We start from the raw sequence: 57,671 nt of genomic DNA on the forward strand, positions 1-57,671 counted from the left end.
TTGCTGCGTAACCACAGGTGTCGGTTTTCCATCAGAAAATCAACACCGTGCTCTTTGGGCGTAATGGGATAATCCTCAGCAACCTGGTAAATTTCCAAATCGGTAACCTGCAGCTCATGTCCGCCGATACTGCGCTCATCTTCAACGACCGTTCCAGTAATTTTAAGCGAACTTTCCTGCCGGAGTGCTTCTGTCTGCTCCCAAGCTTCATCACTGACAGCATCTTGCGCCACTACGCATTGACAAATGCCGGAACCGTCACGCATTTCAACAAAATAAAGACTTCCACTGCTGCGATAATTATATACCCAGCCTTTTAACGTTACTTCTTCATCAACGTGGTCAGATAAATTGCTGATGTAAACCATGCTTCTACAAATAATTTTGGTGAATATTTTGAATACGTAAAGAGCTCGAATCTAACCATTTCTGACCAGACTCGAAATGAATCAACAGTTATTCTTCGGGCAATAAAACTGCCTCGGAAAATACGTCACTGTCAAAGAAATTCTGTGCAAATAATTGTATTTCTTCCGATGTCACACTATCAATTTTTTGAATGAGTTCATCCAGTGTAACAAACCGGTCATAATAAATTTCACTTTTCGCTAATCGTGACATCCGATTTTTCATGCTTTCAACTGAAAGTAAAAGCTTACCTTTAAGCTGTGACTTTGCCTCTGAAAGTTCCTTTTCGGGGATGGCACTCTGTCGCAGAGTATCAAGCTCTTGGTTAATCAGTTCCCGAACGTGATCTACATATTCTTGGTCAGTCCCTACATAAATACCATACAGACCCGTATCCTGGTACGACTGATTGAAGGAGGTAATGCTATAACAATAACCATATTTTTCGCGCACATTTTGGTGAAGTCGAGAACTCATCCCACCTCCAAGTACCGTATTAGCTAGTAGTAGGCTAAACTTGTCATCGTGATTATAGTCTAAACCTCGTCGCCCTGTTATTAAATGTGTTTGTTCAATCGACTTGTGCAACGCAATATCATTAACGTCGTACTCAGGCAGCTCTTCATTTTTCTGCACTGTATCATGGGAAGTAACTGAGCTAAAATAATTGGATACTAACTCAACAACCTGATCGTGCTCCATATTTCCGGATACGGAGATCAATAAATTGGACGGCTGATATCGCTGTTCCATATAATCGTATAAATCCTGGCGCTCAAAAGCTGACACGGTCTCTTCAAAACCGAGTGTTGAATTGCCCAGCGGATGTCCGTCAAAAATATTGGCACTAAACTGTTCAAAAAGATAATCGTTGGGACTATCACGGTACATTTTCATCTCTTCTATAACCACCTTTTTTTCCTTCTCAATTTCCTTTTCCGGAAATGAAGGGTGCAGTACCATATCGGAAAGCACATCGAGAGCTCGCTCCAACTGCGTATTTAAACAGCGTGAATAGTAACAAGTATATTCTGAAGAAGTAAAAGCATTGAGATATCCTCCTACCGACTCCATACTCATGGCAATATCAAGCGAAGACCGATTTTCGGTCCCCTTAAACAGCATATGCTCTAAAAAATGTGTTACCCCGGCCTGCTGTGGTGTCTCGTTGCGGCTACCGGTCTTTGCCCAAATACCTACTGCTACACTTTTAACACTTTCAATACGCTCTGTAACAATGGTCAGCCCATTGCTGAGTTTGGTCTTATCAACTGCTTGTAGTTCATCTTCAGTACTTTTTGTGTGCATAAAGCCTCAATTTTTGGGAGATAACATATTCGGTTGTAGCTGTGGTAAGCGTAACACTTCCACATGTGTAGTGTACATCAAATGAAAATATCTGATATACCCATGATATTTGATCAAAAGAAAACGCCATCCCGACTAGTCGAGATGGCGCATAAGTTATTAAGATCTATGACGGTACAATAAATTAGTCTTCTTCACCGTCTTTGGAGATCAGCGCCTTACGAGAAAGACGAAGCTTATCGCCATGTTCAATCTTAAGCAACTTCACTTCTAACTCATCTCCTACCGAAAGGACGTCACTGACGTTGTCAACGTGGCTGTGATTAATCTCAGACACGTGAAGCAGTCCGTCTCTACCGGGCACAATCTCTACAAAAGCACCATAGTCTTTGATTGCTTGAACGGTACCCTGATAGGTCGCTCCTTCTTCTAGGTGACCAACGATGCCTTCAATACGCTTCTTGGCTTCCTTAACATTGGCAAGCTCATCACCGGTAATGGATATTTTACCTACATCGCGCTCTTCATCTTCTTCAACCCAGATTTCGGTATTCGTTTCTTTTTGGAGTGTCTGAATAACTTTTCCGCCAGGACCAATAACTGACCCTATCTCATCCGTATCAATTTCCATATTGATGAATTGCGGAGCATACTCAGAAATATTTTCACTAGGTTCCGAAATGGTTTCTGACATTTTATCCAGAATGTGTAAGCGTCCCTGTCGAGCCTGCTCAAGTGCTTCTTCAAGCTTTTCAAAGGAAATTCCGCTAACTTTCATATCCATCTGGCAAGCCGTAATACCATCTTTACTACCCGCTGTTTTAAAGTCCATGTCTCCCATGAAATCCTCTTCACCGCGAATGTCGGAGAGAATAACTTCATTCTCATCGCCTACAATCATTCCCATTGCTATTCCGGCAACAGGTTTTTTGAGTGGTACACCAGCATCCATCAGCGCCATGGATCCACCGCAAACGGAGGCCATTGATGATGAACCATTTGACTCAGTAATGTCCGAAATTACGCGGATCACATAGCCAAACTCTTCAAAACTGGGCATAAGCTGACTAATTGCACTCTCGGCCAAATGGCCGTGTCCTTTCTCACGTCGGCCGGGACCTCGCATATAGCCCGCTTCACCAACACTAAAGTTAGGGAAGTTATAGTGCAGATAGAATTTCTTGTCTTCTTCAGTCAGCAGTGTATCAATAGCTTGGGCATCCTTCTGCGTACCAAGCGTTACCGATACAAGTGCTTGTGTTTCGCCACGCGTAAAAATGGAAGAACCATGTGTACGAGCAAGATAATCTGTTTGGCTCCAGATATCACGAACGTCCTCGGGAGAGCGACTGTCAATGCGACGCTTCTTCTCGAGAATCATACTACGAAGTTGCTCTTTCTCAATCTTGCTGAGAACATCTTTAATTGCTCCAGACTCTTCAGCATATTCTTCAATTGCAGTCAGCTCTTCAACGACTCCATCTTTAATATCGTCAAGTCGTGCGCTGTATTCTTCTTTGCCAAGTCCTACATTGACAAGCTCTGCAATTTTATCATCCGCAAGCTCATGTACCTTAGCTTTGAGATCTTCATCAACAGGCTCTGGCTCGAAATTACGTTTCTCCTTTCCAAACTCTTCGCGCAGCTCTTCCTGAAAAGCACAAAGTTTTTTGATGGATTTATGAGCAGCTTTAATAGCATCAAGCATTTCAGATTCGGAAATTTCTTCCATCTCTCCTTCCATCATGATAACGCTCTCTTCAGTACCACCGATAATCATATCGATGTCACTGTTTTCCATTTCACTGATGGTGGGGTTAATGATAAACTCACCGTCAACGCGTCCTACGCGAACTTCGGCAATAGGTCCTGCAAAAGGAACATCAGAAATATGCAAAGCTGCAGAAGCTCCTACGCCGCCAAGCACATCTCCGTTATGTTCACCGTCTGAGGAATAAACTTTACAAATAATTTGGGTATCACAGCGGTATCCATCCGGAAAAAGCGGACGGAGGCTACGGTCAATAAGACGGCTGGAAAGTACTTCTTTATCGTTGGGGCGACCTTCGCGCTTTATAAAGCCACCGGGAAATTTACCTCCAGCAGAAAAACTTTCACGTAAATCAACTGTTAATGGGAAAAATGGTTTATCAGATTGTTCTTTAGAACTCACGGCTGTACATAGCACCATTGTATCGCCCATGCGAACCATTACAGCGCCGTCGGCCTGCTTTGCAATGCGGCCGGTCTCAACTGATAGTGTTTTACCGGGCGCAAACTCTACACTTTTAAATTCTTCTTTCATCGTAATACTATATTCAATTCAAATTCAATTTATATTTTCTTCTCCATCAGACAATATCTTCAAGAAATTCGTACGCTAAAACTCAGGTGGGATAATAAGTTGATCACTCTGACAGCAGAAATGAAATAAAATAAGTGAACACATCTAATGATATGCTCACCCATACTTACTTACGAATTCCTAAATCTTCAATAAGTTCCCGGTAGGCCTCAATATCATTATCTTTAAGATAGTTCAACAATCTTTTGCGCTTTCCTACCAGTTGAAGCAAACCTCTGCGTGAGGCATGATCCTGAGTATTATCTTCTAGATGATCTGTCAGATCTGCAATCCGTTCGGTAAAAATAGCAATCTGTGCCTCAGTAGATCCTGTATTTTCTTTAGATCCACCGTACTTTTCGATCAATTCTGCTTTTCGCTCTTTTGTTATCGACATGTGTTAAATTTAATCTTATTTGCTTTACTTAAACTACATTGTTTACGAATGATAATAGCGATCAAAGATAAGCTTTAATGTTTCCCTTTGCAATATTTATTGGTCGGTCAACAATTCTTTAGCTTCGCCTTCATCTTCCTTCAGCTGACTGATTAATTCTTCTTTACCTTCAAACTTTTTTTCGTCTCGTATCCGGTTAAAAAACTGAACTTCTATTTCTTTTCCATAAATTTCACCATCAAAATCAAATAGATTAACTTCTAGCGTTCGGGCTTCACCCTCAAAAGTTGGGCGGGTGCCTATATTCATCATTCCATGAAGCTGGTGTTCCCCTACCTGAACCTTAACTGCATAAACCCCATCTTTGGGAATAATTTTTTTAGGATTTTCCGGCTTAATATTAGCAGTGGGAAATCCAATTTCTTTACCTCGTTTATCTCCGTGTATAACCGTTCCCGTGATTTTATAGGGACGCTGCAAAAACCTGGCGGCCTGTTCCATATCTCCCTCTTCACTTATTATATTACGGATGGCCGTACTACTAACTGTTTTTACGCCTACCTCACGTTTTGAAACGACGTAGGTATCAAAATCAAGCTCCATCCCAATTTTTTCGATGGTTTCAATGGTACCTTCGCGGTTGCGGCCGAACTTGTGATCATATCCAATAACAAATTCGCTAACGCCAATTTTTTCATAAACAATATCCCGAACGAACTCTTCGGATGTCAGTAAAGAGAAATCGCGGTCAAAGGGAATTACTACCATGGTATCAATACCCAGCTCATCCAGAATTTCGGCCCGCTCTTCCAGCGTTGTCAACAACTTAATTCCGTCATCACCTGGGTTTATAATGTCCCTCGGATGCGGATCGAAGGTAACAATTACACTTCGGGCATTACGTTCGACTGCCTTTTGAGCTACCGTATCCACAATAGCTCGATGACCGGCATGCACTCCATCAAAGGTACCAACCGTGACGACCGAATTTGTGATTTGTTCTATGTCATCAAGATATACCAGATCAGCCATAAGTTTTCTAGATTAGCATCAACATTATTTGTGCCGTTTAGCTTGTTGCTCATAATTTTCAACACCAAATACTTTCTCCAAGTAAGAAATAGAAAGTGCGTCTTTGGACGAATAATCTCCAATGGCCGTTCTCTTTAAGCCTGTCAAATGTCCGGCTGTGTCAAGATAATCCGCAAGATCATCAGCCAGCGTACGAATATACGTACCAGTGCTGCATGTTATGGACAACGATAACCTGGGCAGTTTGCAATTCAGTATACTAATTTCTTTGATAATGACCTGCCGCGGTTTACGTTTTACTTTCTTGCCTTTACGTGCCAGCTTGTACAACGGATCACCCTCGTGCTTAAGTGCTGAATACATGGGAGGAATCTGTACAATCTGTCCTAAAAGATGCTCGCTTATTACATCTCGAATCCGCTGTTCTGTTAAGTGTTTAAATGACATTCGTTTATCTGGAATGGTCTCCGCATCAAGACTAGGTGTCGCAGAACCAAATGTAATTTCAGCGGTATATGTTTTTGAGGCTTCCTGAAATGCGGAAACGGTACGGGTTCCCTTACCGCAACATAAAATAAGTAGTCCTGTTGCTAGGGGATCGAGCGTGCCGGCATGTCCTATCTTTCTTAGATCCAGGCATTTACGAAGAAACTTAACAACGGTAAAACTGGTCCAATGTTTAGGCTTGTTGATCAAAAAAGCAGCTCCATCGGCGTAATCAAAGGAAGGGTTTGGAAGATGAGAGAGCGAAAAGATTGGGAGTTCGTTCAAAGGTATCGCTTTCGCCATACGCAGACTATTCCTCTTGGCCTTCGTTATTGTCTCGCTGCTGGCGCTCTTCCCGGATTTCCTGAAACAGATTCTCCATCTTCTCTACATGCTCAGCTGTCTTGTCATTGGTAAAGTGAAGTTTGGGAATACGGCGTACTTGATGGCGAATTTTATCGGCAAGCTCTTTGCGGATACTGGCTTTCTGATTCTGGAGATGAGCAAAAATAGCATCCTCATCTTTTCCGGGAGCATACACACTTAACAGCACCTTGGCAATAAGCAGGTCTGGCGTTACATCCACTTTTGTAATTGTAATAAACGAACCGGTACGCTGATATCCTTTCTGGATAATAGTACCTAAATCTCGTTTAACAACTGCGGCCAGCTTTTCGGTTCTGATACTCATAGGACAAAATTTATAACTGTAAAACTCGACTTATTCGCTGTCACTTTCTACATCCTCGAGTTTACGTTTCTCTTCAATAACCTCGTAGTTTTCAATAACGTCACCGACTTTAATATCATTGTAATTGACAATGCTAATACCACATTCATAGCCGGTTTTTACTTCTTTGACATCATCCTTGAACCGTTTCAAAGAATCAATCTCTCCATCGTAAATCACAACACCGTCGCGGACAACGCGTACCGGATTATCACGATTTATTTTACCCTCGGTCACATAACAGCCCGCGATGGTACCAATACTGGATACTTTAAATATTTCACGAACTTCTGCGTTGCCGTACAGTTTCTCACTTATTTCAGGTGACAGCATACCCTCCATAGCGTCTTTCACTTCATCAACAGCATCATAAATTACGCTAAAGAGACGGATATCAATTTCTTCTTCCTCAGCCACACTTCGTGCATCATTTGTGGGCCGCACCTGGAAACCAATGATAATAGCTTCGGATGCCGAAGCCAGCAACACATCCGATTCAGTAATGGCACCGGCACCAGTATGGATAATATTTACGGATACCTCATCATTACTGAGCTTTTGCAAGGCTCCGGAAAGTGCTTCAATAGAGCCGTCCACATCCGCTTTGATAATAATGTTGAGATCATCAATTTCGCCAAGTGCCAGTCGTCTAGAAAGATCATCAAGGCTTACATGGCTGGATTGACGTAATTCTTGTTCTCTACGAATTTGCTGGCGCTGACTAGCAATATCTTTAGCCTTTTGCTCATCCTCCAGCACTACCAGCTTGTCACCAGCTTTGGGGATGTCATTAAAACCGGTAAGCTGCAACGGCTCTGAAGGCCCTGCTTCTTCCAGCCTGTTACCAAGCTCATTTTCCATAGCACGTACCCGTCCAAAGCACGGACCAGCAACAAATGAGTCACCGACTTTGAGCGTACCATTTTGCACCAAGATATTGGCGACTGTCCCCTTGCCTTTGTCAACACGCGCTTCGAGCACAACGCCATCTGCCTTGCGGTCAGGATTTGCCTGTAGTTCCATCAGGTCAGACTCGATAAGTACCTTCTCAAGAAGATCAGGGATTCCTTCACCTGTTTTAGCAGAAACCTCTGCACACTGATTTTCGCCGCCATACTCCTCAATAATTACATCATGTTCGGCTAACTGCTGCTTAATTTTGTCAGGCTTGGCACCAGGTTTATCCATCTTATTAATAGCCACAATGATTGAAACGCCTGCTGCTTTTGCGTGGTTAATAGCCTCAATTGTTTGCGGCATCACGGCGTCATCAGCAGCTACAACCAAAATAACAATATCAGTAGCCTGAGCACCTCGCGAACGCATAGCAGTAAATGCCTCGTGTCCTGGTGTATCAAGGAATGTAATAGGACGTCCGTCGTCAGTCTCAACTTCATAAGCTCCTACGTGCTGGGTAATTCCGCCGGCTTCACCCTCTGCTACCTGTGATTTTCGAATATAGTCAAGCAGTGAAGTTTTACCGTGATCAACGTGACCCATTACCGTAATAATGGGAGCGCGGGGTTCCAGATCTTCGGGGTCATCTTCTTCAAGTTCAATCTCTTCAATGCCTTCATCGGCATCGACAAACTCAATTTCATAGCCGTATTCTTCGGCTACAAGCTCCATAGTACTAGCGTCTAATCGCTGATTTATCGACACCATCTTACCCAGGTCCATACAGGTTGTAATCACATCATTCGCCTGCACACCCATCAGATCAGCTAAATCACTAACAGTAATAAATTCTGTTGCTTCAATGATGTTTTCTTCAAGTTCTTGAAGTTCTTCCTGACGTTTTTGCTCTTCTTCACGCTCCTTTTTACGCTCGCGACGGCGTTTTTGTCGCTTACTCCCAACAGTTTCAGAAGACTTCATCTCCTGAAGGGTCTGCTTTAGATTCTCCTGTACATCATCGGTATCAACTCGATTACCGCGCCGCTTCCGTTTCTTCTTTTTACCTTTCTTTTTCTTCTTAGATTTATTCTTGGAAGAATCTTTATCGCCTTTTCGGTCTTTCTTCCTCTTGCGTTTTTTACGACGCTTCGGCTTACTTTCATCAACTTTTACTTTACCAACTACTTTGGTTCCCTTTAACCGGCCGGCTCTACCGCGTATTACCCCTTGCTCTGAGGAGTCCTTCTCTTCCTCATTATCATCTTCTTCTGCTTCTGTCTCATCAGTATCTTGATCGTCGGCTTCTTCCTCATCTTCGGATTCTGCCTCACCTTCAGATTCTGTCTTATCTTCTTCCTCTTCCGTATCCTGCTGTACTTCTTCCTTAGTATCTTCTTCCTCTACCTGCTCTTCTGGAGACTCTTCTTCAGTTTCGGTCTCAGCTTCTTTCTCAGTTTGAGACTCAACTTCTTTATCGTCCTCACCAGCATCTGTTGATTCTTCAACCTCATCGGTTTCTTCGGAATCCTCAGTCGTTTCATCTTCGGATTCTGCCTCACCTTCAGATTCTGTCTTATCTTCTTCATCTTCCGTATCCTGCTGTACCTCTTCTTCAGCCTCCTCAGACTCTTTTTCATCCTGAGGCTCTAACGGCATATCACTTTCGGCTTCCTCTTCTTGGTCACCTTGCTCATCATCTTTGGGTTTTAAACCCTCAACTTCTTCCTCATCCTCAGGTTCAAGAGGCATTTCTTCCTCATCATCCTCTTCTTCCATTGGCTCCAGGTAATCTTCAACAGATACACTTTCGTTACGACTAGAACGAATTTGACTACGCCGATTTTCGTACTCTTCTTTAGCTTTTTGATGCTCCTCGCTATTAGCTTTGTCAGCACCATATACCTCTTCAAGCGTGGAGTACATTTCGGGCGTTACTTTCGAATTGGGTTTATTATCAATATCAAAGCCCTCATCCGAAAGTGAATCTACAATCGAAGTTGTAGATACATTAAACTCGGAAGCAACCTTAAATAAACGTTTTGACTTAGCCTTAGGCGACATATGAAGTTATTTCTAAAACTACGTTCTAAAATTAAATATTTGTCAACTGTACTCTACAGTATAAGGTAAAGGAGGTTTGGTGGAAATGTAAGTTTAATCACACTTCTTCATCCTCAAATTCATAGGCGATAATATCGATGATTCGTTCCGCCTCTTCTTCAGTTATTTCGCCGTCGGTACGGCGCACGATTTCTTCTTCTTCCAGATCAAGTACCTGTCGGGCTGTATCACAGCCAATTTCGTGGAGCTGGTCAATCACTTCGGCACCAAAATCGATCTCAAATTCACCGAGATCAATATCATCTTCCTCCTCCACTTCGCGATACACATCTATCTCACAATCCGTGAGCTTGGAGGCCAAACGAATGTTTACTCCACCCTTACCAATAGCTTTGGATACCTCATCAGCAGGCACAAGTACTTTAGCATGGCTTTTATCCTCACTGAGATCAACACTTAGAACCTCGGCCGGCTGCAGTGCTTTCTTAATAAACTCGTGTTTATCATCAGTGTAATTAATGACATCAATATTCTCGTTCTGTAGCTCGCGAACAATGGCGTGGATGCGAATACCTTTCATTCCCACACAAGCTCCTACGGGATCTACCCGCTCGTCGTGCGAGCGAACTGCTACCTTGGAACGGTCACCCGGATCACGAGCAATACGAACAAGTTCAATAATACCGTCAAAAACTTCCGGTATTTCGTTTTCAAATAATCGCTCTAAAAATATCGGCGACGTGCGCGATATAATCACCGACGGGTTGCCGTGATACCGCTTTACTTCTTTCACAACAGCTCGAATGGTATCTCCTTTTCGGTAACGGTCTTTATAAATCTGTTCATCTTTGGGGAGTACCAGCTCAACACCATTATGATTAACTAACATTTCGCGACTACGAATCTGATAGACATCACCTAGTACAATTTCACCAACACGATCGGAATATTCCTCAAAGATATTGTCCTTCTCAATTTCGCGAATACGCTGGGATAACTGCTGGCGCGCCATCATAACAGCACGACGTCCAAAATCTTGGATAGAAAGCTCTTGGGCATACTCATCATACAGCTCAAGGTCGGGATCATTTTTTTGTGCTTCTTCCAGGGTAATCTCCTGCACCTCATCCGTCAACTCTTCTTCGGGTACCACTTCACGGATATGAAGAATCTGAATTTCTCCCCGATCTGCATTTAAAATAACTTCAAAAGCATCATCCGAACCATACTTCTTGCGGATCATCGTTCTAAAGACATCTTCCAAGATCGACAATAGCAGATCTTTTCCCATGTCCTTGTCTTTTGCAATTTCGGCAAAAGATTGAATTATCTTTTTAGAAACGTCATTTGACATCAGTGAGCTCCTGTAACCTTAATTATTTGAATGAGGGAATAATTGTTGTTTCTACCAGCTTATCAAATGCAATCGATTTGGACTCTTCTTCCATTTCGATTACAATTTCATCTTCAAATACATCCTGTAAAATACCTTGCACTTCACGATCCTCGCCTTCATCTGTAAAAGCAACTCTTGCTTTTCGTCCCTTGTTTTTTGGGTATTGCCGCTTGTCAACCAGCGGACGATCTAAGCCCGGAGACGAAACATTAATCCGATATTTATCAGAGAAAATATCGTGAGCTTCAAGCAAAAAACTCATCTCGTTACTAATTTCTGCACATTCATCCATATTAACGCCGCGATCTTCGCCGTCCACCGATACCCATACTTCTGGAATATCCCCGCCCTTTATCTCAATATCGACGAGAAAAAAATCGGTTGTTGAAAGAACCGACTCGGCAATTTCTTTTAATTTGTTTGTTACTTTGTTGGACACAGCTACAATATTTATGGATAAAAAAAAGTGAGAACCTTGCGGTGCTCACTTAAAGCAATCAAAGATATTGGTATTCCGCCTAAAAAACAACCCACGAACTAGAATACTATTCCTTATAATACACGACCAATACAAGTGGTTAAAACAATTTGCTCATTACCTATATTTTCTCCTCAGCTAAACAAAAACTATATATTCCATAACTGCTGCTTTTTTAAAAATTTTTATAAAAACTTTATCTAAGCTTTTCTATAATAAGGAGCTACTTTTAAATCTTCACCTAACTTCCGTAACCATGACTCGGTACTGCCTCACTATTGTTATTCTACTTTCTAGTTTTGTCATTAGCAAAGCTCAAGAAATAGACATCACCCCTACCACGGCTGAAGAACGCGCAACAGCCATTGAAAAGCGTCAACACATGCGGGGGAACTCTATTTTTAACGAATATCCGGTTCGTAACGTGGGCCCAACAGTAATGGGCGGACGCATTACTGACCTGGCAGTAAAAAATGATAACCCGCGCAAATTCTATGTCGCCTTTGCTTCGGGTGGTATTTTCAAAACTACCAACAGCGGCAATACAATGGAACCCATTTTTGACCATCAGGGGACACTGACAATGGGAGACATTGCAATATCAAAAGCAGACAGCAACGTCTTATGGGCCGGTACCGGGGAAAATAACAGTAGCCGATCGAGCTACGCGGGCACCGGTATTTATAAGAGTGAAGACGGTGGCAAAACATGGTCCTTTTCCGGTCTTCGGGGCTCACAGCATATCGGCAGAATTATTACTCATCCTACAAATCCCGATGTGGCCTGGGCAGCCAGTATGGGTCCCCTTTATTCGATGAACGAAATTCGCGGTGTCTATAAAACAACTGATGGGGGAGAAAACTGGACAAAGACATTAACACCACCTGACAGTACCGGCGTTATCGATTTAGTTATGCATCCCAATAATCCCGACAAACTATGGGCCACTACCTGGGAACGTTACCGACAGGCCTGGAATTTTGATGAGGCCGGGCCCGGATCCGCGATTTATACTTCTAATGACGGTGGAGAAAACTGGCAAAAAGCCATGAAGGGCTTTCCTGACGGTAAGTTTGTGGGACGTATCGGCATCGACGTTAGCGAGAGTAACCCTAATATCATGTATGCGTTCTTAGATAATCAGAAGGAATCAAAAACAAAGAAAGAAACCGACTCTGATAAGCTGCACCAAACTGATTTTGTGGACATGAGTCGAAAGACCTTTCTGGAACTCGATGATGACAAATTAAATACATTTTTACGCAGCAACCAGTTTCCTAAAAAATATACTGCTAAATCTGTCAAGCAAGATGTACGCGAAGGCAAGTATAATCCTAAAGCATTGTCTGATTACCTGGGCGATGCCAATGACGCTCTTTTTGAAACCAGTATTGAAGGTGCCCAAGTCTATCGCTCGGAAAACGGTGGAAAAAGCTGGAAGAAAATAAACAGTTACAGCCTCGATAATCTCATCTTTACCTATGGCTACTATTTTGGCGAAGTACGCATATCCCCTACTGATCCCAATGAACTGTATATTATGGGTGTACCCATGCTTAAATCCGAAGATGGTGGAAAAACTTGGAAAGCAGTAGCAGAAAATCAAGATGTCCACGTCGACCACCATGCCATGTGGATTGATCCCAATGATCCAGAGCATATTTTGCTCGGTAATGACGGAGGATTATATGAAAGTCATGATGGTGCAGAGAATTTTATTCATCACAACAATACCCCGGTGGGACAATTTTACACCGTAGCTGTAGACATGGAGCAGCCTTACAATATTTACGGAGGACTGCAAGATAACGGAGTTTTTACCGGTTCTTCGGAAGGATCGCCCAACGACGGTGAACACTGGGAACGCCTTTTCGGCGGTGACGGCATGCATGTAGCCGTTGATCCCAATAATTCTGAGCTGATCTATACAGGATTTCAATTTGGTAATTATTTTCGGATTGATCAGTCTAAAGATAAATACACCAAGATTACGCCCAAGCACCAGATTGGCGAAGCTCCCTATCGTTTTAACTGGAATACGCCGGTAGAAATGAGCAACCACAATTCGGATATCATTTATTTTGGATCACAAAAAATTAATCGGTCTATGGATCAGGGTAAGACCTGGACGACCATAAGTCCTGACTTAACGAAGGATCTGCCCAACGGCAATGTCCCCTATTCTACATTAACAACCATCTCGGAATCACCTGTTGATTTCAGTGTACTATGGGCCGGCACGGATGATGGTAACATCCAGGTTACCAAAGACGGCGGCAAACACTGGGATTTGGTATCCAAAGACTTGCCCAAACGCCGCTGGGTCAGCGAAGTGCAGGCTTCTCCCCATGATCCTGCTACGGCTTATGCTTCGCTCAATGGTTATCGGTACGATGATTTCAAAACCTACCTGTACAAAACGACTAACTATGGCCGCACCTGGCAATCGGTACAAGGCAATCTGCCGCAGGATGTAGCCAACGTTATCGCACAAGATCCCGTAAATCCCGATATCCTATATGCGGGACTTGACCACGGAACCTATGCAAGCTTTAATGATGGCAAAAAATGGTTTTTGATTAATGGAATACCCAATGTTGCTTCTTACGATATGGTCGTTCATCCCCGCGAAAATGATTTGGTAGTGGGTACGCACGGTCGCAGTGTATATGTAATGGAACTTGAACCCATCCACAAGATAGCAAACAACCAAGATGCGACCATTATGGCACTGCAAACTCAAGATGTTCGCCATTCTGATAACTGGGGAGAACGCCCGGCTCCCTACCGCCCAATTAACGAACCGGAAACCAAGTGGATGTACTGGGTGGGCAATTCCGACGTTGAAGAAGAATCTATCAGCATTAAAATTTCGAACAGTGATGGAGAAATTGTAAAAACATTATCAGACAAAGCTGATTATGGGTTCAATACGTTGAGTTGGAACCTACTACTGGATAAGTCCAGCAAAGACAACTCACGCAGCTATCTGTCGCCCGGTACCTACACTGTTACTTATAATTTAAATGGATCTACTGATGAAATTACGTTTGATGTTACCAGTCGCAATCATAGCGGCAATACTTCTGAGCGGGTGTTCTCAAGCCCAGAAGAAATCGAATACGAAGAATACTAATGACAGCGGCCGCACACTCGAATTTGTGCGGTCGGTATCTTTTCTCTCTGCCAGCGGTGACACGGCAAGTACTGTTCAAGTAGCCGTTGCAGATGATGACACAGAGCGAAACCAAGGCCTAATGGATGTGCGGGATTTGCCCGAATCAAAGGGTATGCTATTTATTTTTGAGAATAATGAGCCCCGCAGCTTCTGGATGGCCAATACTCCCCTTTCACTAGATATTATTTTTGTAAACAACGAGGGGGAAATAGTACGCATCCATCACAGTGCCCAACCTTTTTCCGAAAAAAATGTAAAATCAGACAAACCGGCAAAGTATGTAATAGAAACCAATGCAGGATACTGTATTTCCAATGATATACAGGAAGGCATGAACGTGAGTTTGTAGGGGGATCCCAAAGGCACAGACGGGTCTGGACGTATGAACGCACAACGTACAGTAAGGTGAATAATAAAATAGCACAAACGTATCCCCCTTGTACTATAGACGATTGCTATACTTAAGCCTCTATTTTCTCATCCTTATGTTCATCCAAAAATTCCTTCACCTTCATCACATTCTGCTTTGAACCAATAAAGATGGGGGTGCGTTGATGAATAGACTCCGGCGTAATTTCCATAACACGTCCATTGCCGTCAATAGCCATCCCACCGGCTTGCTCAATAATCATACTCAATGGATTGCACTCGTACATAAGCCGCAGCTTTCCATTGGGATATTCCTGGCTATCCGGATAAATGAAGATACCACCCTTCATAAGGGTACGATGCACATCCGCTACCATGGCACCAATATAACGCGCAGAATACGGACGGTTTGTCTCATCATCTACTTCCTGGCAGTACTTGACATATTTTTTTAGCCCCTCGGGCCATGACTTATAGTTACCCTCATTTACGCTGTAAATACTGCCATAGTCCGGAATCTTAATATCATCATTCGACAAAATAAACTCTCCGATACTGGGATCCAGCGTAAATAATGAGACGCCTACTCCTGTAGTATAAGCCATGAGCGTACTTGATCCGTACAATACATATCCAGCCGCTACCTGCTGGAGCCCGGGTTGCAGCGCATCATCCTCGGAAAGCTTCTTTGTACTTGTATTCTTACGAAGGTAGATTGAAAAAATACTGCCAATAGAAACATTTACATCAATGTTCGAAGAACCATCAAGGGGATCCAGATAGACAATATATTTACCTCCATCGTTATCCAGATCTACAATACCGTCATTCTCTTCGGAGATCACCATGCAGGTAATTTCGGAGCGGTTAAGTGCAGAAATAAGCTGCTCATCAGCAAATAAATCCAATTTTTTAACCGATTCGCCGTGCACATTAGTACTGCCATCTTCACCCAAAATATTAGTAATACCCGCCTTGTTAACCTCGCGAGAAATAATTTTTGCTGCCAGTCCAATATCTCTGAGCAACTGCGAAAGCTCCCCTTTTGCACCTGGAAATTTATTCTGTGACTGAATAATATATTCTTCCAGCGTAATCACACTTTTCGATTTCTGATCTACCATACCGTCTTAACTATTATAATTTCAATAATCTCTATGCTGATAATTTATCCTAAGGTAAAAAATTTTGATATAGATCTTTAGCCTTGCTTTCCAACTCTTGCAACGTGCCGTTGTTTCGAATGACATAATCAGCCTCATGAACAGACTCCTCAAAATTGCGCTGTTTTTCCATGCGCTGCAAAATTTCTTGTTCCCTACTGCCATCCCGTTGTTGAACACGCTCTAATCGCTTTTGTCGATCTGCCAAAACTAATACAACCACATCCATTTGCTTGGGACGCAAGTTATCCAACAATAATGCCGCCTCATAAACAAATACATTAATCCCATCGGTTTGGGCCTGCTGTATTTTGTATTGTACAGCTTGCGGTATTTTGGGATGAACGATGGCATTGAGCTCCTCAACCCTATTCTTCTCGAACGCCTCTTTGGCCAGATGGTCTCGGTTAAGAGAACCATTTTCATGGAATGAGTCTGTTCCAAATTTATCAACCAGCTGTTGCTTTATTTCCGGATCCGTATTCATGAGCTCTTTGGCCAACGCATCCGCATTGAGCAGCCGTGCGCCAAGTGATTGCCAAATTTTACATACCGTGGATTTTCCGCTTCCAATACCCCCGGTAATGCCTACAACAGTCATCATTCCTCGCTGGATGAAGATGAAATAGAAAGCAGATACTCATTAATAAACTCATCGATCTCACCGTCCATCACCGCTTCGGTATTGGATGTCTCATAATCAGTACGGTGATCTTTAACCATATTATAGGGATGGAAAACATAGGAGCGAATTTGAGATCCCCATTCTATTTTACTTTTGGAATCTTCGAGCTTCTGCTTTTCCCGTTCTTTAATCTGTTTTTCGAGCTCATAAATTTTTGACTTTAGCAGTGTCATCGCCTTGTCGCGGTTCTGTTTTTGCGAACGCTCCTGTTGGCATTCAGCAGCCACACGTTCCTCGGATCCATCAGAAAGTTCTCCTTCCCAGATCAGGCGTACCGCTGTTTCTGTTTTATTTACGTGCTGCCCACCTGCACCACTGGCTCGAAACCGCTGGAGCTCAACCTCACTTTCATTGATATCTACCTCAATAGTATCATCGATAACCGGTGATACAAATACTGAACAAAAAGAAGTATGTCGACGGGAGTTGCTGTCGAATGGAGAAATACGCACCAGTCGATGTACACCGCTCTCAGCTTTCAGAAATCCATAAGCAAATTCGCCATGTACCTGAATGGTCGCACTTTTGAGTCCTGCCTCTTCCCCATCTTGGTATTCAATTACAGACAGCTCATAGTCATTATTTTTGGCCCAGCGCGTGTACATCCGATAGAGCATTTCGGCCCAATCCTGACTTTCCGTACCGCCCGCACCGGGATTAAAAGTAAGCAGTGCATCTCGGTGATCATCTTCACCGCTCAGCATATTCTGCAGCTCAAGACGATCTAACTTTTGCTCTAGGCGGCGTACTTCCCCCTGCAGCTCATCGCCCACCTCTTCGCCTTCTTCTTCAAATTCCTGATATACCTGGATGCTGTCCCGCAAGGAATCCAGCTCATCCCAGGCGGCTATCAAGCTCTTCTCATGATCTATCTTTTTCATGATACGCCGCGCCTCATCGGGATCATCCCAGAAATTCGGATCTTGGGTCTGCTCCTGCAGCTCAATAATGTTTACTTTGCGTTGCTCATAGTCAAAGATACCCCCTGAGCGCATCCACGCGCTCAAATAAGTCATTTAAATGATCGGTATTAACAGTTGTCGTACTCACAATAATTGTTCTTTTTATTCAAATTCTGTTGAAAAGAAAATCCTTACACTATATCTCTATAATATACCGCTACGAGTTAACCTAAAATAAAGCTTACCCACCTTATAGGCATCAACATGACTAGATCCATTGTTTTAGACCTAACGGTCACTTACCTCCAATTTTGCCCAGGATATATCCCAGTGCCACCCCACCTACGAAAGAAACAAGTACGCCCTCCTCGGGATGTGATCGCACATAGCGGCGGGCCTCTCGGTAATCGCGATTTAGCTCATCTTCCAAATTAGCGCGTTCTTTCTTTAAACGATGGATAAGCTTTTCGTAACCCTCAACTGCTGCTTTTCTCTTATCTTCAAGTTGCTCTTCAATTTCTTTTTCGGTGTTCTTATTGTCATCCGCCATAACGAATCAATTGTGGATTGGGATTTCTGTAAAGATACAAATTTCAACGCAAATGAAAGTGCAAAAAATACTTCACTTTGATAATCGTTAACTAAATCTTTACAGTCTATTCATACAGAGTACATACTAGGATGTTACATTGGCAACCTGATGAAATCACTTTCAAATATCGTTTCTAAGCTGCAGGACCAGCTGTTTAATTCGGTTGTTTCGAGTAATCTCATTTATAATACCTGCTGGGAGGATCCACGAATAGACCGCAGTCTTTTACAGCTCGATAATGACAGCCAAGTCGTTATGTTGACCAGCGCTGGCTGTAATGCATTGGATTACTTGCTCGACAATCCCCATAAAGTTCACTGTGTGGATATCAATCCTGCCCAGAACGCCCTTTTGGAACTTAAAAAAGCTCTTTTTGAGGCAGGGAAACACCATTTGCTCTGGGATTTCTTTGGGAAAGGTGCCAAAAAGGGAGCTAAAATGGTTTACCGGCAGAAACTTCGTTCCCTTCTACCCTCTTTTGCCCAAACATACTGGGACGGACACATAGATTATTTTGAACCTACTTCCGTATTGCCCAGTTTTTATTTTAGAGGAACTTCTGGAAATGTAGCCCGCCTTATCCATAACCGCATTCAACGTAAAGGACTATATCCGCAAGTGCTAAACATGCTTGATGCTGAAAAACTCAGCGAACAAGCCTATTATTTTCAAGAAATTGAACCACAAATCTGGAACACTTTTTCCAAATGGCTGGTTCGTCAGCCCGCCACAATGACCATGATCGGCGTACCTGCAACACAGCGCAAGATGATTGAAAAAAGATACACAGGCGGAATTTTGGATTTTATTCGAGAGTCTCTCAATCGGGTTTTTACAAAACAAACCCTGCAGGACAATTACTTTTGGCGTGTATACTTAACGGGATCATACCGGTCAAACTGTTGTCCTAACTATTTGCTCGAAGAAAATTTTGAGACGCTGAAGAAACGTACAGATAATATTAACACCCATACCTCAACCCTTTCCAATTTTCTGGAGCAGAATCCCGATAACTACTCCCATTTTGTGCTTCTTGATCATCAGGACTGGATGGCTGATGCCCAACCGGATGCCTTGGCTAAAGAATGGCAATTGATTCTATCCAACGCACAACAAGGCGCCAAAATCCTTTTCCGATCAGCGGGATCTACACTTAGCTTCCTGCCTGAATTTGTTTTTGATTACGTTGATTTTAACTCAGGTCGAACCGATGAAATTCACCAGCAGGACCGCGTAGGTACCTATGAATCCACACATCTGGGCATTGTACAATGATGGACACCGAACATACAGATTCTGATTCCTATAATGGCAGTGTAGAAAAATATTACCGCTTCCACTCGCTAATTTATGACGCTACTCGCTGGAGCTTTTTATTTGGTCGGGATGATCTCTTGGATGGTATCCCCGACCTGTCTTCTAAACCTCGTATTCTGGAGATTGGCTGCGGTACTGGCAAGAATTTAAGTCGGCTGCAATACTACTTTCCCGATGCCGATCTTGTAGGTATTGACCTTTCTTCTGCTATGCTTGAAGTTGCAAAAAATAAGTTTATTGATTCTAACCAGGTTAAACTGATACAGGCAGAATATGGGGCTGATGATATACAGCTAGAACCTTTTGATCTTATTATTTGCTCCTACTCTCTTACCATGGTTGGTGATAATATTGAAGATGTCATAGTACAAATCACTGATGGTCTGAATCCCCATGGATATATTGCCGTGGTGGACTTTAACACTTCTCCCTTTGGATGGTTTCGGCAATGGATGGAAGTAAATCATGTAGATTTAAGCGGTCATTTGCTTCCCCTACTTAACAAATATTATCGGCCGGTTATATCAGAAAAAAATGATGCCTATTGGGGTTTATGGTCCTACTTCACATTTATAGGACAGCATTCTTGACGGACACTATTGAGAGCAAAACTTTGCAAAATCTCATTTGTCATTGCAATATCTGCTAAGTTCGAATAAGATTAGGCAATAAATTCCAATTGGATATCAAATAGTGAGTTCCAGCTCAGCTTTTATTATTTTATACATCCTATGAAACAGATTGAACAAAAAATTACCGAGATCCAAAACGAACTCAAGGAATCCCCCAATAATGCCGAACTACTTAACGAGCTCGGTGTTGGCTATCACATGCTCGGTGAATACCAGAAAGCAGTAGAGGCCTACCGGCAATCAATAGCCGAAGACGCCGAAAACTTTAAAGTACATTTTAACCTGGCCAACACTTTTTTTGAACAGCAAGAGGTTGAAAAGGCAGTCAATTATTACCTTAACGCACTGGATATCCAGCCTGATTACGTCCCTGCGCTAAATAATCTAGCGGATGTGTATGAACTGGCCGAGGATAATGACCGGGCGCAGGAACTGTTCGAATATATCACTAAGATAAAACCGGATGACCCAATGGGATACTTCAATCTCGGTAATTTTCATCTGCGTACTAATAACACCGTTGAAGCCGGAAAATGCTACAAAAAAGCGATTGAACTAGACCCTAAATTCCACGAGGCCTACAACAATATCGGCTTTATTTTAAAACACATTGGCCAATATGAAGAAGCCATTTCATATTTTGAGCAGTGCTTAGAAATTGCACCTGATTATGAACCAGCCCAAAAAGATCTTGCCGCCTGTCGAGAAGCATTGTCGAAATGATATATTATTTATCCCGATACAAACATTGCCACTTACTGTAAGACTGAGATAAAAATTACATAAGGGACATTCCCTGTTTACCTTCAAAGCAAATTATTCAGCCTCAATTGAACCTAGAACATTCAGGAAATATGGCATTGCTCTGTTATAACTTGATAGCGTATGTTATTCGGTTATCACAATTAGGATTATAGACAAAGCTTTTTTACCATAAATTTGACCTTTAATTACAGGAATGCCCTTTTCAGAAATCGCAAAACATTACCCATCATGAAGAAATTACTCTATCCACTACTTTGGGGAATCATCACTCTTTTCCTAAGCGTATCCTTTTCTAATTCATTTGCCCAAGATCAAGGCACACGACTGCTGCGCGAACCTACTGTGAGCCAAGATCACATCGTGTTTGTGTATGCTAATGACCTTTGGATCACCGATAGGAACGGCGGTGAGGCCCGAAGACTCACGAGCGGCGAAGGAAGTGAAACCAATCCTCATTTTTCTCCCGACGGATCAAAGATTGCTTTTACCGCCCAGTACGACGGTAATACCGACGTCTATGTGGTTTCTGCTGAAGGTGGGCAACCCAAACGGTTAACATGGCACGGCGATAACGATGAGGTTACCGGCTGGACTCCCAACGGGAAAAAGGTACTTTTTATATCAGGACGTAAAGGCGTACCCACAAAAAGTAGCACCTTTTATACCGTAGGTTTAAATGGCGGACTTCCACAAAAACATAAAATTCCTCGTGCCGCAGCCGGAGAACTTTCGGGCGACGGCTCACATATTGCCTATCAGCCAGTCAGTTTTTGGGATCCTGAGTGGAGAAACTATCGCGGCGGGCAAGCCAAGCCTATCTGGGTAGTGGACTTAAAAACAAATAAGCTGCAAACCTCCCCCCGAGCTAACAAAGAACGCCATATCGATCCTGTCTGGCTCAATGATACCGTCTATTTCCTTTCCGAACGGGATTATACCATGAATATATGGTCATATAATCCCCAGAGCGGAGAAAGTGAGCAACAAACTTTTCACTCTCAGTTCGATGTTAAGAGTCTCGATTCAGGTGATGGTATCATCGTCTATGAACAAGGCGGATATTTGTTTGAACTAGATCCATCCACTGGAAAACACAAACAGATTGAGATTAATGTGCGTGGAGATATGACCTGGGCACGTCCGCGATGGGTAGAGGCTCCATCTGCTTCGCTCAGTAATGCCGCACTATCCCCCACTGGTCAGCGTGCGTTGTTTCAATATCGCGGAGAAGTACTGACAGTGCCTAAAGAAAAAGGAAGCTGGCGAAACCTCACCAAGAGTTCGGGCGTTGCCAATCGCTATCCGATATGGTCGCCCGACGGACAACAGGTGGCTTGGTTTTCGGATGAAAGTGGTGAATACCAGCTGTATATCTCTGATCAAAAAGGGCTCGAAGATCCCAAGAAAATAAAATTACCTGAACCAACCTTCTTTTTTGAACCGGCTTGGTCACCCGACGGCAAACATATTGCCTACACTGATACTGACTACAAGCTATGGTATGTTAACACCGAAACCGGAGAAGCCACCCATGTGGATACCGACAGCTACGCACATCCCAACCGTACACTTAATCCCAAGTGGTCGCCCGATAGCAAGTGGATCGCTTATGCCAAACGGTTGAAAAGCCAATACCATGTAATTAAAGTGCACAATGTAGAGAGCGGCGAAACTTATCAAATTACAGACGGCATGGCCGACTCTATCGATCCCGTATGGGATGAAAGCGGTAAATATATTTATTTCTTGGCCAGTACTAATTTTGGGCTCAACACCGGCTGGCTGGATATGAGCTCATATGATATGAGCACCTCCCGTGGACTATACATGGTATTACTCGATGATGATATCCCCTCTCCATTTTTAGCCGAAAGCAATGAAGAACCAACACCAAATAAGGATAAAAAAGACAAAAAGTCTGAAGGGTCGGACGAAACACCGACTGTAACTATTGATACGAAAGGTATAACCGACCGTATTGTTTCTGCTGATATTCCTAAACAAGACTATACCAATCTCGTTACGGGACCTGAAAATCACGTCTTCTATCAGCAAGGCGGAACGCTTCATCGCTATAATGTGAAAGAAGATAAATCAGTGGAATTTTTGTCGCCGGTACAAGAAACGGCGATATCCCAAGATCGAAAAAACCTGCTGTATCGCAGCGGCGAAACCTGGGGCATTGTCTCAACGGTAGGCAGTCCCCAAAAGCCAGGAAACGGTCAGCTGGATGTGAGTAACCTGCAGGTGCGTATAGATCCACAAAAAGAGTGGGAACAAATTTTCAGAGAAGGCTGGCGATTTCAGCGCGACTTTCTCTATGTGGATAACGAACATGGCGCTCCATGGCAAAAAATTTACGACTGGTACCGCCCATGGGTAGATCACATTCGGCATCGGTCGGATATGAGTTATCTCATTGATATCCTGGGCGGTGAAATATCTGTGGGTCACTCCTATACCTTCGGCGGTGACTATCCCGATCTGGAGGAAGTTTCAATCGGCCTGCTAGGCGCTGACCTCGAAGAAACCAATGGTCATTATCGCATCAAAAAGATTTATACTGATGAAAACTGGAATCCTGACTTACATGCTCCGCTGGCACAACCCGGTATTGACGTTCAAGAGGGAGACTATATTTTAGCGGTCAACGGTCAAAAGCTTGCAACACCAACCAATCCCTTTAGCCTGTTTGAGGGAACAGCTGGTCGTAATACTATTTTAACCGTCAATGATTCGCCCACCATGGAAGGCGCCCAAACGGTATCAGTTGTACCGGTTGAGGATGAAAGTCAGCTCCGCCTCCGCAACTGGATAGAAGGTAACCGTCGAAAGGTAAATGAGATGTCTGACGGAAAACTTGCTTACGTCTGGCTACCCAACACGGGCAATGGTGGATATAATGCTTTCAACCGCTACTATTTTGCTCAACAGAACAAAGACGGTGTTGTCATTGACGAACGCAATAACGGTGGCGGGTCGGCGGCCGATTATATGATCGATGTGATGGATCGTGAATTATTGGGGTATTTTAACAGTAAATCCGGTGATAAATTCCCGCCTTTCACCACCCCTATGGCCGGCATTTGGGGACCAAAGGTAATGGTAATTAATGAACGTGCCGGATCGGGCGGTGATCTGTTACCCTATATGTTCCGAGAGAAAGAACTTGGTCCGCTGGTAGGCACACGAACCTGGGGTGGACTCGTAGGCACTTGGGATACGCCCCCATTTATCGATGGCGGTGGCATGATTGCTCCACGCGGCGGATTTTACAATACTGACGGCAAGTGGGATGTAGAAGGTAAAGGCATCAGTCCCGATATAGCTGTGATGCAGGATCCTGCAAAAGTGATGAATGGTCATGACCCACAACTGCAACGTGCTGTCCTAGAAGCACAGCGGCTCTTAAAATCTCAGGATGTAAAATTGAAGAAAGAACCGGCTCCGCCCGTAAAATGGAAACGCGCAGAAGAAACCGAGGGCTGGAATTAAAGCAATGGTGACGAACAGCCCGTAAAGCTTAGTAGTTTTAGCTTTTGAACAGCGTGAATAAAGCAGTACGATTAGAATTTCAATAAGCAAATCCGGCCATAAATACTTATTTTAGATTCATTTTTAATCCAACAAATTTATTATGCGATTTTTCAGCCGAAAAATTATTAAACCGGAAGATATGAATGCCCACGGTACTCTCTTTGGGGGATCGGTACTGAGCTGGATTGATGAAGAAGCTGCTATTTACACGACATGCCAACTGGGCAAAGGGAATATTGTCACTAAGTATATGACCGAGATTAACTTTGTGAGCTCGGCCGGCCTGGGAGATATCATCGAAATTGGAATGGAAACGGTAGAATTCGGACGCACATCTATTACTGTACGATGCGAAGTCCGCCACAAATTCTCTAAAGAGACCATTATCAAAATCGATAAAATTGTATTTGTTCACCTTAACGAAACCGGAGAACCTGTGCCCCACGGTATTACTGAACCACAGAATTCATAATTGCCTTTATTTTTAAAGGATTATTACATCTTTTTGTTCTTAAAGCAAGAATCTACTTTTTGTAGTTGTGTAAAAATTATATTTTCCGCATGGTAAAATGACGCTTTTTTTCGTTGGGCTATAACATTTAAACAGGACTATTATGAGTTATCAAATCATTAAACCGCAGGAAAACTTAGACATGATTCTCGGAGCTCCCGAGCATGTGGTAGAATTCTGTGAGGCCGCTATTGAATCCATTACAGAATTCAAAACAAACTTCCACAAGCACCTTACTGATCGAAATATTGAAGAGCTGCGTGGCGCCGGACATAAAATTAAGCCTGGTGCTCAGATGATGGGAGCTGATATTGTGCTGGAGAATTATGAACACGGTAAAGACCTCATTAAGGAAGAGGCCGATCAGGAAGAGTTAAAAGCACTGGCAAACGAAATGGATGAGATCTGTACAAAAATTAAGGAAGACCTGGATAAACTGGTCGAAGAGAAAGGCTAACGTATTCGATTAAGCAGTTAGCTGATAAACCACTTCAGTGACAGCAACAACGATTACAATTTGACCAACACCCAGCCGGAGAGGTACTCTCAATCAAATACTACCGGTTACGTCATCTACTTGAAAGACCACTTTGCCCTAAAGCTTCGAAGTCATTACGAGTGTAATTCAGCACTCTCCTTACATATGACGAGCACCAAATCCCGATTCCAAAACACAACAGGATAACCATCATTAACTACACTTTTATCTAGTTTAAAATGAATATTTTAGTTACAGGCGGTGCAGGCTTCATCGGTAGTCATACCGTTGTAGAATTGCTAAATAAGGGTCATGACGTTACCGTTGTTGACAATCTTAATAATAGCAGTAAAACAGCCCTGGAACGTGTACAGGATATTACCGGGGAGACACTCACCTTCCATAAAACTGATCTTCGTGATGCTGATAAGTTAGATACTATCATTGGAAACAATGATTTCGATTCTGTTATCCACTTTGCCGGTCACAAAGCAGTAGGAGAATCAGTAGAAGAACCCCTGAAGTATTACCACAACAATATTACAGGCACGCTTTGCCTTTGCGATATTATGAAAAAACACGGGGTATATAACCTTGTGTTTAGCTCTTCTGCCACCGTTTATGGCGATCCAGAAACGGTACCCATTACCGAAGATTTTCCACTGACCGCTACCAATCCCTATGGACGCACCAAGCTATATATCGAGCAAATTCTGCATGATCTCCACATTTCTGACAATAAATTTAATATTGGGCTTCTTCGGTACTTCAATCCGGTGGGGGCTCATCCGAGTGGACGTATTGGCGAAGATCCCAATGACATTCCTAACAACTTGATGCCTTATATTACACAGGTAGCTGTAGGTAAACTCGATAAGCTTTCAGTCTTTGGGGATGACTACCCCACCCACGACGGTACGGGGGTGCGCGACTATATTCATGTAGGTGATCTGGCAAAGGGACATCTTGCCGCCCTCACCAAACTCACCAAAGATCCCGGAGTAGTTACTTATAATTTAGGTACCGGCACCGGATACAGCGTTCTGGATGTAGTAGAAGCATTTAAAGAAGCCTCGGAACAGGACATCCCCTATGAAATTACCGAGCGCCGGGCGGGCGACATTGCCAAATGCTTCGCAGATCCCTCAAAAGCAGAACAAGAGCTGGGCTGGCAAGCCGAATATAATTTGTTGGATATGTGCAAGCATGCTTGGAAATGGCAGTCTCAAAATCCTGATGGGTATGTAGAATAGACAGGAGCTCTAACGGGTAACCCTAGTCGCTATTGGTATTATTCTTATCGATAAATTACCAATCAATTATCAATAGAAAGCTTGGTAAAACAACTTGGCATTGCAGTCCCGATGATAGTTGGAAGAAGTAATCTCATTAATGACGCTTTAAAATATAATTACTTCGTTTACTCGTAGGTATTTCAAAAGCCACTTGCCAACTGTACACTGCCTACGGGCCACTGCTCACTGCTTTCTTACCCAACTCAAGCATTTTCTTAATTCGCGGTTCAAGTTCCTTATTTGTCAGTGCACCCACAGCAAAATATTCCAGGTCCCCTTCCTGATCAATAATATATGTGGTAGGAATCCCCATGGTAGGGCCATATTTGTCAATAATAGTTCCATCATCAATAATCGTCGGATAGTTAACACTGTATTTTTCTATAAAAGGCTCAACAACCGACATCCCCTGCTTATCAATAGAAACACCCAGCACCACTAATCCCTGATCTTTATATTTGTTATACAGTTCAACAAGATCCGGCGTCTCCTCTCTGCATGGTGCACACCAAGTAGCCCAAATATTGAGCAACACCACCTTCCCACGCTGCTCAGAGAGACTGAATTTCTCACCACTGACCAACGTCATTTCAAAATCACTGGCTTTTGCCTTTTGCTGTGCCGGATAGAGCGAAGCCGAATACGGATCAAGCTGCTCAAGCGGTTCTGTTTTCTTAGACGGTGAGTCACTTTGATTAGAAGTACAACCAACCAGTAAAACTGGTATAAGGAATTTTAAAAAACTTAAATGGACAAACTTTTCCATGATGATACCATTCTATTACCAAGAAATTTGTGCAAATAATTTCCGGTAACCAGCATGTTATTATTTCAAAACCTATAATTCCAATTTCGAATATCCGATAGCCAAAAATAAGAACCTAATGTTGGGCAAATAGCTCCGTACTGCCATCATTTTTGAGCAGATAAACCTTAAATGGCTCATTCAGGGCTGTATTCATGCCCGGTGAACTAGCCGGCATCCCCGGTACAACAATTCCCTTGGCATCAGGTTGTTCTCTGAGCAGGCGTTTTACATCTTCAACGGGGACATGCCCTTCTACTACATAATCACCTATTAAAGCTGTATGGCAAGCTCCCATATTTTGCGGGATTTCCTGTTCAGCTTTCACTTGGGACAAGACTCTAGACGTAACTGTTTTTACCGAATAGCCTTTGCCCTGCATATAGTATGCCCATTTATCACAACATTGGCAGCCTTCATTTTTGTACATCACAATATCGGCTTTCTGAGACTGCCGAGCTGCTTTTGTATCGTAATAATCATTGATAATATACCAGATGGCTCCACCCGCTACTACAATGATCAGCGTGGCATAGGCCAAAAAACGTGATGGTTTCATGAAAAAATAGCTTTAAAAAAGATTGGATATTTAAGCAATATGAAACCGAAAATTACAACTATTTTGGAGAGAAGGCTAATAAAATTTCTTTTTCAGACGTAAGATTGCCAGCATAAAATGATGTTAGCAAACTGCACCTGTCAGAAAAACAACTAGTACACCTCTGATATATAAACGTATATCTAACTAAACCAGTTTACAGCTTCACTGAATCCAAACCGGTAAAGAACCATTATTAGAGATTGTTACCATTTATTAATGATTTTACAGGATACTCAGTAGAATAGGTTGTTGTTTCAAATGATTGTCCTACAAAAATTCGGCACTACATTAAAATTATCTTACCCATAAAAACCTAAAAATTAACGGCTCATATATTTTAGGTATGCGGTATTATCTATTATATTTGGAGCTGCTTGACTAGTATGCCTGAGTGGCGGAATTGGTAGACGCGCCGGATTCAAAATCCGGTGGCCATTGCGGCCGTAGGGGTTCGAGTCCCCTCTCAGGTACTTATCCGTTAATACGTTCAGCATCCATTCTCATTTCGGGCTTTACGTCACTAATTAACGCAAGGAGTAGAAGCCTGTACAGATGTTTTTCTTTCGGGGTATCTCCTCTCAGGTACTTCCTTCAGTTTTCATTTAGTGGATCGGTGCACAAAAAGTCCATTAAGGAAAACGAATCTACTTTATTCAGTATTTGCTTATCAAAGTTTAATAATACGGTGGTTTGAATCTTTGACTTCGGATAACTATTTAAACCGGCATCTCATCCTGAATCTTATGCTGAGCCTTAATACAAAATCCTACAGAAAGTTCCTTAAAAAGCAGTAAAAAAATGTCTATTGATTATCAAAAAAAGCAAGATATTAAAGTTTGTTTATAAGATTGTTTTACTTCCACTTTTTTACCATTATTGGGTATAAATATTTACACAAACTTAGCATATGGGATCAGACAACGAACTAGAGCCAAAACGGATTCTTATTGTCGAAGATGACAATATTCAGCAGGTAATTATTGAACGCATTGTTTCACAACTGGGGCATACGGTTATTGGATCCAGTTCTGAGGGAGCTAAAGCTATTGAATCAGCCCTCAGAATAGGAGCAGTAGACTTAATCCTTATGGATATTAACCTAGCTGACGATATTGATGGCATTGAAGCGGCCAAAGAAATTAGTAAACACCGGGATGTTAAGTTAGTATATATTACAGCATCCAAGGACCCTGAAAAGCTTAAACGGGCTCGCGAAACAGATTTTGTTGATTACCTTGAAAAACCTTTGTCTGTAGAAGTTCTTGAAAATTCCTTTTCGAAGGCATTTTCACTTAAACAATAGACTTAGGTTACAGACAGTGGCTTAAACATTTGGAACAACAGAGTTTTATTTTGGCTATTTTAAACTGTACCATTACAAACAGATTGTAAAAAAATGTTTATCATTGGTTTGCAACTAAAAATGATTAATGGTATAAACAATGAAAATCTCTGAAGCATTTCTTGTCAACACGAATAACTTTGATGCCATCATCAAAGCACTGGTGAGCTATGACGAGGAAGAACCAATTATTGATTCTGAGCTGATGGAAGAATTGGGATATTCTGATCCCAATGATCTTCTTGTTGTTCGTCTTCTTAAGGATCTGAATGTCATCAATAATGAAGGGGAACCGGCAGAATACTATCACGAGTTCAGAGACCCGGAAACGACAAAAGAAGCACTGGCTAAGGGAATCGTTTCGGCCTATGAAGATCTTTTTCGCGAACATCCGCATATCCATAAATCTCAGGATGAGATTAAGCGTACGTTTGAGGAAATTTTTAGAGATAAAAAGACTGATCTGATTATCAAGTATATATCCGGAACTTTTAAAAAGCTCATTTCTTTTGTAGGACTCAATACTATTGATGACCAATTACCCGATGACGGTTTTGAACCCAAAGAGCCGATTGAGTCAGTTGAACAAACAGAAGATATCAGTCAGGAACAGGAAATTATGGATACAGAAACCACTGATGATCCCGAAAACGAAATGGAAGAAGAAACAGATTACTCTGATTATGCTCCTCCCGGATTGAATGGTAATCATAATCAAGACGAAAAAGAGGAGCTTGAAGAACAAGAGGAAGACACTTCTGCCCCCTCTTTAGCTGAAGCATTTGAGAATGGTCAGTCGGACAGTACCGAAACGGCTGACAGGGACGCATCCGTGGTTGAATTTGAAAATGACGTTGTAGAAGCTGTTGAGGAGGAAACGGAAACAGCTGTTGAGACTGAACCAGAAACACAATCCTCGGAGCAACCTGATTTTGAAAATAACAGTGCTCCAGCTCCATCTAATGACGAGAGTCCTATGGAAGAACTCGGTAAAAAAAATGACAAAAACCTAAATGCCGACGACAGCCTTGTACAAAAGGCATTGTTTCGCAAATTTGATCTTGTCTATAAAATGAAACGATGGGAAGATCTTCTGCAAACGGCAGACGAAATCATTAATCGCTATGACAATGAAGATCACCCAGAATTAGAGGAAAAAGTTGTTCAAGCTATTACCCGACGTGCAGAAGCACTCCTAGAGCTTGAACGACCTGACGATGCGCTGGAGCCTATAGACAACATTATCGATCGCTTTAGCAACTCTCAAAATGAGCAATATTATGAGCAGGCTTCACAAGCGCTAATGTTAAAAGCTCAAATTCTGGAGGAGCAGGAAGACGGTAATCTTCTTGGACTTTATGATACTATCGTTGACCGATTTCAATCAGGAGGTGAGCAAATCGATGACGAAAAACTAAACCAAATTATCTTAAAACGGTTTGAAATCATTTTAGAAGAAAAAGAGGAGGATGAAATTCTGGAGGCCTGCTCAAATCTAATTAACCGATTTGAAGATAACGAAGATCATAAAGATCATTTGCATACAGCAATGATTAAGCGAGCTGAAATACTTGATGAGATGGATCGGGACGAAGAAGCACTCGAAGCCTATAATGAGTTTCTAAGTGCGTTTGGTTCGTAACAATACCACTTTATCTCTAGCCTTTTTGTTTTCCACCTTTACCCTATCCTACAACGTTCTCTGTGATGGATATTAATAAATGCCGGCAGCATACACCGGGCACCCATAACGTTATCCACTTTAATAATGCTGGTGCAGCCCTAATGCCTGCTTCGGTTACTGAAGCAACTATCGATTATCTCAATGAAGAGGCGAATTATGGAGGATATGAAACGGCTCGTGCCCACCGCCAACAACTCGATGAAGTGTATGACAATATTGCAACGCTTATCAATGCTTATTCCAGTGAAATTGCACTTCAGGAAAATGCTACGACAGCGTGGAATAATGCTTTTTTTGCTGTCGATTTTGAAGACGGTGATCGTATCCTTACTTCGGTTTCTGAATATGCCAGTAACTATATCGGCTATTTAAAACTGCAGGAAAAAAAAGACGTAACAATTGAGATTATCCCCAGTGACGAGAGCGGAAAAACTTCCCTGCAGTCTCTTTCGGAGATGATGAACCATGAGGTAAAACTTGTTAGCATTACGCATATTCCTACGAACAGCGGATTAGTAAATCCGGTGGAAGAGATTGGAGATATTGTTCAGCGGTACAATTGTTTATACCTGGTAGATGGATGCCAATCTGTGGGACATTACCCGGTGGATGTCAAAGAAATTGGGTGTGATATGCTTTCGGCAACGGGACGTAAATATCTTCGAGGTCCCAGGGGGACGGGATTTTTGTACGTCAATAATAAAAAGATCGATACACTCTCCCCTCCTTTTTTGGATTTACATGCTGCCACTTGGATATCCAAAAATGAGTACACCGTCCGTGATGATGCCCGAAAGTTTGAAAACTGGGAGTCTAACTATGCTGCTATTTCAGGCCTTAATCAGGCAGTGGCTTATGCCAATAATTTAGGCATTAATAACATCTGGGATCGTATTGTAATGCTAGCTGATCAGCTGCGAGTAAAACTTTCTAATATTGACTTTGTTACTGTCCGGGATATTGGTTCTGTAAAAGGTGGCATTGTTACATTTACGATAGATGGGATGAGCGCTCAGGAAGTACAAAAAAATCTTTCTGAGCACCATATTAACGTCAGTATTTCTGGTAAAAGCAGTACTTTGCTCGACATGAACTACCGCAATCTGGATGAAGTAGTACGCGCATCGGTGCATTATTACAATACTGAAAAAGAGATTAACAAACTTGTTAATGTACTCAAAACCTTGTCTTCGACTTCATCCCACACAAATTCTTTGTGAGCGTCTGCATTCCTGAATTACGGATATATTAAAAATTAAAGTGTAACTGATCTTATCAGTTACATTGGTACAGTGGTTAAACAGATAAAGTCGAAATGTGATGATATAATCCAACCTATGCAGACTTCGAAGCAGGCAAAAACTCATCCTTATACTGCAGCTCATACAACTTTCGGTATATACCGTCCTCTTTTTCTACAAGCTGCTGGTGTGTACCTGTCTCTCGAATCTCCCCCTTATGCATAACTAAAATTTTATCAGCTCCCTGAATAGTTGACAGCCGGTGAGCTATTACAATTGAGGTTCTTCCCTTCATCATTCTATTACAGGCCTCATTGACCACATCTTCCGTTTCAGAATCTACGCTTGAGGTTGCTTCATCTAAAACTAAAATATTGGGATCATAGACCATGGCACGGATAAAACAAATAAGCTGCCGTTGCCCCATAGACAATGACTTTCCGCGCTCATTAAGCTCGAAATTATAGTTCCCGGGCAATTTATTGATAAACCGATCGGCCTCAATTTCTTGAGCTACCTTCTTAACGTGCTCTTTCGAAATATCAGGATTACCGAGCGTAATATTCTGCATCACAGTTCCAGAAAAGAGCTGGTTGTCTTGCAGTACGAGTGCAAAATTTGTGCGTAGCTCTTGGAGTCTCAAATCCCGAACATCAATACCATCGAGCGTTATCTTGCCCTCATTAATATCATAAAACCGCATCAACAGGTTGATAATTGTTGACTTCCCTGCTCCCGTAGCACCGACAATGGCAATCGTTTCCCCAGGCTTAGCCTCAAAGGATACATCCTTAAGCACGGTCTCACCTTCGTTATAGCTAAACCATACGTCATCAAAAATAATATGACCCTCCGGATCGGTAATCTGCTTGGGAGACTCGGGATCAGTGATCTCATTTTCGGTATCCAAAATGTTAAAGATACGCTCTGATGAAGCCAAGGCCGACTGCAGAGTATTAAATTTCTGTGAAAGTCCCCGGATGGGTCGAAAGAAGTCGCGCACATACTGTACAAAAGCAACTAATATTCCAAAGGTCACCTCTCCCATCAGTGCTCGTCCGCCACCATACCATATAACCAGTGCCATCGCCAGGCTTGCAATAATTTCTACAGCTGGCCAAAAGATGGCAAAGTAGAAAATCGTATCCAGATAGGCTTCTTTATGTGCATTGTTTATGGCTTTATATTTTTCGCGCTCTCGCTCCTCCTTATTAAAAAGTTGTACAACCGACATGCCGTTGATATGCTCTTCCACAAAAGAGTTAAGACGTGAAATTTGGTCGCGCACGTTTAAGAAAGAAACACGAACTTTTGCCTTAAACCAGAAAGTAGCATAGAAAAGCAACGGGAGCACTGATATAGCTACCAACGACAGTTCCCAACTCATGCTAAACATGAAGTAGAGAATAAAGAACAGCCGAAACATGTCACCAATAATATTTACAACACCATCACTAAGCAGGTCACTTAGCGCTTCAATATCACTAGTGGTACGGGTAATCAGCTTTCCGATGGGATTATTATCAAAAAACTGTACATGCAACGACTGTATCTTCTCGAACACCACATTGCGCATGTTGTAGAGCGTACCCTGCCCAAACCAGCGCGTCAGATAGGTATTAGCTACCAACACAATAAATTCACCTACCAGGGCGGCCACCAACAGTGCAATAATCCACAGTAATCCCTGGAAATCGCGATTACGGATGTATTCATCAATGGCCAGCTGCGTCAGCTTGGGACGTATAGTCCCCAGAAAAGCAGCTGTAAGTGTTAATACAATACCGAGTAATACATACCAGCGATATGGACGAATAAATTGATAAAGCCGCCGAAGCAGATCCGAATCGACTGCTTTATCATCTGTTTGTTCTGTCACGCTAACTTGAATTTAGAATCTATCAAAGTCATCAAAGGGTGTTCGCGGAGTAATTTGCTTAGGCTCATGGTCCGAAGAATTATTGTCATTTTTCTTATCCTTGTCTTTCTTTTTCGACTTTCGTTTACGCTTTTTCCGAGAGTCACTATCTTTTTTCTTTCTCTTCTTTCGAGACCCTTTATCCGAAGATTTTTTTCGCTTACGGACTCGCTTCTTGCTCTTCTTTTTCCGCTTTCGTTTTTTTGACGACTTTTTCCCCTTATTATTACTGTTATTATTGTTTCCCTTATTCTTGTTCCTGTTGATTTCTTTAAGGTACACTTTCGGCTGTATGATACCTTTCTCATGTGCCGGATCAGTAAATATGGGACGCAATTCGGTAGCAACCCAAGTCGGAAAGAAATCATCGCGTGCTTCGCGCAGCAAGACATACTCGTTAGTATATCGGGCAGAAAAGTGCGTAATAACCAACAGCTTTGTTTTGGCTTCATTAGCTACCCGAGCTGCATCTTTAGGCGTGGAATGACCGGTTTCTTCAGCTTTGTCAGCAAGGTCGTTGCTGAATGTGGCTTCGTGAACTAACACATTTGTATTTTTAGCCAGCTTAACTGAGTTTGGGCAATATTTTGTATCAGTAATATAGGCAAAACTGTCGCCGGGACGCGGATGACCTACAATATCTGCAGATTTTACAACCGAACCATCATCAAGTTCAACATCATTACCGGCTTTCAACTCTTTATATTGCCAGTCCTCACTAATGCCCTGCTCTTGTGCTTTCTCAGCATCAACCTTTCCGGGCTTGTCTTTCTCCTGGAAGCGATAACCAATACAAAATTTTGTATGATTGAGTGGACGTGCTTCGATGTAGTATTCATCTTCATCAACCACACGCTCTTCTTCAAATCCCTCTTCTACTTCAACATATTTAATCGGATAGTTTAGATCGATATTTGCAAACTCAAAGTTCCATTCTACAAATTCTTGCAAACCTTCGGGACCAACGAGCGTTATTTCCCGATCTCTGCGGTGCAGTTGCAATGTCGAGAGCAGCCCGATAAGTCCTGAGTAATGATCGGTGTCGAAGTGAGAAATAAAAATGCAATCAATTTGTGAGCGTTTGAGTCCACCCTGCAGCATTCTCATCTGCGTATTTTCACCGCAGTCAAAGAGAAAAACACTACCTTCTCTCCAAACAGCCACCGAAGAAAGGTGACGTGTCGCTGTAGGGGTTGCAGATCCAACGCCAAGTGGTTCAATAATCATAGTCGTACTCCTTTTAATTTTAGGTTGAATTGCGTTCAAACAATCAACCTTGATTTACTATTTATTTTATTTGGTCAAATTTCAGCCAGCTCTTGTTCTATAAGTTGTTTGTGATACATGACTGAATAACGACCTTCTTGCTCGAGTAGTTCCTTATGTGTTCCCTGTTCTACAACTGTTCCATCTTCCAGATAGTATATAACATCTGCATCTTTTATTGTAGATATACGATGGCTAATCATTAAAGTTGTCCTTCCTTTAAGTTCATTTCTGAGATGTTGTAGAATAGCTTCTTCAGTTTTCGTATCAACTGCACTTAAGGAATCATCGAGAATAATAATTTTAGGATCCCGAATCAATGCTCGTGCGATGGCAGTACGCTGCTTCTGCCCACCTGAAAGCGTAATACCTCGTTCTCCCAAAATTGTTTCAAATTGTTCTTCAAAATCAAGAATATTATCACGTACCTGAGCCTTTTCAGCGGCTTCTTCAATTTCATTTTGATCGGCATTTCGTGTGCCAAAAGCAATATTTTCACCAATGGTATCAGAAAACAGGAAGGTATCTTGGGGGACGAGCCCAATATTTTTGCGAAGCAGCTCGAGCGAAATCGTAGATATATCCTGTCCGTCGATAAGTATTTGTCCTTCTGTTGCATCATACAATCGTGGAACTAGTTGTACAAGCGTTGTTTTACCACTGCCGGTTCGCCCCACGATAGCCGCATTTTGACCGGCTTCAACCTTAAGATTTACATTTTTAAGAGCATATTCTTCGGCACCGGGATACTTAAAGGATACATCCCGAAATTCAATCCCCCCTTCAATAGACTGTACATCAAAATTGGTCTGAGCATGGTCCGAAATTTCAACATCTTCGGTTAGCAGCTCATCAATACGTTTCCATGAGGCCATTGACTGCTGAAATCTGTTGACAGTATATCCCAACGAGGCCACCGGCCACGTCAAATAGGCCACATATACAATATACTCCAAGATGTTACCTACCGTAAGCTGCCCTTCTATCACCAGTTGACCAGCTTTCCAGACTACTATCACAATCGATAATCCAATCAGCAGATTTAATGTAGGATGGAAAAGCGATTCTACCAGATCAAGCCGTAGCTTTTTTGTGCGATAAGATTCGCTTTCTTTGTCAAAACGTTTTTGCTCATGCTTTTCTCGGTTATACGCTTTAATCAGGCGGATACTCGAAAAGGATTCTTTAGCACGACCAGCAATATCAGAATATTGCTCCTGTATAATGCGTGAATAATTATTGATATATCCACTAATCCAATAAGCAAAAGCTGAAAGAAACGGGAGTGGCAGCAGTGCCCACATAGTTAACTCGGGACTTACAATAATCATCATGGTGATGATAAATCCTGCACGCGTAAGTGTATTAATGGTATACATGTAGGCTGGACCAAAATACTCTCTTACTTTTGAGACATCTTCGGTAGCCCGAACATATATTTCGCCAGATTTATAATTACTATAAAATCGCTGGGGTAGCTTTAATAACTTATTAAAGATGTCGTTCCGCAGATCAAATTCAATTTTTCGGGAAGCTACAATGAGTGTCTGCCGGGTAGCAAAAAGTAAAATGCCGGATAACAGCACCGCTCCAACCAAGAAAAGTGCATTCTTAGCTAACGGCCAGCTGGCACTACTGTTAAATAATACAGTAACAATGCTGTCTAAATTTCCTGATGAAGTCTGTAATTCAACATTTGAAATTTGATCAACTGTTCGACGTAAAAAGACCGGAATCCAAACCAAGAAAAAGTTGGAAGCCATCAAAAATATCGAGCCCCATATAATGGTGCTCGTATATTTTTTAAAATATTGGTTTAGCTTCTTAAGCGAGCTCACAAAAAGTAGTTATCTCGTTTTGAAAAGATCTGATCGTCTCGATTGCGCTCAGGCAGTAACGGTACTGTATTTATTAATCCAATATTCCGCCAGGTTATAACCGGAAATAAAGGCATCTTCTAATGAATTACCACCTAAGTAGTCCCCTATTAACGCAAGTGGAGCTTCATCCATTTCCAGTTCCATAAAATATTCATCAATAGGATTTTGCGACTGAAAATACTTCCAGCGGTGCAGATAGGTAGATTGAGGCTGTAAAATCCAGGATCCGACTATCTCTGAAGCCTCTTCTAACAAGGCTTCTTCTACTCTTTCTTCATCTGATTGTGCGAATTTCCTAAAGAAATCGGGCGCAGATTGTATAACCAATCCTGCTACAGAATCTTCATCTCTCTTTGAAGATTCATTGCCTGTCCATTGGATTGCACTGTTATCACCTTCAATACCATTCCAGTCAGGTACTTCCTCATCAAAAGTACAGGCCAACGCCATACAGCCATCGTAGCGAACCTCATCAATATGTCGAATAATTTTTCTAGTTGCCGTACGATTCTGTACCGTCTGAATGATACCATAAGCTTCTACCGCCGGTGTCGCTACCAACACAGCATCACACTCAAATACACTTGTATCGGTAAGGTTAATCATCCAAGAACGTTTTTTGGAAGTATCAGGACCAAGATATGTAAGACCTGCAGCCTGTTTATCAGCCATAACATCAACCCATCGGCTTAATCCCTCTGCGATAGTCTGATTTCCCTTTTCCCCGAAATAATTTACTTGGGAATCCGAATTAGGATTAACTTTATGAAACTCAGTACCATCATAAAAACTGAACTCTTGTACCCATTTTCGCACATTGCCCTTTTCAGCTAAACGATCAAGAAAATGCTGAAAATTTTGCCCACGGGCATGAATATGGGAGATACCATAATCCAGAACCATATCATCTAGTTCTACTGTTGCCAAACGTCCACCAAGCGATCTATTCTTTTCTATCATTGTCACATCATGACCGGCATCCGCCAATCGCTTACCAGCTACAAGTCCTGAAAGTCCGGCACCTATTATTCCTATAACCATCGATTATTTCTCCTTGTTCTACTATTCGATTTGGGAATCATAAAATCAGAAATTTTATGACCAAACGCTATGTTTTTTGAGCTGAGGTCTTAAAAAATACGAACTTGGGGTTCTACCGCATCCTTATCAAGAAGTGCAGGCCAATAGGCTACCACACCGCTTGCTTTGGGGCGCCCGCCTGCAAAACCGGTAACCCCGCTGGGACCGGTAAGGATCAACGGAGCCATCTCTTTACCGAATCTGTTGAGATCGTCCTTGTTTGGGCCTGACAACGACACGCGCATCTGTACTTCTTCGTGTTCTTCTGCAAGTATCTCTTCGGTAATCGGCTCTTCACTGCATCCATTAACCCCCACATATTCTACACGATAATCATCGAACTCCAGATCCAACGCATCAGCACGATTACGTAAAATATCTCCCGCTTTTTTCGCTTTTTTAAGAGCATCCGGCCATGAATACACCAGCGTTGATGAAAGTTTATATCCATCATTATAGCTGGCTGAAATTTTATAGGTATCCGTCTTGGGACGACCCTCAATACCATGAACGTGCACTTTGTTTTCTCCGTCAGACTCGAGCTTAACTGATGTAAAGTCGGCAATGCAATCCGGAGTAATATATTCGGCAGGGTCCCCAATCTCATACATCAGCTGCTCTTTCACCGTCATCTTGTTGAGTAAACCGCCGGTATCCTCATGCTTGGTAACATAAAAATTACCGTCGGGTTTGGCCTCAATAATAGGAAAACCAATGTCCGTAAAGTCATCCACTTCTTGCCAGTCAGTAAAGTTACCGCCGGATACTTGTGCCCCACATTCAATAATGTGACCCGCAATAGTACCAGCACTCATCTTATCATAATCATCAAACGACCAGCCGAATTCGTGCACCATCGGCGCCAGTGTAAGGCCCGTATCGGTAACACGACCAGTAACAACAATATCAGCCCCTTTGTTTAGTGCTTCAACAATAGGACGGCAACCAAAATATACATTGGCGCTTAACAACTCGTCCTTCACAGTAGTCACCGGTTCGCCGGTCTCCATATTGGCAAGAGAATGACCATTGCTAATTAACTCGTCAAGATCATCAAGAATATCATCACCATCCACAACGGCAACGGTAATATCATCATACCCTTGCTCGTCGATAGCTTCTAAAATTTTGTCTTTACAAGCTTCGGGATTTACACCGCCCGCGTTGGAAATTACTTTAATTCCTTTTTCAGCAATATCCGGCAGCACTTCGCTCACCACCCCCACAAAATCGCGGGCATAACCATAATCGGCATTACGCATTTTTTGCTTTTGCATTATCGACATGGTGACCTCGGCAAGATAATCCATCACCAAATAATCAATGGGGCCTTTACGTACCTGCTTGATGGGTGCATTGGGCAGATCGCCCCAAAATCCCTGTCCGGATGCTATTCTGATAGATTCGTTCACAACTGGTTGGTTTTGTGTTGAATTTCTCTGCAAAGATAAGAGATCATCAAACACTAACAAAAAGAAGTGACAGGTAAAAAAGCAATTAAGAGTAATTATAAAATAGAACGTGAAAACTATTGTTTACTTTAAACCTTTCTTTTTTAAATACCTTTCATATTTACCTTTTATTAAAAAAAGAGCTGAATTTTAGGCAAAAGTTGACTTATTTAAGGAATACCAAAATCAAACACCTTCTATCCTGATCAGCCCTCCAATATGTCTTTTGATGTTACTATAATCGGAGCAGGTCCTAATGGATTGGCAGCCGGTATCCACTTGGCACAAAAAGGACTTTCCGTTAAAGTATTCGAAAAGTCTGGTACTATCGGCGGTGGTACGCGTACGCAGGAACTTACACTGCCCGGTTTCCAGCATGATGTGTGCTCCGCCATTCATCCGTTGGCCAAAGCCTCTCCTTTTTTGCGATCTCTCCCTCTTGAAGACTACGGCCTCCAGTGGATACAACCTGAAGTGCCCGTCGCCCATCCGCTCGATGACCAACCTGCAGGTGCACTTTTTCGGTCGCTGGATAAAACTGCAGATTATCTTGATAAAGATGGATTGATCTACAAAAAATTACTTACCCCCTTTGTCTCATCCTGGGATGATCTTATGGCCGATATTCTGGGTCCCTTCTCACCTATTCCCCACCATCCCTTCTTGACGACTCGTTTTGGCTTAAAAGGACTTCGCTCAGCTCGCGGACTTGCCCAAAAATTTACCACCTCAAAAGCCCGCGCCACTTTTGCAGGCCTTGCCGCACACGGTATTCTGCCATTTCATAAAACAGCAACTGCTGCTATTGGACTTGTATTAGGAATTACAGCACATACAGTTGGCTGGCCCTATCCCAAGGGTGGATCCCATAATTTAACAAAAGCAATGGCACAATATTTCGAATCAGTCGGCGGTAGCATCGAAACAAATGCACAAATTACGTCGGTGAAAGAATTACCTGAATCTTCAGCTATATTTTTTAATAACACTCCAAAACAAATCTTGGATATAGCCGGGGATGAACTCCCTAAGACCTACATGAGGAAGTTACAAAACTATAAATATGGCAGTGGGGTATTTAAATTAGATCTGGCACTCAGCGATCCCATTCCCTGGAATGATGAAACCTGTCGTAAAGCCGGGACAGTACATGTTGGAGGCACCTTCAAAGAAATTGCACATTCAGAACAACAGTCGGCCAAGGGCGATCATCCTCAAAAACCTTATGTGCTAGTAGCTCAACAAAGTCTTGGGGATAGCAGTAGAGCTCCATCGGCTAAACATACCTGCTGGGCCTACTGCCACGTTCCAAACGGATCAACCCAGGATATGACTGAACCCATTTTAAATCAGATTGAACGATTTGCACCGGGCTTTCGTGACTGCATAATCGGCCGACACGCAATGAATACCAATGCTCTGCAGGCCTACAATCCCAACTATATCGGCGGGGATATCAACGGCGGGCGGCAAGATATCACTCAGCTATTTACACGGCCCACAGGCTTATTTAACCCCTATCACATTCCAAAAACGAATATGTATATATGTTCCTCTTCTACACCACCGGGCGGAGGCGTACATGGCATGTGCGGTTTTCATGCGGCTGAATCGGCTCTGCGAAATTTATTGTAGGAGAACTTTGAAAATCTCGACTGTCCTCCTGAATCATCAGCTGAAATTATCTCCGCATCTTTCAGCGGCTATTATCAACCAGTTAAATTTAGCTTTTAGATACAGAGTCAATTTTTAAAATAACCTTCTTCTGCTTCCCCTCTTCGCAATTTATTAGCCCACTTGTGAGCCAACCTTGTTGTCCGTGGCAGTTTATATTTTGTCAAACATTTCATCACCACCGAATAAGCATCATCAGAAGACAATCTGTGCCCCGGCGAAACATAAACGGGATTTACGTTAGTACGGCTTCGTAATGCCATTCCCACAGTCTCACTGCCATCAATGAGTGGTACCCGCTCCCCTTTTTGGGAGCTCAGTTCATCATGGCTACCCGTTAAAATATTTTTTGCACATCCTATGGTTGGATGTTCAATTTCAATACCCAAATGCGTAGCTATGCCCATTCGCCGGGGATGCGCAATGCCGTGTCCGTCTAATATGAGTACATCCGGTTTCTGTTCAAGCTGATCCCACGCTTTTAACAAGATCGGCAGCTCCCGAAATGCCAATAATCCCGGGATATAGGGAAAGGACGTTTTATCGGAAACGGTTGATCGGGCTACTATATTCAAATCAGGGAGGCCTAAAATAATGATGCCCGCATGCATCAAGTTGGAACCCTGATTAAAAGAAATATCAGCTCCTGCTACAAACTGTGGCTCATCAGCAAGCGGCTCCAAAGAAATCTGCTGGCGCAATTCTTGCTGTAGCTTCTTAGCCTTGGTGGGATCAATAGTTTTATAATAATCAAGTCTATCACCACTCATCAAATATCAAATAGTTAAAATATTTTGTTATTTAACAGATGCATAAAAATTGGCAGATCAACGTATCAACACAATGAATAATAGCAAATTTCGCAAGTATGCTCACGAATTGGTCGACTGGATGGCCGACTATTTTGAAGAAGTCGAAGAATATCCCGTAAAGCCAGACGTACAGCCGGGTGATATTTTACAGCAGCTTCCTAATTCAGCTCCCGAGCAAAGTGAGTCATTTGACTCCATCTTCGAGGATTTCAATGATACTATTATACCAGGTATGACCCACTGGGAAAGCCCTAACTTTATGGGCTACTTCCCCGCAAACAAAAGTTATCCATCGGTGCTGGCCGAAATGCTGACGGCAACACTCGGCGCCCAGTGCATGAGCTGGCTGACCTCCCCTGCTGCCACCGAACTTGAAGAACAGGTAATGGTATGGTTGCGCAAACTCATTGGCATGCCGGAATCATTTACGGGTGTCATACAAGGTACCGCTTCTACTTCTACCCTTTGCGCACTGCTGATGGCCCGCGAACAGATTACCGATTTTGAGGTTAACGAAACCGGATTTCCCAGCGATGAACAGTTCACCGTTTATTGTTCTGCAGAAACACATTCCTCTATCGAAAAGGATGTAAAGATTGCAGGCTTTGGCCGGAGACATCTGCGTAAAATTCCTGTGGATAAGAATTTTGCCATGCAGCCGAAGAAGCTGGAGCAAGCAATTCGCAGTGACCTTGAAGACGGATACTCACCCACTGCTGTTGTAGCTACCGTCGGTACAACCGGATCTACAGCCATCGACCCACTGCAAGCAATTGGTGAAATTTGTACAAAATATGATGTATTCCTGCATGTAGATGCAGCCTATGCCGGTACAGCACTTATTCTTCCTGAAAACCGCTGGATGAATGAAGGCATAGAACATGCTGATTCTTTTGTATTTAATCCTCACAAATGGATGTTTACCAATTTTGACTGTTCAGCATTCTATGTTCAAGATGAAGCACTGCTGGTACGCACCTTTGAGATTATGCCGGAGTATCTGAAAACTCCCGAAGATCAGCGCGTTAAAAACTATCGCGACTGGGGTATTCCGCTGGGACGACGTTTCCGAGCTCTCAAACTCTGGTTTGTACTGCGAAGTTTCGGGGTTGAGGGATTGCAGGAAAAAATTCGTCACCATATTTCTCTGGCGCAAAATCTAAAAGACAAGATTCAACAACATAACCATTTTGAAATGCTGGCTCCGGTACCGCTAAATACACTATGTTTTCGATTCCATCCGAATTATATAGATGATGAAGAAAAACTTGATGAACTGAATGAGAAACTGCTCAACACCATACAGAAAAGCGGTGAACTTTTTTTAACACATACCAAACTGGGTGGGTCTTATACCATCCGTATGGTACTGGGCAATACTAATGTAACAGAAACGCATATGAAAAAAGCTTGGAAACTAATCACAGAAAAAGCCAATCAATTACTGTGATGAATATGTCTCAACCACTTAACTGACAAAACTGCTATTTGTAGGAAATGAATTCCATCGGTATGTTGCTATCCAATTATGAAATACAGCAATAATGCTAAATAAAGAAATTCAATTTTATGCAGTTATCAGATATTCAGGCACTGGTTACCGGCGGAAGCTCAGGCATCGGAAGAGCAACAGCTAAAATGATTATTGAATCTGGTGGCGAGGCAGTTATTGCCGCCCGAACCAAAAGCAAGCTAGAACAAACCGCAGAAGACATTGGGGCTATTCCCATTCAATGTGATGTGGGTGACGAGCAGCAGGTAGAAGAGCTCATCCAGAAAACAGACAAACAGCTGGATAACTATAATGTTCTTATCAATAATGCAGGCTATGGAAGTCACAAAAAGCTGATAAATGTTTCTGCGAAAGAAATGGAAGATCAACTACAAACCAATACTATCGGTGCTATGATGGTGGCCCGTGAATCGGCTAAGGTTTTTATTGATAATGATTACGGCAATATTGTCAACGTTTCCTCTTCTTCGGGAAAACGCGGATATGCCGGCGGTACTTCGTATGTAGCCAGCAAGTTTGCCCTCAGCGGTATGACCCAGTGTTGGCGCGCCGAGCTTCGTCCTCATAACATCCGGGTGATGCAAGTGAATCCCAGTGAGGTGCAAACGCCTTTTTTTAGTGACGGGCACGAAATAGAACGCGATATCAATGAAACCAAACTTGTTGCTGATGATATTGCCCAAAGCATCTGCGATATGCTGGGTATGCACGACCGCGCCTTCATTACTGAAACCAGTGTATGGGCTACCAATCCCAAATAGATTTCTAGTTATACTTTATGCTAAGAAAAAATCCATTTTTAAATAAGGTAACAATAACTCTATTGTTATTGAGTTTTGTTGGTCTATTATTACATTATTTTGACATTTTAAGTGCGTCTGTTCTTAAGATTTATTTTGGCGGGACATTCACGGGACTTTTTCTGGGATTATCAATTCAATTATATTATAGTCTCGTAAATCCCTCCGATTGGTTATTTCAAAGCAGATATCATATAGAAGGAGCAATCTTGGGTGGAAGTATTGGTTCTTATAGCCTGACAAAATACTCCTTTAGTAATGGGCTTGTGAATATTTTCGAGATAATCATTCCTCTTGTAGTCGGCTTAATTTTGGGAATATCCTGGATTAAAAGTGCCAAATATAGAACACTGAAAGACTGGAAAGGTAATTTAATTCAGCAAAATACGGATAATATTATTTTTAGTGACGCTGGTACTCTTACTGATCCAAATCACTCAAATACTAAGGGCACGGTGATGCTCACCCAAAATGAAATTATTTTTTCTCCTTCTAATGCGCAAAACCACAAAATAAGAACTGATTTATCCGAAATGAACCCTCTACTCGAAAAATCCGGGTTTGATTTTTTTAGCATACCAACTGGTATTCAACTTACCCAAGAACGCAGTATACATCCATACAAGTTTCCACGATACTGGCTGGAAAAAATTCGCAATATTCGTTCTGGGATTGAGTACTATGATGGATCATAAGACTAATATAATGTAAAAAATGCTCTGCGGTTGATCTATTGTGATCTCACTCAGCATACAGAACGAAAGAGAATGTTTGAGAAGTAGTTTATATATTTATTTCAAAATCAAGTAAACAATTGATCGGTATGTTTGGAGAAAAATCTTGGCTTATAAAAACCTTAGGATTATTTTTTCTTTTAATTTTACCAATATTGCTAGTACTGTATTTCAATTCTTCGATTTTAAGTATAGGACTCATTTTGCTTGAAGGAGCAGCTGTGGGTCTCATTTTTGGATCCATTATCGCATTAATATTTAGCGTAATAAATCCACCCCAGTGGTTATTTACCTATCGATACATTCTGGAAGGTATTCTCTGGGGGCTTATGATTGCAACTACAAGTTTATTCGTTACTACCAGTGAAGAGTCACTGAGTATGAGTAAGGCTGTATTTACAACTCTATTCTGCAGCGGAATGGGTGTACTTTGGATCTATTATTTCAAGTACAAAAAACTACAACAGCAAATGGAAGAATATCTATCTGGTAATTTGGATACGGTAGACCTCTGTGACGTTGCTAACTTTTCGGATCAAGAATATGATAATAAAAACAGCCTTTTATTATTATCCGCCAGCCATATTCAAATCGTATCAATAGACACTCATAAGAAGCTCGCTGACTTACAATTAAGTGAAATTAATCCGAAAATAAGAAGGAGAACCTGGTTCAACTTTCCTGCAGGTATCCAATTGTCAAACACTAAAGAGGTGAAAGTGAAATTCCCTCTCTACTGGTTCAAGAAAATAAGTATGCAAAAAAGATAGGTATGAGATTTTGGTTCAAGCCTGCTCAGGATAACACTCCTTACAAGGACACATATCCCGCAGCGTCCCCCATTGGTACATGCCGTTGTTGTGGCCGTCATTCCAGAAAATCTTGATGGCATGATTCCCAATCTGCTTAATATCTTCTACCTCAAAATTTTGTGTAGGATCAACAAAAAACAGCGAACGGTCAAAAGAATTCATATTTCCGTGTCCCCCGCGACAGGTTACGCAAGGACAATTTTTGCGAAGTCCAAAGAGCGGGTATTCCGAATGGTGTCCATCTGACCATTCAATTTCTAAAACTTGGTCACTATTAGAAACTTCAATTCCTGTAGGTATTACTTGATCTGACATGTGTTACTTCTGCACTTAACAGTCTTTACAAAACTGTCAATTAAAATTAAGATTCCTTAAGCTACAGCTTTATCGTGCTGTACCATCATGCACTTGTTTTCTACATACTGGTAGTTATTTTCTTCAGCAAGGCTTTTGGCTTTATCCGAAGAAACCGCCAGCTGGGTCCATATTACCGGTTTTTGGCCACTCTTTTCTGACCAATCAATCGCCTCCCGCACCATATCAGCTGTGTATTCCGAATCCCGAAAAATATCAACAACATCAATCGTTATATCATCGGGGATATCAGCCATGCTGTCATAGCATTCTTCACCCAAAACCTCATCATAATTCGGGTTCACCGGAATAATACGAATACCCTGTTCTTGTAAATAATTAGCAATGTGATAACTGGTCCGATATTTATTGGCCGAACAGCCAATTACAGCAACTGTTTCTACGTTACTTAGAAGTTTTCCTAACTCACTTTTCATAACTGTTTTTTCTTTTATTATTGACTATCTATTTGAACACAGAAGTTACGAGATTCATTTGATTTAACGTATTATTGGATATCAAAATAATTACAGTTTTACTTTCAAGATGGTAACTGCAACCAAACATTTTTTTCGGAGATATAAAAAATATATTCCGGTACTATTCTTTATCGGCGGATTCACCTGGGATAGCCTCACCCTTGGTCGCATTGACGGCTGGTACAGTAATACCGTGCTTTTTACTTATCTCATTGGACTCACACTCTGCCTCTACATCTTTAACCTTGCCGATGATGGCCGCTGGCAAAACACGTTTTTAGAACCTTATCAAGAATATGCCCCGTTGGCTATACAGTTTTTCCTTGGCGGTCTTTCAAGTGCCTATGTCATTTTCTTTTTCCAGAGTGTTACACTTACTAAAACCCTTGTTTTCTTTTTGATTCTAGTTGTACTTCTGGTTTCTAATGAGTTACTCAAGCATCGTATTTCAAATAAATACCTACAATTCAGTGCCTACTTCTTTGTCAATTTTACATTTTTCACCTTCTTTATACCGGCTATCTTTGCAACCATGAATACCTTTCTGTTTGTGGTATCAGGACTTATAAGCCTTGGGCTTACCCTATATTTTATTTATTACCTCTACCGGATAAGTCCTTCTACCCGCCAAGAAATAAGCCGCCGGAAAGTTATAGCCCTTATCCTCGGCATTTATCTGTCTATTAACACCTGCTACTACTTTAACTTGATACCCCCTGTTCCTCTTTCATTGCAATCCGGTATGGTGGCCTATAATGTTGAAAAGACCAATAATAATTTTTTGGTTTCTTATGAAAAATCCCCCCTTTTTAAATTTTGGGAATCTTATAAACATACCTTCAACTACACCTCCGGTGATTCTGTTTTTATTTATACCTCAATTTTTGCTCCCACAGATCTTGAAAAATCGGTGCAACATCAGTGGCGCTGGCACGATCCCAAATCGGACCAATGGAAAACGACGGATACTATTGCCTACACCGTAGTAGGCGGACGTAAAAAAGGATTCCGTGGATACACCTTTAAAAATAATATTTGGCCTGGCAGCTGGCGTGTCAATGTAACTACCGGTGAAGGACTAGTACTCGGGCAAATTAACTTCACCGTGGTTGAGGACTCAACCGCTGTCTCTCTAACCAAAAGCAAATTTTGATTAAGCTGACCCTATTGCGGAAACTGCAAACTAATTGCAATATTTTAAGCCACAAGACTTAAATATTGATTTTTAAGTCTATAAGCTTAATATTAGGCATTTAGAGTCTGTTCGGAGACAAAATTGTATAAATTATCATTCCGAACAGTCTATAAGATACATATTAAAGATAATTACTTATTCGGAGAGGAGACCCAAGCGGTGATGCAAGCAATGCTGAAGGAAAGGTCTCACCTTCTTAATTCTTAAACACGTTCTTGTTGTACCCAAAAAAGATGTTGAAATGGCTAAAAAAGACATGAAATCAGTTATTACAGGTGATATTGTTAATTCTACCAAAGTAGAGGGTAAACAGTATACCCAGCTAATAGAAAGCCTAAAAAAATCCTTTAATTGCATAGCAGAGCTTCATACTGATAAATCCTCAAAAATTATATTCGACATTTTTCGGGGTGATAGCTTTCAAGGACTTATCCCTAATCCATTAGCAGCCCTGCCTGCCAGCCTCATTATCCGCAGCAGCCTTCGTAAAGCCCAACCCTCAGACAGTTCCTTTAATTGGGATGCCCGCACAGCCATTGGAATTGGAGATATTAACTCTCTGCCTGATAATGCCTCTGAAGGAACAGGCAAAGCTTACCAGTATTCCGGTACCTCACTGGATCAAATGAAAACCAGTCAACGGTTAGCTATTGTAACTCCCTGGACAACGGTGAATAATGAAATGCAGTCTCAAACGGCTCTTCTGGATGCCGTCATTTCCAAATGGTCACCATCACAAGCCGAAATTGTACTGGAACTTTTAAAAGGAAAATCCCGAAAAAAAATAAGTGCCGAATTTGATATATCACAAGCTGCTGTACATTATCGTATAAAAGGAGCCGGCTGGTTAGCCATCGAAAAGTTTCTGCAACGTTACCAAAACATTATCAACCAACATTTAGCATCATGATTGCTCTACCCCAAATTCTCATTCTCTTACGACTGTTAACTGCTCATCTGCTGGCCGATTTTTTTTCTACAATCTAAACACTGGATTGATCAGAGACACAAACATGGTGTTCGTGCCCCACAGCTTTATTATCATATCGGACTTGTAGGCGGACTAACCTACATATTCTTAGGCGACTGGTCGCATGTTGGGCTCCCTCTTTTTATTATGATTACCCATTTTCTTATAGACTGGTGGAAATCTGCTCAGAAAGAAAGTACAACCGCATTTGTGGTAGATCAAACTGCTCACTTGCTGATACTACTACTGGGGTGGAGCGTATATGCCAATATTGGAACTGCTATAATTGATTATGCAGTCCACATTTTCAGTAAACCTTCAACCTGGATCATCATCCTCAGTTATTTTATGACCATCCGCCCCTTTGGATATTTCATTGCCCGTGTTACTAACCGTTGGCAACAGGATCTCACAGCTGGTGATGCAAAAAAGCTTAGCGGACTTAAAAAAGCCGGCATGTGGATAGGCTGTACCGAACGGATTATTATCCTTACATTTATTTTGATGAACCAATACAGTGCTATTGGCTTTCTGATTGCCGCTAAATCCATATTTCGTTTTAAGAGTAACATCGACAGCAATCAAGAACGCAAAGAAACTGAATATATCCTCATTGGTACCCTGCTAAGCTTTGCCCTAACCATTGGGCTGGGCATTACCACAAATTTTCTTTTACACATTTGGAGTTAAAATCATAATAAAAGGCATTTTGCAATAACAATATCTCTAATTTTACTCCAGCCTAATAAATCTGTACCATTGTATCTTAAAACAGTTTATCCAGTTAGTATCACAGTCTCTTAAAAATGTTACATTAACTATCAATCCATCACTATGAAACGTTTTATTTTCTTACCGCTCATAATTCTTATTGCTTGCTCTGCACAAGCACAAGACCTATCTATTGACCCTCAGATGTATGATATTATTGATTCGGTTAGTGCAGATCGCCTGGAATCTGACATACGCGCGTTGGCCGGTTTCGGCACGCGTCACACCATGTCAGACACTATCTCAGATACCCGTGGTATTGGTGCTGCCCGGCGATGGATCAAACAGGAATTCCAGAAAATAAACAAACAATGTGGAGGCTGCCTGGAAGTCCACGAGCAACGCACACTTGTTGAAGGCAAACCTGATAGTCGTATTGATGAAGATACGTGGGTCGTAAACGTCTATGCCGTGCTAAAGGGAAATACCAATCCCAACCGATATGTAATTATGAGTGGCGATATTGACAGCCGAGCGTCCGACATAATGAATGATACCATTGATGCACCCGGCGCCAATGATAACGCCACCGGGATGGCAGGTGCTATTGAAGCGGCACGGGTACTGTCCCAGTATGAGTTTAGAAACAGCATCATTTTTGCAGGATTATCGGGCGAAGAACAGGGGCTTTACGGAGGTAAGCATATGGCTCAAAAAGCCAAAAAAGAGGGATGGAATATTATAGGCGTGCTCAATAACGATATGATTGGAAATATCAGAGGTATCGACGGCGTAATAGATAACCGCAGCTTCCGTATATTTTCGGAACCCTATTCATCACAAGCTACCAAACGCGAGCTGCAGCTTAAACGATTTTACGGTGGCGAAAATGATGGCATTTCACGTCAACTTGCCCGCTATATTTATGAAACGACTGATACATACATGCCCCAAATGGATCCAATGCTCATCTACCGGCTCGACCGCTTTGGACGTGGTGGGCATCACCGACCCTTTAATGAAGCAGGCTTTGCCGGTGTACGTATTATGGAAACTCACGAAAATTATAATCGCCAGCACCAAAATATCCGTACCGAAAACGGCATCGAATACGGTGATGTGATAGAAGAAGTTAATTTCGAATATGCTCAAAAATTGACAGCCGTCAATGCTGTGGCCTTGGCTTCTCTTGCTAAAGCTCCGGCAAGTCCGTCTGATGTAAAAATTGGCGGTGCCGTTCAACCTTCGACTACACTTAAATGGAAGAAGTCTGAAGGTGCAAAGGGTTATAAAATTTACTGGAGAAAAACTACGGCACCACTGTGGGAAAATGTTCGATATGTGGGTGATGTCAATGAATATACGCTCAAAGGTATTGTAATTGATAACTATTTATTTGGTGTTTCCGCCGTAGATGAAGATGGAAATGAAAGCGTGGTCTCATTTCCATCTGGATTAATTAGAGACTAATATTTTAGTAAACAATGATATTAAGGCCAAACCACAACAATATCATTGGTAAACCGTAGATAAATGCTTATTTTTAAAGACTTTGTAATCTAAAAATAAAAGAGAATAGTATTTTGTCTAAAGTTAAAGACGGTGATACCGTAAAAGTACATTACACAGGAACCTTAACTGAAGAGGGGTCAGTTTTTGACAGCTCTGAAGAACGAGGAGAACCACTTGAATTTACCCTAGGAGACGGGCAATTGATTCCCGGTTTTGAAGAAGCGGTAATCGGGATGCAAGAAGGCGATGAAACAACCGTGGAGATTGATTCAGAAGATGCCTACGGTCAGCGTCGCGAAGATCTAGAGTTGGAAGTTTCAAAATCAGATCTTCCTGACAATATTGATCCGCAAGTTGGAATGCAGCTGCAAATGCAGCAGCAAGAAAATGGACAGGCTATCCCCGTTCAAATTACGGATGTTGAGGATGATTTTGTGAAACTCGATGCCAATCATCCACTGGCCGGTAAAGACTTGACGTTCGATATTGAGCTTATTGAGCTAATGGACTAAGAGCTCATTTAGTGATTATATTTAGCCTGAATCCGGTTATACGGGTTCAGGCTTTTTTTATTTTTTGCGTACGATGGTTACACCATCTCTTACTGTTAGCATAACTTGTTCAACCAATTCATCAGCAGTAATTTGTTTGTTAAGCTGATCAATAGCCTCTGCCTTTTCCCCCTCGGGCTGCAAAGCTTCACCATCCCACAGCACATTATCTATTACCATTACTCCGCCCTCCTTGAGTCTCGGTATTATCATATCATAATACTTCGGATAATTAATTTTATCCGCATCCAAAAAAACAAAATCAAAGCTGCCGTTAATAGTTGGGATTGTTTTCAGGGCTTTACCCATTAATAAAGAAATTTTTGATCCCTCATCACTTTTTTCAAAAAAAGTGCGGGCAATATCTTCATACCGTTTATTATACTCACAAGTGAAAAGTTGACCATCTTTGGGCAGTGCCTCAGCCATTTTTAGCGCCGAATAGCCAGTAAACGTCCCTACCTCGAGCACTCGCTTGGCACCAGAAATTTTGATCAACATAGTTAACAGCTGTCCCACTTGTCGGCCGCTTAGCATATCAGTATGTTCGAGATCTTCTTTGGAAGCAGCTATAAGTTCTTTAACAAGTTCTGAGTCAGCGGTGGTATGTTCGGCCGCGTAGGTCCCTACTTTGTCAAAATCCATTGGAATAATACATAAATTTTATTGGCAACTCTTCGTGATGCTAAAGATATTCAGCTAACAATCACTCAACAAATATTTTACTTTTGGATTTTATCCCCGCAAATGAATCTCCGGTATTTATTAAGGGCTTTCGGTGGTACACTTGGCTTCTGTTTAAACGCCGTTTTCATAAAGTATGGCTCAGGCAAGACTATTATCCGAAAAAAGAATCAAAAACGGTCTATTACCTAAATCATCACTCATGGTGGGATGGGCTTGTTCCTTTTCTACTCAACGAGTTTCGATTTCACCAGCAGGCACGAGCACTTATGGAAGACACCCAAATGAAGAAATATCCCCTATTCCAAAAGATCGGCGCTTTTTCCATTAATCGTGATGATCGGCGGCAGGCTATCACCTCGCTTCGCTATGCAGTAAATTCATTTGAACGAGAACAGGCCAGCCTCTTTATATATCCGGAAGGCACTATCACACCCCCAGGTTTGGACATGAATTTTGAAGGCGGCCTGGCTTGGCTGTATGGAAAGCTTCACAATGTAGATTTTGTACCCATCGGCATCTACATGCACACCATTCGGCATGATAAACCCGAACTGCACCTTCATGTAGGAAAATCGGACCAAATTGGGCAACTAAAATCTGGGGCGAAACTGACTCATCATTTTGAAGAACGACTCAATACTATCCTAGATGACCTGCGGACAACAGCAGGATTTGATGATACTAATTTTGAGCCATTTGCATGAGTGGCTTCTACCATGTCCACCGATATAAGCCAGGAAACTGCTGCACCCAGTGTGGGTTTTCGGCCATATATCTGATGCGCATATTTACAAACGGCCAAAAGAATCGATTGTAAATACGCTGGGGGCAAATATATTCGCTGATGCCCCGCTGTGATTCTATATAATCCTGGTCGACAATCTGTAAAAAGGCATCACTCATAAACCGCTGATAAAAGGGGCCGTTATCAAGTAACCTGCCCTGCTGTATCTGCACCGATACCCTATCAGAATGTAACCAAATACGATGGGCGGTACGTAGCCCAAAAAGCGTTCTTCCTTCATCTTCCAACCTAACATTATCTAACTCATTCAGCACTTTCCCGTTGTTATTATCAATAAGCCACGCCCGATGCTGCTTATCGGATTCCCTGTTCATCAAATAATAAACTAAGGTAGCATGCGAAAAGTGAAAACGCCCCCAGTACCAATCCTCAAATTCATTATGCATTGGTTCATAACCAGTATTATGATCATGATATCCCCTGCCCTTAAATCCAATTTCTCGAGCCTCGACAGTGGGTCCGGTGATATGAAATGATCCTTCGACTTCTGCCCGAGGCTGCACCAAATTCCATAGATGCTCACCAGAACGCTCATCACAATTTTTAAATAAAGAATCTACCGGTAATGAACTTTTAAATGTTAACGAAGCTTCTATCTGATCACCACTGGCCAGTGTTTCTTCCAGTGTTAAGTGGTATTTCAGCAACCCGGATGTGTTTTGAATCTCCATCCTATGCGGACCCACCTCAACAAATGGACGTTCTTCATCAAATGAACAGTCTGATGCCTCAAACTCTGTAAAACTGTAGTAAATGGGATCACCATCCTCATAAACCGAAATACTAATAGCCGGGAATTTCGACGGACGAGCATTGACGCTATCACTATTGAGCTGTGAAATATACCGCCGGGAAAACGGATTGCCCCGATAAAAAATAATAACAAAGCTAAATTGATCATCAGCTGATACCGCATCAAAATACCACCACTCATATCCACCAGTGGTATCCATCGAACGCGCAGCATCTTTTCTGAAATCTGAAAAAATATTCATAAGGCGGACAATTAACCCATTAAAATATCGACCCGCAACCTCATTTTGTGTTTGATCTTCAGTCTTACAGTCCTACCTTTCAGAAGGTGACTTTTTTACTCTACATAGCGCTTGGGTATTTGGTAATAACATCAGTCATTTTATGGCTTAACTACCGGGATTTTAGCCCGCTTTATTCGGCTGAACAAAAATACTTCAATGATCAGGCCCCCAAAGCAAGTATTTGTATTCCCGCCCGAAATGAAGCCAACACTATTGAGCTATGTGTCCAGTCAGCTCTAAACCAAAAGTATCCCAGCTTTGATGTATATGTACTCGATGATCAATCCACTGACGGTACCACCCAAAAGCTAAGAGCATTGCAGTCTAAATACCCTGAACAACTGACTATTATTTCTGGACAACCCAAACCGGCTGATTGGCTGGGAAAGTCCTGGGCTTGTCACCAGCTGGCAGAAGCATCAACAGGAGAAATTATTGTTTTTATTGATGCTGATACCCGTCTTGCTCCCAATACTTTAGCACGTACTATCCGCACTATGGGCCGCGATGTAGTGGACTTTGTTACTTTATGGCCTGATCAAAAACTGGGAACATTCTGGGAAAAAACTGTAATTCCACTTGTTTACTTTGGCTTACTTACTTTGCTGCCCAACCGCTACGTCTATAATATCCCAAAATGGATACCCTCAGCCCTTCGTAAAAAAATGGCGCCGCTTTTTGCTGCCGCTTGTGGTCAATTTATGGCATTCAAGCGGCACTCATATCGTGCCATCGGTGGTCATGAATCGGTAAAAAATGATATTATTGAAGACGTAGCATTGGCAAAAAATATCAAAAAGAACGGTTTTGCCATGAACATGTATAACGGTGCCGACAGTATCAGTTGTCGCATGTACCAATCAAGCCGGGAATTATGGCAAGGATTTCGAAAAAACTTTTTCGCTGGTTTTGGTTGTAACATCCCGCTATTTACAGCAATGGCCTTGTTACATTTGATTGTGTTTATAATACCTTTAGTCACACTTCCTTTTATCTTGATTTGGGGATCACCCCAAGTACTAGTTCTCTGCCTTATCGCTATTTTCGGTATGCTATTACAACGACTGGTGGTTGACCTTTGGTTTGGATGGGAAAAGAGATACACATTACTGCACTCTCTTGGCGTCGGCTGGTTTCAGGCCTTGGGCGTACAGGTATTACTGGATTATGTTAATAAACAGCCTGCCAAGTGGAAAGATCGAGAAGTATAACTACTTATCCCCATAGTAATTATCGCAATTAACTGTTTATTTTTATTGCCAAAGTATCCATATTGAATTCAGATGAAGAAAGCGATTAATAAATATCTGCACTATTTGAAGATCGAGCGTAATGCCTCGGAAAATACCATTCTTTCGTATGAAAACGATTTGCAACAGTTTCTTGAATTTTGTGTAGCACACTTTGATAAGGATGAACAACTGCATCCCGACCTAATTGAACGCATTACCATTCGGCTTTGGCTCGGCGAACTGTCCGAACGTGAACTGGCCAAAAGTACCATTGCCCGAAAAGTAGCAGCTATACGATCATTTTTTAAGTACTGCTTTAAACGGGGTATAGTTGAACAAAATCCGGCTCATTTATTAGTAATTCCCAAAAAGGATCAATCGCTACCCAAAACGGCTAGTGCTGAAGATCTGGAACGTATGATGGAACTGGCCAAAGGGAAAACTCCAAAATCAGCACAAAATAGAGCTATTTTGGAACTGCTTTACGGTACCGGTATTCGATTAAATGAGTTGGTTCAGCTAAATGAAGAAGATATCAATCATACGCTCAATCAGATTAAGGTTTTGGGCAAAGGTGCCAAACAACGTATTGTACCTTTTGGATCTGAAGCCCAAAAAGCACTTAACAGACATCTTGAAACAAAGCATGAACTGTATGGTAAACGTACTGATGCAGATGCCCGAAAGGCGGTATTTTTAGCCGCCGGCGGACAACGAATTTATGCACGTGCAGTGCAACGCATTGTCAAAGATTATCTGCAGCGTGCCAGTGAGGTAACGCAAAAAAGTCCGCATGTGCTTAGGCACAGCTTTGCTACGCACTTGCTGGACCAAGGAGCTGAAATTCGTGTAATCAAAGAATTACTCGGTCATGCTAATTTAGCAGCTACACAAGTTTATACTCATACATCCGTTGAACGATTAAAAAATGTTTACGAACTAGCCCATCCACGGGCCAAAAACCAAAAATCTAATTAAGGAGGTTCCTATGAAAACGACATTCACTGCAAGACATTTTGATCCAACTTCTGATCTTCACTCATATGCCGAAGATTCTGTACAAAAACTAGACCAATTTTATGATCGCATTTTAACCTGCGACATTATTTTGGAACCAGTACCCGATGATGATAACCCACAACAAGCAGAACTAAATGTAAAAGTACCCAAGAAATTGCTTAACGCTAAAGAAAAGGCTCCCTCCTACGAGCAAGCCATAAATAAAGTGATAGATAATATTAGCCGTCAGCTAAAAAAATATAAACAGAAAACATTACACCAGCGATAAAAAATGTCATTTGATGAAAATGAAACCATACCCAAAACCGAAAAAATAACGGTTAAACATTTGCTGGAGCAGCTGCAAGAGCGGGTTCGCATTGAACTCAATCCTTTTGCAGCCCAAGCATATACCAAGCAGTGCCACGTCACCGAGGCGGATCTACACCGCCCCGGCCTGGCATTGGCTGGCTATGTCAAACTTTTTACCCATCAACGTATTCAGGTAATCGGTAATACCGAAACCCGCTATCTCGAAAATCTATCCAAAGAAGAACAGATAGCA

General features: G+C 42.0%; 53 protein-coding genes and 1 tRNA gene (2 of these 54 only partly in view). 28 read left to right on the top strand and 26 right to left on the bottom strand.

The features are described from left to right. The 10 genes from LX73_RS03685 to LX73_RS03730 all read right to left on the bottom strand — a co-directional run. Window positions 1-368, bottom strand: the 5' end (the start) of a protein-coding gene (locus tag LX73_RS03685) for an asparagine--tRNA ligase (RefSeq protein WP_148898115.1). 1,129 nt of this gene lie to the left of the window's left edge; only the first 368 of its 1,497 coding nucleotides appear in the window; the start codon lies at window positions 366-368; the stop codon falls past the left edge of the window. Between the two features lie 88 nt (window positions 369-456). Further along, window positions 457-1,716: a M16 family metallopeptidase gene (locus tag LX73_RS03690; RefSeq protein WP_148898116.1), complete on the bottom strand. Its 1,260-nt coding sequence runs from the start codon at window positions 1,714-1,716 to the stop codon at window positions 457-459. A gap of 184 nt (window positions 1,717-1,900) precedes the next feature. Continuing rightward, window positions 1,901-4,021: a polyribonucleotide nucleotidyltransferase gene (pnp, locus tag LX73_RS03695; RefSeq protein ID WP_148898117.1), complete on the bottom strand. Its 2,121-nt coding sequence runs from the start codon at window positions 4,019-4,021 to the stop codon at window positions 1,901-1,903. Between the two features lie 166 nt (window positions 4,022-4,187). Next, window positions 4,188-4,457, bottom strand: coding sequence for a 30S ribosomal protein S15 (rpsO, locus tag LX73_RS03700; protein ID WP_148898118.1), 270 nt, complete (start codon window positions 4,455-4,457; stop codon window positions 4,188-4,190). Window positions 4,458-4,553: 96 nt separating this feature from the next. Beyond that, the gene (locus tag LX73_RS03705) at window positions 4,554-5,489 is read right to left on the bottom strand and encodes a bifunctional riboflavin kinase/FAD synthetase (RefSeq protein ID WP_148898119.1); all 936 of its coding nucleotides are present in this window, start codon (window positions 5,487-5,489) and stop codon (window positions 4,554-4,556) included. 24 nt (window positions 5,490-5,513) lie between these two features. Continuing rightward, window positions 5,514-6,278, bottom strand: coding sequence for a tRNA pseudouridine(55) synthase TruB (truB, locus tag LX73_RS03710; RefSeq protein ID WP_148898120.1), 765 nt, complete (start codon window positions 6,276-6,278; stop codon window positions 5,514-5,516). Between the two features lie 7 nt (window positions 6,279-6,285). After that, the gene (gene rbfA / locus LX73_RS03715) at window positions 6,286-6,666 is read right to left on the bottom strand and encodes a 30S ribosome-binding factor RbfA (RefSeq protein ID WP_148898121.1); all 381 of its coding nucleotides are present in this window, start codon (window positions 6,664-6,666) and stop codon (window positions 6,286-6,288) included. A 30-nt stretch (window positions 6,667-6,696) separates the two neighbouring features. Next, the gene (gene infB / locus LX73_RS03720) at window positions 6,697-9,663 is read right to left on the bottom strand and encodes a translation initiation factor IF-2 (RefSeq protein WP_148898122.1); all 2,967 of its coding nucleotides are present in this window, start codon (window positions 9,661-9,663) and stop codon (window positions 6,697-6,699) included. 97 nt (window positions 9,664-9,760) lie between these two features. Continuing rightward, window positions 9,761-11,017 (bottom strand): transcription termination factor NusA, encoded by a 1,257-nt coding sequence (gene nusA, locus LX73_RS03725; RefSeq protein ID WP_148898123.1) that lies wholly within the window; start codon window positions 11,015-11,017, stop codon window positions 9,761-9,763. A gap of 22 nt (window positions 11,018-11,039) precedes the next feature. Further along, entirely contained in the window at window positions 11,040-11,498 is a 459-nt protein-coding gene (locus tag LX73_RS03730; protein ID WP_148898124.1) for a ribosome maturation factor RimP, read from the bottom strand. A gap of 295 nt (window positions 11,499-11,793) precedes the next feature. Between LX73_RS03730 and LX73_RS03735 the strand changes: the two genes are divergently transcribed. Together LX73_RS03735 and LX73_RS03740 are read left to right on the top strand one after the other, a co-directional pair. Then, complete coding sequence (locus LX73_RS03735; protein WP_148898125.1) at window positions 11,794-14,673, top strand: VPS10 domain-containing protein; 2,880 nt, start codon at window positions 11,794-11,796, stop codon at window positions 14,671-14,673. After that, window positions 14,591-15,064, top strand: coding sequence for a DUF192 domain-containing protein (locus LX73_RS03740; RefSeq protein WP_246138156.1), 474 nt, complete (start codon window positions 14,591-14,593; stop codon window positions 15,062-15,064). Before LX73_RS03735 ends, LX73_RS03740 begins: the two co-directional genes overlap by 83 nt. A gap of 112 nt (window positions 15,065-15,176) precedes the next feature. Here the strand turns inward: LX73_RS03740 and fbp are convergent, their stop codons facing one another. The 4 genes from fbp to LX73_RS03760 all read right to left on the bottom strand — a co-directional run bounded on the left by fbp (window position 15,177) and on the right by LX73_RS03760 (window position 18,384). After that, on the bottom strand, window positions 15,177-16,208 hold the full coding sequence (gene fbp, locus LX73_RS03745; RefSeq protein WP_148898127.1) for a class 1 fructose-bisphosphatase: 1,032 nt from the start codon (window positions 16,206-16,208) through the stop codon (window positions 15,177-15,179). A 49-nt stretch (window positions 16,209-16,257) separates the two neighbouring features. Beyond that, window positions 16,258-16,851 carry a dephospho-CoA kinase gene (gene coaE, locus LX73_RS03750; RefSeq protein ID WP_148898128.1) on the bottom strand — a complete coding sequence of 198 codons (594 nt, stop codon included), beginning with the start codon at window positions 16,849-16,851 and terminating at the stop codon, window positions 16,258-16,260. Continuing rightward, window positions 16,848-17,982, bottom strand: a protein-coding gene (prfB, locus tag LX73_RS03755) for a peptide chain release factor 2 (RefSeq protein WP_148898129.1) whose coding sequence is annotated in 2 segments (ribosomal slippage) — window positions 16,848-17,906 and window positions 17,908-17,982 — 1,134 coding nt in all. Because the reading frame shifts where the segments join, the coding sequence is not laid out codon by codon here. The genes coaE and prfB overlap by 4 nt, the downstream gene beginning before the upstream one ends. A 147-nt stretch (window positions 17,983-18,129) precedes the next feature. Then, on the bottom strand, window positions 18,130-18,384 hold the full coding sequence (locus LX73_RS03760) for a hypothetical protein (RefSeq protein ID WP_148898130.1): 255 nt from the start codon (window positions 18,382-18,384) through the stop codon (window positions 18,130-18,132). A gap of 150 nt (window positions 18,385-18,534) precedes the next feature. Here LX73_RS03760 and LX73_RS03765 point away from each other — a divergent pair, with 150 nt between their 5' ends. The 7 genes from LX73_RS03765 to galE all read left to right on the top strand — a co-directional run bounded on the left by LX73_RS03765 (window position 18,535) and on the right by galE (window position 26,919). Further along, window positions 18,535-19,701 carry a BtaA family protein gene (locus LX73_RS03765; protein ID WP_148898131.1) on the top strand — a complete coding sequence of 389 codons (1,167 nt, stop codon included), beginning with the start codon at window positions 18,535-18,537 and terminating at the stop codon, window positions 19,699-19,701. Then, on the top strand, window positions 19,698-20,333 hold the full coding sequence (locus LX73_RS03770; protein WP_148898132.1) for a class I SAM-dependent methyltransferase: 636 nt from the start codon (window positions 19,698-19,700) through the stop codon (window positions 20,331-20,333). The genes LX73_RS03765 and LX73_RS03770 overlap by 4 nt, the downstream gene beginning before the upstream one ends. Before the next feature lie 141 nt (window positions 20,334-20,474). Then, on the top strand, window positions 20,475-21,098 hold the full coding sequence (locus LX73_RS03775) for a tetratricopeptide repeat protein (RefSeq protein ID WP_148898133.1): 624 nt from the start codon (window positions 20,475-20,477) through the stop codon (window positions 21,096-21,098). A 270-nt stretch (window positions 21,099-21,368) separates the two neighbouring features. Next, window positions 21,369-24,635, top strand: coding sequence for a S41 family peptidase (locus LX73_RS03780; protein WP_148898134.1), 3,267 nt, complete (start codon window positions 21,369-21,371; stop codon window positions 24,633-24,635). Window positions 24,636-24,777: 142 nt separating this feature from the next. Then, window positions 24,778-25,149 (top strand): acyl-CoA thioesterase, encoded by a 372-nt coding sequence (locus tag LX73_RS03785; RefSeq protein WP_148898135.1) that lies wholly within the window; start codon window positions 24,778-24,780, stop codon window positions 25,147-25,149. Between the two features lie 142 nt (window positions 25,150-25,291). Then, window positions 25,292-25,645: a taurine dioxygenase gene (locus LX73_RS03790; RefSeq protein ID WP_148898136.1), complete on the top strand. Its 354-nt coding sequence runs from the start codon at window positions 25,292-25,294 to the stop codon at window positions 25,643-25,645. Between the two features lie 260 nt (window positions 25,646-25,905). Further along, window positions 25,906-26,919, top strand: a complete 1,014-nt coding sequence (gene galE, locus LX73_RS03795; protein WP_148898137.1) for a UDP-glucose 4-epimerase GalE — start codon at window positions 25,906-25,908, stop codon at window positions 26,917-26,919. A gap of 211 nt (window positions 26,920-27,130) precedes the next feature. Here galE and LX73_RS03800 read toward each other — a convergent pair whose 3' ends face one another. Both LX73_RS03800 and LX73_RS03805 read right to left on the bottom strand, forming a co-directional pair. After that, window positions 27,131-27,727 (bottom strand): TlpA disulfide reductase family protein, encoded by a 597-nt coding sequence (locus LX73_RS03800; RefSeq protein WP_148898138.1) that lies wholly within the window; start codon window positions 27,725-27,727, stop codon window positions 27,131-27,133. Window positions 27,728-27,842: 115 nt separating this feature from the next. Beyond that, the gene (locus tag LX73_RS03805; protein ID WP_211359352.1) at window positions 27,843-28,325 is read right to left on the bottom strand and encodes a DUF411 domain-containing protein; all 483 of its coding nucleotides are present in this window, start codon (window positions 28,323-28,325) and stop codon (window positions 27,843-27,845) included. Window positions 28,326-28,752: 427 nt separating this feature from the next. Between LX73_RS03805 and LX73_RS03810 the strand changes: the two genes are divergently transcribed. The 4 genes from LX73_RS03810 to LX73_RS03825 all read left to right on the top strand — a co-directional run bounded on the left by LX73_RS03810 (window position 28,753) and on the right by LX73_RS03825 (window position 32,613). Then, window positions 28,753-28,837: transfer RNA gene (locus LX73_RS03810), tRNA-Leu, on the top strand. Between the two features lie 437 nt (window positions 28,838-29,274). Next, window positions 29,275-29,670 (top strand): response regulator, encoded by a 396-nt coding sequence (locus tag LX73_RS03815; protein ID WP_148898139.1) that lies wholly within the window; start codon window positions 29,275-29,277, stop codon window positions 29,668-29,670. A 139-nt stretch (window positions 29,671-29,809) separates the two neighbouring features. Then, entirely contained in the window at window positions 29,810-31,351 is a 1,542-nt protein-coding gene (locus tag LX73_RS03820) for a DUF5343 domain-containing protein (RefSeq protein WP_148898140.1), read from the top strand. A gap of 65 nt (window positions 31,352-31,416) precedes the next feature. Continuing rightward, a complete protein-coding gene (locus tag LX73_RS03825; protein ID WP_148898141.1) occupies window positions 31,417-32,613 on the top strand; it encodes an aminotransferase class V-fold PLP-dependent enzyme in 1,197 nt (398 codons plus the stop codon). A 115-nt stretch (window positions 32,614-32,728) separates the two neighbouring features. On the opposite strand, the gene LX73_RS03830 is transcribed toward LX73_RS03825, so the two are convergent. The 5 genes from LX73_RS03830 to LX73_RS03850 all read right to left on the bottom strand — a co-directional run bounded on the left by LX73_RS03830 (window position 32,729) and on the right by LX73_RS03850 (window position 40,190). Then, window positions 32,729-34,513 carry an ABC transporter ATP-binding protein gene (locus LX73_RS03830; RefSeq protein WP_148898142.1) on the bottom strand — a complete coding sequence of 595 codons (1,785 nt, stop codon included), beginning with the start codon at window positions 34,511-34,513 and terminating at the stop codon, window positions 32,729-32,731. Window positions 34,514-34,525: 12 nt separating this feature from the next. Continuing rightward, the gene (gene rnz, locus LX73_RS03835) at window positions 34,526-35,779 is read right to left on the bottom strand and encodes a ribonuclease Z (protein WP_148898143.1); all 1,254 of its coding nucleotides are present in this window, start codon (window positions 35,777-35,779) and stop codon (window positions 34,526-34,528) included. Window positions 35,780-35,853: 74 nt separating this feature from the next. Then, a complete protein-coding gene (locus tag LX73_RS03840; RefSeq protein WP_148898144.1) occupies window positions 35,854-37,581 on the bottom strand; it encodes an ABC transporter ATP-binding protein in 1,728 nt (575 codons plus the stop codon). A gap of 123 nt (window positions 37,582-37,704) precedes the next feature. Next, on the bottom strand, window positions 37,705-38,739 hold the full coding sequence (locus tag LX73_RS03845) for an NAD(P)/FAD-dependent oxidoreductase (protein ID WP_148898145.1): 1,035 nt from the start codon (window positions 38,737-38,739) through the stop codon (window positions 37,705-37,707). A gap of 89 nt (window positions 38,740-38,828) precedes the next feature. Next, complete coding sequence (locus LX73_RS03850) at window positions 38,829-40,190, bottom strand: acyclic terpene utilization AtuA family protein (protein WP_148898146.1); 1,362 nt, start codon at window positions 40,188-40,190, stop codon at window positions 38,829-38,831. A gap of 258 nt (window positions 40,191-40,448) precedes the next feature. Between LX73_RS03850 and LX73_RS03855 the strand changes: the two genes are divergently transcribed. Then, the gene (locus LX73_RS03855) at window positions 40,449-41,864 is read left to right on the top strand and encodes a phytoene desaturase family protein (protein ID WP_148898147.1); all 1,416 of its coding nucleotides are present in this window, start codon (window positions 40,449-40,451) and stop codon (window positions 41,862-41,864) included. A 107-nt stretch (window positions 41,865-41,971) separates the two neighbouring features. On the opposite strand, the gene nfi is transcribed toward LX73_RS03855, so the two are convergent. Continuing rightward, the gene (nfi, locus tag LX73_RS03860; RefSeq protein WP_148898148.1) at window positions 41,972-42,673 is read right to left on the bottom strand and encodes a deoxyribonuclease V; all 702 of its coding nucleotides are present in this window, start codon (window positions 42,671-42,673) and stop codon (window positions 41,972-41,974) included. 73 nt (window positions 42,674-42,746) lie between these two features. Between nfi and LX73_RS03865 the strand changes: the two genes are divergently transcribed. The 4 genes from LX73_RS03865 to LX73_RS03880 all read left to right on the top strand — a co-directional run bounded on the left by LX73_RS03865 (window position 42,747) and on the right by LX73_RS03880 (window position 46,532). Next, on the top strand, window positions 42,747-44,165 hold the full coding sequence (locus LX73_RS03865; RefSeq protein WP_148898149.1) for a pyridoxal phosphate-dependent decarboxylase family protein: 1,419 nt from the start codon (window positions 42,747-42,749) through the stop codon (window positions 44,163-44,165). Window positions 44,166-44,284: 119 nt separating this feature from the next. Then, a complete protein-coding gene (locus tag LX73_RS03870) occupies window positions 44,285-44,989 on the top strand; it encodes an SDR family oxidoreductase (protein WP_148898150.1) in 705 nt (234 codons plus the stop codon). Window positions 44,990-45,057: 68 nt separating this feature from the next. Beyond that, a complete protein-coding gene (locus tag LX73_RS03875) occupies window positions 45,058-45,723 on the top strand; it encodes a hypothetical protein (RefSeq protein WP_148898151.1) in 666 nt (221 codons plus the stop codon). 128 nt (window positions 45,724-45,851) lie between these two features. Continuing rightward, complete coding sequence (locus LX73_RS03880; RefSeq protein ID WP_148898152.1) at window positions 45,852-46,532, top strand: hypothetical protein; 681 nt, start codon at window positions 45,852-45,854, stop codon at window positions 46,530-46,532. Window positions 46,533-46,547: 15 nt separating this feature from the next. Here LX73_RS03880 and LX73_RS03885 read toward each other — a convergent pair whose 3' ends face one another. Together LX73_RS03885 and LX73_RS03890 are read right to left on the bottom strand one after the other, a co-directional pair. After that, on the bottom strand, window positions 46,548-46,889 hold the full coding sequence (locus LX73_RS03885; protein ID WP_148898153.1) for a gamma-butyrobetaine hydroxylase-like domain-containing protein: 342 nt from the start codon (window positions 46,887-46,889) through the stop codon (window positions 46,548-46,550). Between the two features lie 56 nt (window positions 46,890-46,945). Beyond that, window positions 46,946-47,365: a CoA-binding protein gene (locus LX73_RS03890; protein WP_148898154.1), complete on the bottom strand. Its 420-nt coding sequence runs from the start codon at window positions 47,363-47,365 to the stop codon at window positions 46,946-46,948. 109 nt (window positions 47,366-47,474) lie between these two features. On the opposite strand from LX73_RS03890, the gene LX73_RS03895 reads away from it, so the two are divergent. The 5 genes from LX73_RS03895 to LX73_RS03915 all read left to right on the top strand — a co-directional run bounded on the left by LX73_RS03895 (window position 47,475) and on the right by LX73_RS03915 (window position 52,307). Continuing rightward, entirely contained in the window at window positions 47,475-48,560 is a 1,086-nt protein-coding gene (locus tag LX73_RS03895; RefSeq protein WP_148898155.1) for a DUF2914 domain-containing protein, read from the top strand. A gap of 283 nt (window positions 48,561-48,843) precedes the next feature. After that, on the top strand, window positions 48,844-49,512 hold the full coding sequence (locus tag LX73_RS03900) for a SatD family protein (RefSeq protein WP_148898156.1): 669 nt from the start codon (window positions 48,844-48,846) through the stop codon (window positions 49,510-49,512). 57 nt (window positions 49,513-49,569) lie between these two features. Beyond that, window positions 49,570-50,262 carry a DUF3307 domain-containing protein gene (locus LX73_RS03905; RefSeq protein WP_281289662.1) on the top strand — a complete coding sequence of 231 codons (693 nt, stop codon included), beginning with the start codon at window positions 49,570-49,572 and terminating at the stop codon, window positions 50,260-50,262. A 144-nt stretch (window positions 50,263-50,406) separates the two neighbouring features. Further along, the gene (locus LX73_RS03910; protein ID WP_148898158.1) at window positions 50,407-51,753 is read left to right on the top strand and encodes a M20/M25/M40 family metallo-hydrolase; all 1,347 of its coding nucleotides are present in this window, start codon (window positions 50,407-50,409) and stop codon (window positions 51,751-51,753) included. 113 nt (window positions 51,754-51,866) lie between these two features. After that, window positions 51,867-52,307 carry an FKBP-type peptidyl-prolyl cis-trans isomerase gene (locus LX73_RS03915; RefSeq protein WP_148898159.1) on the top strand — a complete coding sequence of 147 codons (441 nt, stop codon included), beginning with the start codon at window positions 51,867-51,869 and terminating at the stop codon, window positions 52,305-52,307. A 57-nt stretch (window positions 52,308-52,364) separates the two neighbouring features. On the opposite strand, the gene LX73_RS03920 is transcribed toward LX73_RS03915, so the two are convergent. After that, window positions 52,365-52,991 carry an O-methyltransferase gene (locus LX73_RS03920; RefSeq protein ID WP_148898160.1) on the bottom strand — a complete coding sequence of 209 codons (627 nt, stop codon included), beginning with the start codon at window positions 52,989-52,991 and terminating at the stop codon, window positions 52,365-52,367. An 83-nt stretch (window positions 52,992-53,074) separates the two neighbouring features. Between LX73_RS03920 and LX73_RS03925 the strand changes: the two genes are divergently transcribed. Then, a complete protein-coding gene (locus LX73_RS03925) occupies window positions 53,075-53,737 on the top strand; it encodes a lysophospholipid acyltransferase family protein (protein ID WP_148898161.1) in 663 nt (220 codons plus the stop codon). A gap of 7 nt (window positions 53,738-53,744) precedes the next feature. Here LX73_RS03925 and LX73_RS03930 read toward each other — a convergent pair whose 3' ends face one another. Further along, window positions 53,745-54,833 carry a hypothetical protein gene (locus LX73_RS03930; RefSeq protein WP_148898162.1) on the bottom strand — a complete coding sequence of 363 codons (1,089 nt, stop codon included), beginning with the start codon at window positions 54,831-54,833 and terminating at the stop codon, window positions 53,745-53,747. Between the two features lie 47 nt (window positions 54,834-54,880). Between LX73_RS03930 and LX73_RS03935 the strand changes: the two genes are divergently transcribed. The 4 genes from LX73_RS03935 to hprK form a co-directional block, all read left to right on the top strand. Then, entirely contained in the window at window positions 54,881-56,086 is a 1,206-nt protein-coding gene (locus tag LX73_RS03935) for a glycosyltransferase family 2 protein (RefSeq protein WP_170245571.1), read from the top strand. Between the two features lie 72 nt (window positions 56,087-56,158). After that, window positions 56,159-57,085 (top strand): tyrosine recombinase XerC, encoded by a 927-nt coding sequence (locus LX73_RS03940; RefSeq protein WP_148898164.1) that lies wholly within the window; start codon window positions 56,159-56,161, stop codon window positions 57,083-57,085. 10 nt (window positions 57,086-57,095) lie between these two features. After that, window positions 57,096-57,395, top strand: coding sequence for a ribosome hibernation-promoting factor, HPF/YfiA family (hpf, locus tag LX73_RS03945; RefSeq protein WP_148898165.1), 300 nt, complete (start codon window positions 57,096-57,098; stop codon window positions 57,393-57,395). 3 nt (window positions 57,396-57,398) lie between these two features. Then, window positions 57,399-57,671, top strand: the start of a protein-coding gene (gene hprK, locus LX73_RS03950; RefSeq protein ID WP_148898166.1) for an HPr(Ser) kinase/phosphatase. It continues 756 nt past the right edge of the window; only the first 273 of its 1,029 coding nucleotides appear in the window; it begins with the start codon at window positions 57,399-57,401; the stop codon falls past the right edge of the window.

This window comes from Fodinibius salinus (genome assembly GCF_008124865.1).
Taxonomy (GTDB): domain Bacteria; phylum Bacteroidota; class Rhodothermia; order Balneolales; family Balneolaceae; genus Fodinibius; species Fodinibius salinus.

Bases quoted from the DNA above. Each gene is read 5' to 3' on its own strand.
- LX73_RS03690 (WP_148898116.1), bottom strand. From the start codon at position 1,716: ATGCACACAAAAAGTACTGAAGATGAACTACAAGCAGTTGATAAGACC.
- pnp (WP_148898117.1), bottom strand. From the start codon at position 4,021: ATGAAAGAAGAATTTAAAAGTGTAGAGTTTGCGCCCGGTAAAACACTA.
- rpsO (WP_148898118.1), bottom strand. From the start codon at position 4,457: ATGTCGATAACAAAAGAGCGAAAAGCAGAATTGATCGAAAAGTACGGT.
- LX73_RS03705 (WP_148898119.1), bottom strand. From the start codon at position 5,489: ATGGCTGATCTGGTATATCTTGATGACATAGAACAAATCACAAATTCG.
- truB (WP_148898120.1), bottom strand. From the start codon at position 6,278: ATGGCGAAAGCGATACCTTTGAACGAACTCCCAATCTTTTCGCTCTCT.
- rbfA (WP_148898121.1), bottom strand. From the start codon at position 6,666: ATGAGTATCAGAACCGAAAAGCTGGCCGCAGTTGTTAAACGAGATTTA.
- infB (WP_148898122.1), bottom strand. From the start codon at position 9,663: ATGTCGCCTAAGGCTAAGTCAAAACGTTTATTTAAGGTTGCTTCCGAG.
- nusA (WP_148898123.1), bottom strand. From the start codon at position 11,017: ATGTCAAATGACGTTTCTAAAAAGATAATTCAATCTTTTGCCGAAATT.
- LX73_RS03735 (WP_148898125.1), top strand. From the start codon at position 11,794: ATGACTCGGTACTGCCTCACTATTGTTATTCTACTTTCTAGTTTTGTC.
- LX73_RS03740 (WP_246138156.1), top strand. From the start codon at position 14,591: ATGTTACCAGTCGCAATCATAGCGGCAATACTTCTGAGCGGGTGTTCT.
- fbp (WP_148898127.1), bottom strand. From the start codon at position 16,208: ATGGTAGATCAGAAATCGAAAAGTGTGATTACGCTGGAAGAATATATT.
- coaE (WP_148898128.1), bottom strand. From the start codon at position 16,851: ATGATGACTGTTGTAGGCATTACCGGGGGTATTGGAAGCGGAAAATCC.
- LX73_RS03760 (WP_148898130.1), bottom strand. From the start codon at position 18,384: ATGGCGGATGACAATAAGAACACCGAAAAAGAAATTGAAGAGCAACTT.
- LX73_RS03765 (WP_148898131.1), top strand. From the start codon at position 18,535: ATGAAATCACTTTCAAATATCGTTTCTAAGCTGCAGGACCAGCTGTTT.
- LX73_RS03770 (WP_148898132.1), top strand. From the start codon at position 19,698: ATGATGGACACCGAACATACAGATTCTGATTCCTATAATGGCAGTGTA.
- LX73_RS03775 (WP_148898133.1), top strand. From the start codon at position 20,475: ATGAAACAGATTGAACAAAAAATTACCGAGATCCAAAACGAACTCAAG.
- LX73_RS03780 (WP_148898134.1), top strand. From the start codon at position 21,369: ATGAAGAAATTACTCTATCCACTACTTTGGGGAATCATCACTCTTTTC.
- LX73_RS03785 (WP_148898135.1), top strand. From the start codon at position 24,778: ATGCGATTTTTCAGCCGAAAAATTATTAAACCGGAAGATATGAATGCC.
- LX73_RS03790 (WP_148898136.1), top strand. From the start codon at position 25,292: ATGAGTTATCAAATCATTAAACCGCAGGAAAACTTAGACATGATTCTC.
- galE (WP_148898137.1), top strand. From the start codon at position 25,906: ATGAATATTTTAGTTACAGGCGGTGCAGGCTTCATCGGTAGTCATACC.
- LX73_RS03800 (WP_148898138.1), bottom strand. From the start codon at position 27,727: ATGGAAAAGTTTGTCCATTTAAGTTTTTTAAAATTCCTTATACCAGTT.
- LX73_RS03805 (WP_211359352.1), bottom strand. From the start codon at position 28,325: ATGAAACCATCACGTTTTTTGGCCTATGCCACGCTGATCATTGTAGTA.
- LX73_RS03815 (WP_148898139.1), top strand. From the start codon at position 29,275: ATGGGATCAGACAACGAACTAGAGCCAAAACGGATTCTTATTGTCGAA.
- LX73_RS03820 (WP_148898140.1), top strand. From the start codon at position 29,810: ATGAAAATCTCTGAAGCATTTCTTGTCAACACGAATAACTTTGATGCC.
- LX73_RS03825 (WP_148898141.1), top strand. From the start codon at position 31,417: ATGGATATTAATAAATGCCGGCAGCATACACCGGGCACCCATAACGTT.
- rnz (WP_148898143.1), bottom strand. From the start codon at position 35,779: ATGATTATTGAACCACTTGGCGTTGGATCTGCAACCCCTACAGCGACA.
- LX73_RS03840 (WP_148898144.1), bottom strand. From the start codon at position 37,581: ATGGCTTCCAACTTTTTCTTGGTTTGGATTCCGGTCTTTTTACGTCGA.
- LX73_RS03845 (WP_148898145.1), bottom strand. From the start codon at position 38,739: ATGGTTATAGGAATAATAGGTGCCGGACTTTCAGGACTTGTAGCTGGT.
- LX73_RS03855 (WP_148898147.1), top strand. From the start codon at position 40,449: ATGTCTTTTGATGTTACTATAATCGGAGCAGGTCCTAATGGATTGGCA.
- nfi (WP_148898148.1), bottom strand. From the start codon at position 42,673: ATGAGTGGTGATAGACTTGATTATTATAAAACTATTGATCCCACCAAG.
- LX73_RS03865 (WP_148898149.1), top strand. From the start codon at position 42,747: ATGAATAATAGCAAATTTCGCAAGTATGCTCACGAATTGGTCGACTGG.
- LX73_RS03870 (WP_148898150.1), top strand. From the start codon at position 44,285: ATGCAGTTATCAGATATTCAGGCACTGGTTACCGGCGGAAGCTCAGGC.
- LX73_RS03880 (WP_148898152.1), top strand. From the start codon at position 45,852: ATGTTTGGAGAAAAATCTTGGCTTATAAAAACCTTAGGATTATTTTTT.
- LX73_RS03885 (WP_148898153.1), bottom strand. From the start codon at position 46,889: ATGTCAGATCAAGTAATACCTACAGGAATTGAAGTTTCTAATAGTGAC.
- LX73_RS03890 (WP_148898154.1), bottom strand. From the start codon at position 47,365: ATGAAAAGTGAGTTAGGAAAACTTCTAAGTAACGTAGAAACAGTTGCT.
- LX73_RS03895 (WP_148898155.1), top strand. From the start codon at position 47,475: ATGGTAACTGCAACCAAACATTTTTTTCGGAGATATAAAAAATATATT.
- LX73_RS03900 (WP_148898156.1), top strand. From the start codon at position 48,844: ATGGCTAAAAAAGACATGAAATCAGTTATTACAGGTGATATTGTTAAT.
- LX73_RS03910 (WP_148898158.1), top strand. From the start codon at position 50,407: ATGAAACGTTTTATTTTCTTACCGCTCATAATTCTTATTGCTTGCTCT.
- LX73_RS03920 (WP_148898160.1), bottom strand. From the start codon at position 52,991: ATGGATTTTGACAAAGTAGGGACCTACGCGGCCGAACATACCACCGCT.
- LX73_RS03930 (WP_148898162.1), bottom strand. From the start codon at position 54,833: ATGAATATTTTTTCAGATTTCAGAAAAGATGCTGCGCGTTCGATGGAT.
- LX73_RS03940 (WP_148898164.1), top strand. From the start codon at position 56,159: ATGAAGAAAGCGATTAATAAATATCTGCACTATTTGAAGATCGAGCGT.
- hpf (WP_148898165.1), top strand. From the start codon at position 57,096: ATGAAAACGACATTCACTGCAAGACATTTTGATCCAACTTCTGATCTT.